Genomic DNA, 57273 nt, shown 5'->3' with positions numbered 1-57273 from the left:
ACTTCGGATTCCTCCAGATAGGCCAAGGCCAGTTCCGGGTCCTGGAGAGCGGTGACGGTGTAGCCTTCGTCGCCGAGCAGGGTTTCCAGCAGCAGCAGATAGTTTTGTTCGTCGTCGAGTACGAGAACGTGGTTGGACATGTCAGCTCTCCCCTTCTGGAAAAAACATTCGGACTTCCGCGCCGCCCTGGGGATGGTTGGCCAGTTCGAGCCGGGCGTCATGGCTGCGCAGGATGCTGTTGACGATGGACAGGCCGAGCCCCGTACCTTTTTCCTTGGTGGTGAAGAAGGGGTCCAGGATTTTGTCCGTGAGCTGCACAGGGATCCCGGGTCCGGTGTCCCGGATGGTCAGCGTGACGCCCGCGGAATCTTTTTGCGTGGAAATATGGATGGCCCCGGGGCCGTTCATGGCTTGCAGGGCGTTGGCCAGGATGTTGTAGACGGCTCGGTAGAGCAAGTCCTTGTCACCCATGACCGCCAGCCCGGCGGTGTCGGTTCGGTGGACCTCCACGCCTTTTTCGGCCATCTCGTGTTCCCAGAAGGCCAGGACCTGGTCCAGGACATGGGACAGGTCGACATTGGTCTTGTTCGGGGCCTTGGGCCGGGCATAGTCCAGAAAGTCGTTCACGGTCTGGGAGAGTCGCAGGGACTCGTCGAAAATCGCCTTGAGCAGGCGGGTTTGCTGCGGATCTCCCGCTCCCTCGCGGTTTTGGGAGCGCTTCATGAGCAGTTCGGCCGTGCTGCGGATGATGCCCAGGGGGTTGCGGATCTCGTGGGCGATGCTGGCCACGGTCCGTCCCATGCTGGCCAGCTTTTCATTCTGGTGCAGTTCCCTCTCCAAACGCTCCTTTTCTTCAGCCCGCTTGGCAATGGTCCCGGCGGCCCGGCGAATGATCAGGTAGAGCACGGAGAAGAGCACCAGGGACGAGGCGAAGGAGGCGGCCAGGATCATAAGCTGAAACAGGAGCACGGCTTCGTAGTCGTCGGTGATGTCCTGGGTGAATTCCAGTGCGCCCATGATCGGCCCCGGCCCGGTCACCGGGTCGAACCCGCGCTCGGCCCGCAACGGGTAGATGGTCCGCAGAACGAAGCTTTCCGGGGCCAGTTCGAGGGAGAACATGGCCCACCAGGAAGAGACGCGGCTGACCAGCTCAAAACTGGAAACGCCCGGGTCCAGGGCTTGCCGCACGGCCTTGCCCGCGGCCTCGGTCTTGCCCACCAATTCCTGATTGGTGGAGTAGGCGATTTGGTGGTCGAAGTCGTAGATGCGGACTTCCAGGACGTGGAAGCTGTGGATCGTGGACAACACGATCTGGTCCAGCCGCTCGTACTGGGCAGGATTGCGCAGCTCGATCCGACCAAAGCCGATCACCGTGGGCAGGGTGAAGCGCTGGAAAATCTGATGGTTCAGGTTTTCGGCCAACAGAATGGCGAACTCCTGGTTCTTTTCCAGCATGGTCTGGCGGGCGGAGTTGGCGATGAACACGGACAGCAGCAGGTTCACCGCCAGGATCAGGACCAGCGAACTCCATGACAAGAATTTGACGGGCTGAAACGGCCTGGGGCCGAAGGTGATCTTGGTTTTCAAGGGTGATTACGCGTCCAGCAGGGCGTTCCGGACCAGGTCCAGGGCCGTGACCAGGGTTTCATCGTCCAGGGCGTAGGAGAAGCGCACGCAGCGATCGTCGCCAAAAGCGACTCCAGGGACCAGGGCCACGCCGGCCCGCTCCAGGATGTACGTGCACAAGGCCGCGGAATCGTTTCGGTCCTTGGTGAACAGGGCGTCCAGCCGAGGGAACAGGTAGAAGGCCCCGTCCGGCTTGGGGCAGACCACCCCGGGCCAGGAGGCGATCTTCTCCAGGGCCAGATCCCGGCGGCGCTGGAATGCGACGCGCATTTCCCGGAGGCTGTCCATGGGGCCGGTCAGGGCGGCCAGGGCGGCCTTCTGGGTGATGGAGCAGACGTTGGACGTGCTCTGGCCCTGGATGCGGACCATGGCCTTGATCAGATCCGGGTGGGCCAGGACGTAGCCGATCCGCCAGCCGGTCATGGCCATGGACTTGGACAGACCGTTGACCACCGCGACCTTGTCCGGAAATTTGACCCACCAGGAGACCGCGCTGCTGGGGCGGGCCGGCGGATAGACCAGTTGGTCGTAGATTTCATCGGAGATTACGAAGATGTCCCGCTCCAGGGCCCAGCCGATCAGGGCGTCCAGTTCGTCCTGGGAATAGTGGCAGCCCGTGGGGTTGGAGGGGGAATTGAGCAGGAGCACTCTGGCGCCTTGGGCACCCTGGGCCCCTTGGGGGGCGTGGCGCTCCAGGTCTTCCGGGGTGATCAGAAAGCGCCGCTCCGGCGTGGAGGGGATGATGGTCGGCTTGCCTTCGGCCAGCAGAACCATGGGCGGATAACTGACCCAGTAGGGCGCGGGAATCAGCACCGGGTCGCCGGGCTCCAGCAAGGCCTGGAACAGGTTGTACAGGGCATGCTTGCCGCCGTTGCAGATCATGGTCGCCTCGGCGGGCAGCTCGTCCTGGCCGGCGATCCCGGCGAAGTAGCCGGCCACGGTCTTGCGCAGGGCCGGAATGCCGGGTACCGGGGTGTAGCGGGTGAACCCCTCGTCCAGGGCATCCTTGGCCGCTTGGCGGACATGCTCGGGGGTGGGAAAGTCCGGTTCGCCGACGGCCAGGCTGATGATCTTTTTTCCTTGGGCCGTCAGTTCCTGAGCTTTGGCGTTCACGGCCAGGGTGGCCGACGGTGGAATGGAGCGAATTTTTTTGGCGATATGCATGGGTTCTCCTGAAAAATGAAATTGACGGACGGCGATGGTCCGGTAGTAAGCCGTGAAACACGGTTTTGTAACTCCAAAGGTCGGCCCAGCACAAGGCCCGCCGGGCTGTTTTTCAGCTCGCGTATTGACCAGCGCGGTTGAACAATTCAAGGTGGGCGTTTTGAAAGGAGTCAGGAGTAAAACGAAGGCGGATGGGGGATGAATGTGACGACGGGAGTGGATGTCCATGAGGGCGAGGAGTGTGCGGCGGATTTGCATGAGCGGTATGCGCGAACCCGGCGAATGGTCGCCGAACTCGCCGTCCGCCATGGCCGAAAACCGGAGGAGGTCCGGATCGTCGCCGTGTCCAAGTATCAGCCCGCGGCTGCCGTGGCGACCCTGGCCGAAGCGGGGCAGCGCGACTTCGGCGAAAACTACGTCCAAGAGGCCCTGGCCAAGCAGCGGGAAATCCGTCGTCCGGATTTGCGATGGCACTTTTTGGGCAGGTTGCAACGCAATAAGGCCAAGTACCTGCCCGGAAACTTTATTCTGTTTCATAGTCTCGATAATGCGGTGTTGGCTTTGGATTTGCATGAAAGATTCCAAGCCAAAAGCCAAGTGCTGGATGTCCTCATTCAGGTGAACCTCGGAGACGAGCGGCAAAAAGGCGGGATAGCTCCGGAAGAGCTTTCGAACCTGGTGGAGCATGTCGGCGGGTTGTCCGGATTGGCTTTGCGCGGCTTGATGGCACTGCCGCCCTTTGAATTGGATTTGGCGCATAAGCAGCGCCTCTTCAGTGAACTTAGGAAGCTGCGGGATGCTGTACGGCGGCAGACCGGGCTCGCGTTACCGGAGCTTTCCATGGGCACGACGGATGATTTTCCCCAGGCCATTGCCGAAGGGGCGACCATGGTGCGGATCGGGACGCGGATTTTCGGCGAGCGCCCGACGCGGGTTGCGTCGTGACCAGGGAAGGCGAAAAAAGTAAAAATCTAAAACGTGGGCGCGGCCTGGCCGTTTGGGGCCGCGTGAGGTAAAAGGAATTGAGGGTCCCTTATGGATCTGGCGACGATCATCGGGGTAGTGCTTTCTTTTGGGCTGGTCATTTCCGCGATCATGATGGGCAGCAGCCTGTTCGTGTTCGTGTCGATTCCTTCGCTCTTGATCGTGGTCGGCGGGACCATCGGGGCGACCCTGGTCCACTACCCGCTGGGCCATATTCTCGGCGTGACCGGCGTGGTCAAGAACTGCTTTTTCAATCAATTGCCCAAGCCCGGCGACACCATCGGCCAGTTTCTGGACTATGCCAACCGGGCGCGCAAGGAGGGGATTCTTTCCCTGGAGCCCCTGCTCAAGGAGATCGACGACGCTTATCTCCGCAAGGCCATGCAGCTCACGGTGGACGGGGTGGAGCCGCAGATGATTCAGGACATCATGGAAACGGAAATCGCCTACCTGCAGGAACGCCATGAGACCGGGGCGGACATTTTCGCGGCCATGGGCATGTACGCGCCGGCCCTGGGGATGATCGGCACGGTCATCGGGCTGGTCCAGATGCTGCAAAGCATGGACGACCCGTCGGCCATCGGGCCGGCCATGGCCGTGGCCTTGATCACCACGTTCTACGGCGCGGTTTTGGCCAACCTGGTCTTCAACCCTCTTTCCGGCAAACTGAAAACCCGCAGCAAAGAGGAAGTGCTGCTCCGGGAATTGGCCCTGGAGGGCATTTTGTCCATTTCCCGAGGAGAAAACCCCAGGATCATCGAAGAAAAATTGAACGGTTTTCTGCCTCCCAAAGTGCGCACCCAGTCGGACTGATGCCGAGCTGGACCGGATATTTCCATGGGCAAGAAGCGGGAAAAAAAGAAGGCCGCACCGCAAACTCCCGGTTGGCTGCTGACCTTCACGGGTTTGATGATCCTGATCATGGCGTTTTTCGTCTACCTGGTGACCAACGCCTCCTTGATGGATGAGCGCAGGATTCGACTGGCTCTCGGTTCGTTACTGGGCACGTTCGGGATGACTCAGGCCAAGCCGGACGTCCTGGGCGTCCAGGAAAGTTTGGAATCCGCCCATCCCGGGCCGATTCCCCCGGATCGGGATCTGGCCGCACTCAAGGAACTGCTCTGGGACGACATCGAGGAGGACTTGCAGTTCGTCAGCAACCGGTTCGTGCAGATTTTCAGCGTGAATACGGCGGTCTTGTTTCCCTCCGGAGAAACGGACCTATCGCCCGGGGGCAGAGCGTTTTTGCGACAGGTGGTTCCGGTGCTGCGCGTGGTCGAGGCTCCCGTGCAGATCGCCGGGCATACCTCGGTGTTGCGGGATGAGTTCGAGGCGATCTACCAGACGGCGATGTCTGACGAAGTTCCGGATCCATCCTGGACCTTGTCCTTGTTCCGGGCGATGAGCGTGTACCGTTTTCTTTTGGAGCAAGGCGTTCCCGTGGAAAACCTGCGCATGGAAGGACTGGGGCGGTTCCAGCCGCGGGAAAGCCCGCAAACGCCGCAAGGACGTCGCGCCAACAGAAGGGTGGACTTTATTCTGGATCGACGCAACGAAACCTGGACGCCGCGCTTGGCCCGACCGGATGCGAGCACCATGCCGGAGGAATATATTTACAGGGACTTTATTTTCCGGTTTCCCGATGCGCCGGACAACTCCCCGCGACCTTAGCAGTCCGTTGAAAAACTCCCAATTGCTGCGTCGCTGCAAAAAGTTCAAACTCTCACGTATCAATAAATACGCTTCGACCTTGATTCGATTGCCAGGACGGCAATCGAAAATGTGGCGCAGCCACAGCCCGGAGGGGCCGGACACAGGACGTGTCCGAATAGCTTTTCTTGCTTCTTGCACTTGGGATTTTTGAACGGACTGCCGACAAAGGCTTTTCAACACTCAGCTAGCTGAACGAGCCGGGACGGAGCGACCGTGGGCAAAAAGAAGAAAAAGGGCGGCGGGGTCAGCGTCGATCCCATGGGTTGGCTGATCACGTTTTCCGACCTGATCACCCTGCTCTTGACCTTTTTCGTCCTGCTGCTCAGCATGTCCTCCATGGATCGACAGGTGGTCATGGATGCCGCGACCTTTTTCAGAGGGGATATGGGCGTTCTTTCCAAACAGACGGCCGGACGGATTCCCACCAGGGTGGAAGAGGTGATGAAGCTTTTGGAACGTCCCTGGGAGTTCCGGGACAGTGAACAGCGCATCCGCGACCTGCTTTTTCCGGACGATGTCCTGCCGCGGGAAATTCCAAGATCCACGTTGGATGAGAATTTGAAACTTCTGGAACGTCCCGAGGGAGTGGCCATTCTGCTGACGGACGAATTGCTTTTCCCCTTGGGTGGCCATGAATTGACCGATCCGGCCAAAAGGCTTTTGGAAGTACTGGCCCCGTTGGTTCTGTACGTGCACAATGTCGTCAATGTTTCCGGGCACACGGACAGTTTGCCGGGGAGAACCATGGACAACGACACCCTGTCCGCCCTGCGGGCCATGGCCGTGCTGGAAGTTTTGCTGCTTTCCGGGGTTCCGGATGCCAAACTGTCCGTTTCCGCCTACGCCGAGCGCATGCCGGTGGGGGATAATCGGATCCCGGAAGGACGGGCCTTGAATCGCCGGGTGGAAATTCTCTTCAAGAACGCATTGTAACAGATCAGATGAGTGTGAAGACGGCTCCGCGGTTCTTCGTGTTCCGCAAACCGTCTCGACGAGGTGATGCATGGCGAAAAAAGATGCTCTTCCGGTGGACGAGGAAAAGAAAAAGGGAGCGAAGGTGAAGTGGATCGTTTTGCTGCTGGTTTTGCTGCTGCTGGCCGGTGGCGGGGGAGCTGCCTACTGGTTTTTGATGGGACCCGGAGCCGTTTCCGAGGACGGTGCCCTGGAACAGGAAGGGGATCAAGCAGGCCTGCAGGGGGCTCGGACGGAATTCGTTCCGGAGATCGTGACCCTGGATACGTTCGTCGTCAACCTGGCTGATCCGCTGGGCAGGCGGTTCCTGCGCATGACCCTGGACGTGGAAGTGCTGAACAGGGCCGCCATCGCCGACGTGCAACGCAATAACTCCCGGATTCGTGACGCGGTGATTCTCCTGTTGGCCGGCAAGTCCTTCGCCGACCTGGCCAGCATGGAAGGAAAAATCACCTTGAAAAACCAGATCGTGGAGCGACTGAACCAGATCGTCGGGGGCGGCAGGGTGACCAACGTGTACTTCACGGAGTTCGTGGTCCAGTGAACCGAGGCGAGGCCCAGGGATCTAAGAAACGTTTTCCGCACGGATGATCGACATATGAACAAAATACTGTCCCAGGACGAAGTCGACTCTCTCTTGCGAGGGCTGACCGGCGGAGAACTCGAGACCGAATCCGCGGATGTCGACGATGATACGGGGGTCATCTCATTTGACCTGGCCAATCAGGACCGAATTATCCGCGGGCGAATGCCGGTAATGGAGATCGTCAACGATCGTTTCGCCCGCTTGTCTTCCAATGCTTTGGCCAACACCATGCGCAAGAAGGTCGACGTCAACCCGGTGTCCATCGATATGTCCAAGTTCGGGGACTTCATGCGCTCCTTGCCCGTTCCCACGAGCATTAACATTTTCAAGATCGAGCCCTTGCGCGGTAATGCCATTCTGGTCGTGGACACCAGATTGGTTTTCGCCCTGGTGGAGAATTTTTTCGGCGGGCAAGGCACCCAGCCTAAGATCGAAGGCCGAGACTTCACCCCCATTGAGCAGTCGGTGATCGAGCGGGTCGTCAAGCTTTTTCTCAACGCCATGGAACAGGCCTGGACCCCGGTGCATGATGTCCGCATTGAGCTTCAGCGCATGGAAATCAACCCCCAGTTCGCCAGCATCGTGCCGCCCAGCGACGTGGTCGTCGTGATTTCCATGGAAGTGGAACTGGAGAACGCCATCGGCTCCCTGGTGTTTTGCCTGCCGTACTCGACCATTGAGCCGATCCGTTCCAAGCTCTATGCTTCCTTCCAGTCCGAGCGACTGGAGGTGGATCACGCTTGGCTTTCCCGGTTTAAGGAACGAATGATGGAAATCCCGGTGGAACTCGTGGTTCCTCTGGGCCGGACTTCCATCACCGGACGGCAGTTGCTGAATCTGGATATCGGTGACATTTTGTTGTTGGATACGGACACGGACCAGCATTTGGAAGTGAAAATTCACGGAGTGGACAAGTTCTATTGCCAGCCCGGCTTCGTCAAGGCGAACAGGGCGATCCAGGTGGTCAAGGAAGCGGAAGTTCGATACTGACCATGCTTCAATCGACGATCAACAATCACCAGCGAGCCGGAAGCGGCCGCTGAGACTGAAACGAGGTCCCGCATGAGCGACGAGTCAATGGACCAGGATAAACTGGCTGAAGAGTGGGCCAAGGCCCTGGAAGATATGGACGAGGGCGGAGAGCCGGAAGATCCGTTCGAGGCGGCCACCAAAGCCGCCGCCCAGGCCGGGAAAGAAAGTGAAAGCCAGGAGGATATGGCGGACGAATGGGCCAAGGCCCTGGCCATGGAAGAGGAGACCCAGCTGAAGAAGGAGAAACAGCAGAAGTCCTTCGCTGCCAAGACCGAGGATCCCAAGTTCAAGGATTTGACGTCGGACGCCAAGAGCCCCAAGGAGAAGAACAAGCGGGACCTGGACTTCATCCTGGACATCCCGCTGGATGTTTCCGCCGAACTGGGGCGGACCAAGCTGTTGATCAACGAGCTGCTCCAACTCGGGCAGGGTTCCGTGGTGGAGTTGAACAAGCTGGCCGGCGAACCTTTAGAAATTTTCGTCAACGGCAAGCTGGTGGCCCGGGGCGAGGCCGTGGTGATCAACGAAAAATTCGGGGTGCGATTGACGGACATCATCAGCCCCATCGAGAGGGTGAAACAACTTGCCTGATCCAGTCGAACCGTCCGTCGCGGGCCCGACCTGGGACTTCGGCTTCGCGGCGTTGAAAATGGTCGGGGGCCTGTTTCTGGTCCTGGCCCTGCTGTTCGTGGTTCTCCACCTGCTTAAACGGTACGGGCACAAGGCCGGGTTGACTCGCCAGCTTCCAGCGGACCTCAAGCTGGTGGGCCAGATGGCCCTGGGGCCGCGCAAGAGCGTGGTGGTGGTCCGGTATTTGAATAAGGACATGGTGCTGGGAGTGACCGATACTTCCATAACGCTGCTCACGGAGACGCACCATGACCACCAACAAGCCGACTTTTCCAAGCATCTGGAGCAATCCAGGACCACAGGCGGTTAGGCTCGGCTTTGCCGCCCTGATACTTCTGCCCCTGCTGTCCGGCCTCGCCGCCGCCCAGACCGGGGCTCCGGCCCTGAACCTGACCTTGAGCGGCGGGGCCAGCGAGCCGGACAACGTTTCCATCGCCCTGGAAATCCTTTTCCTGCTCACCGTCCTTTCCGTGGCCCCGGCCATCCTGCTCACGGCCACCTGCTTCACCCGCATCGTCATCGTTTTTTCCTTTATCCGTCAGGCCATGGGCACGCAGCAGATGCCGCCCAATCAGGTCCTGGCCAGTCTGGCCATTTTTTTGACGTTCGTGATCATGATGCCCGTCGGCAAAGAGATCAACGACACGGCGCTCCAGCCATATTTAGCCGAGGATATCGGCTTTCAAGAAGCGCTGACCCGGGCCGAACAACCCATGCGGGCCTTCCTGTTCAAGCACACCCGTGAAAAAGACCTCTCGCTGTTCTACTCCATCACCCAAATGGATCGCCCGTCCAACCGAGACGAGGTGCCGACCATCATCCTGGTTCCCGCCTTCGTGATCAGCGAATTGAAAACCGCCTTCCAGATGGGCTTTTTGATCTACATCCCGTTCCTGATCCTGGACATGGTCGTGGCCAGCATCCTGCTGTCCATGGGCATGATGATGCTGCCCCCGGTGATGATCTCCCTGCCGTTCAAACTGCTGCTCTTCGTGATGGTGGATGGTTGGAATCTGCTGATCTTTTCGCTGGTGAACGGCTTTGCGTGATTGGGGCTGAAGACAGGGGTCAGAATTCTGAATTCAAGAGTCTGAATTCAAGAGTCAGGAGTCAGAAGTCGGATTTATGGTGGCGATTCTGGGAAAGTTGACATTTAGATCAGCTTTTTGCCCATTCAACCATTCAACCATTCAACCATTCAACCATTCAACCTTTTTCCCCAACCAGATACTCTTGCCCGGAGACCAGTATGACCCCTGAATTCGTGATCGGCTTTGCCCGTCAATCCATTGAACTGACCCTGATGATCGCCCTGCCCATGCTGGGTATTGGTTTGATTGTGGGCGTCCTGGTCAGCATCATCCAGGCCGCGACGCAGATCCAGGAAATGACCCTGACCTTCGTGCCCAAGATCATTTCCATTTTTCTGGCGTTGCTGTTTTCCTTTCCCTGGATCATGGACAAGCTGGTCACCTTTACTCGGGAGTTGTTTTTGAACCTGCCGAACTATGTGGGGTAGCGCTGCACATCCATACATTGTCTGAATTGGTATCGAAATCGAAATCGAAATCGAAATCGTGATCGAAATCGAACGTCATGCCCAAGAGATGGCGTAATCATCTAGTGATGTACAGTATTTCCCGATTTCGATTTCGATTTGGATTTTGATGAGAACAGGTTTGCCTTGGGCCGGTTGTCGTCATCTCAACGTTTCTCCTTGCCCGGAGCGGATGAATGTTTTAGTTGTCTCCGTGCCTCAAATCCTGAACCCTTTCTCCTCCTCTTCGTGAATTCTTCCTGGCTGTTCTCCCTCCGGTCCTTCCGGTTGCTTCTGCCGTTGGCGTTCGGCCTGGCGGCGGCTTTCGTGCTCACGGGCTTGTGGAACAGGCATGCCGAGACGACGCCGAAGCTTGCCTCGCCAAGTCCGATGGCAACGACCAGCGCCGCCTCCGAGTCCTGGACGGCGGTGATTCTGGAAGCCAATATCCTGGGATTGGAAACTCCCGAACAAGAACAGCTCTCGCCGGAACCCGTCTCGGCGGCTACCTCCTTTGACTGGCGTTTGTTGGGCACGGTCACCGGGGCCAGGCCCAAGGCCCTGGTGCGTCGCGACGAGGAATTCGTGATCGCCGACCAGGGCGACGTGCTTGACGGATGGGAACTGGTGGAAGTGCGGACCCGGTCCGCGGTGTTCGCGTCCGGAGGTCGGCGGGAAGAAGTCCCGCTGTGGGACGGCGAGCAAGAAACAATGGAAGCAGACGAGGGGGGGCGTCCGGCTGAGATGCAGACTTGGGCCGCTCCCGGCGTCGGGACCCGGGTCAGTCTTTCCCGGCAGGACGTCCAGCCGCTGCTTTCTGATCCGAATACGCTGCTGCAAATGGCCAGCTTCAAGCCGTTCACCGTGGACGGCCGGGTCAGCGGCTTTCAGGTGCTCAGCATCCGTCCGGATTCTCTGCTGCACAAGGTCGGGCTGCGTAACGGGGATGTGCTGGCCCGGATCAACGGCCAGGCGCTGACCGGGCCGACCCAGCTCCTCCAGGCCTATTCCGGCATGGACCGGTCTTCCCTTGTGACCCTGGATGTTCAACGAGCCTCCCAGATGCAGACGTTTATCCTTGAATTGAATTAGACCCCTTGTATTTTGCTGACCGTCGTCCGGCGAAGATGAGAGGAACGGTATCCATGAAGAGATTTTCGGCATATTCCGGTGCGTGGCGTTTGATCGCCCTGTTGCTCTTATTTTACGGGCTCGTGCTGTTGCCAGGTATGGTTTTGGCCCAGGAGGCAGAGGAAGCCGAAGAACAGCGAATGACCGCCAACCTGGAAGGGATCACGCTACGTGATTTCATCGTATTCGTCGGCCGGTTCACCGGCCGAAACATGGTCTTTCGCGAGGACCAGATCCCACCGGTGAAGGTTTCCCTGCATTCCCAGGCTCCCATGACCGAACCGGAACTGTTGGCCGTGCTGGACCGGGTCCTGGCCAGCAACAATCTGGATCTGGTGGCCCAGGGCGACCTGTTCTACGTCCTGCAATCCCCGCAGGCCGCGGAAATGGTCGATCCGCTCCGGCCCGGGCTGGAGCCCGGGGAGGACAGCGAACTGTTGACCACGGTCATCCGCCTGCACCAGCGCTTGCCGCGGGAGCAGGTCAGCGAATTGTTGCAGCCCTTTGCTTCCCGGTTCGGGATGATCATGGAAGTTCCCCAGGCCCAGGCCTTGCTGCTTCGGGACACCCGTTCCAGGGTGCGCAAGATGCAGGAAGTCCTGGAAGCGGTGTTGTCCCTGGGCACGCGCTGGGACGTGGAACTGCTCCCCCTGCATCAGGCCCAGGCCGGGGTCACGGCCCGGAAGGTGGGCCAGTTGTACGAGGAACTGTTTTCCCGCGGCCATCTGGCCGAGACCCCGGTGATCCTGGCGGTGGAATGGTCCAACTCCCTGCTGGTGGCCGGCTCCGACGAGCAGCGTCAGGCCGTGCGCGGCTTGCTGGACAATCTGGATCGAATCACGGATTCCAGCGCGGACATGAGCATGTACGCCCTGAAGAACGCCAAGGCCTCCTCCGCCGCGGACGTGCTGCGTACTTTGCTCGAGGGAGACCAAGTCGGGGCGGAGGAGGAGGGCGTGAACGGTCGCGGCGTCTTGGTGGCCGCGGACGCGGAAACCAACTCCGTGCTGGTTCTGGCCGAACCGCGGATCCAGCGCCAGGTGGAATCCATCATTACCCACCTAGATCGTCCCCTGGATCAGGTCTTCGTGGAGGCCCTGATCGTGGAGACGTCCCTGACGAACAGTCAGGACTTCGGCGTAGAATGGGTCGTGGGCGGCGGAGGCTCCGACGGTGTGGCCACGGGCGGTTTTCTGGGTTCACCTTCGAACCTGGCTCCCTTGCTGGCGACGGCGGCTCCGCCGTTGGCGCCGGGAGGGTTTACCGTGGGTGCGTTGGGCAATTCCATCACCTATGCCGGTCAGACGTTTTCCTCCCTGGGGGCCCTGATCAGCTTCATGAAGACTGCACAGGACTTCAATATTCTTTCCACGCCGCAGATCATGACCCTGGACAATGCCGAGGCGGAAATCTTCGTGGGCGAGAATCGCGCCTACCAGGTCAGCGAGAAATACGACACCCAGAATAACGCCATCAAGACCTTTGAATACCGGGACGTCGGGATCAGGCTGAAGGTCACCCCGCACATCAATGCCGAGACCGGGGTGATCCGGATGCAGGTGGAGCAGGAGGTCAGCAATGTGATCGATTCGGCCGGTGAGGACGACCGGCCGCGAACCCGGAGCCGGAACACCAGAACCAATGTCCAGATTCCGGACGGGTTCACCATGGTCATCAGCGGATTGATGCAGAACGATTTCAGCCAGACCCGTCGGGCCGTGCCGGGTCTGTCCAAAGTTCCGGTTCTGGGTTGGCTGTTTCGTCGGGAGGCGGTCTCCGCGGAGAAAGCGACCCTGATGGTCTTCTTGTCGGCCAGAATTATCAACACCGTGGAGCAGGCTGAGGAGCTGACCAAGCGACGCATGGAGAGCTTGCGGGAAGGCCGGCGGACCAGCCGTGAATTGCTGCAGCGGGAGTTCTGGCAGGGTGGAGAGCAACACGGCTTCGACCTGGAGCAGGAGATGGGCCGAGAGATGAGATGGGAAGAGGGGCAAGAATTGCAACGGGTGCCCGCCCAATGACGTTCGGCAACGCTTTGGTGGGGTCACCAGACCTGTCGCGGCTGCCCCAGGAGGTCGTGAGTCAGTATCTGGCCTTTCCCCGGCGTAACGAATTTCTGCCCGTGGCCGCGGAAGACGGGATGCTCCGGGTCTGGCTTCTGGCCGCCAAAGCCAGGCCTCTGGCTGATTTTCTGGCCTGGAGGCTGGGCTTGGCGGTGCGCACGGAATTGGTCCGCAACGAGGTGTTTTTTCCGGCTCTGGAGCAGGCCTTGGCGCTCTGGGAAGAGGAGGCCCCGGCGGAGGACGACGGGGAGGCCGGGGGTGAGGAAGCGGACGACTCCGGTAGGGAGTTGCTGGGCTGGTCCCATGAGGACGCGCCCATTGTCCGGCTGGTGAATCGGTTGCTGCATCAGGCGGTGAGCCAGGGGGCCAGCGACATTCACTTCGAGGGCCGGGAAAACGGCTTTCAGGTCCGGTTCCGGGTTGACGGCGAACTGCGCACCGAACGCCGCCTGGAGCTGGCGGTCCAATCCACGGTGCTGGCCCGGATCAAGGTCATGGGACACATGGATGTAGCCGAGAGTCGCGCTCCGCAAGACGGGCGCTTTCAGGTCCGGGTGGGCCGCAAAGACGTGGACGTCCGAGTTTCCACCATGCCCACGCTCAACGGCGAAAAGGCCGTGCTGCGCATCCTGGACCGATCCAAAAATATTCTTCCCTTGTCCGACCTCGGCCTGGAGCCGGAGGCCGTGGCCGTGATCACCCGGATGATCGCCGCGCCCCACGGGATCATCCTGGTCACCGGCCCCACGGGCAGCGGCAAGACCACGACCCTCTACGCGGCCTTGCGCGAGCTGATCCGCGAATCCCGGAACATCATGACCGTGGAGGACCCGGTGGAATACCACCTGCCCGGCGTGAACCAGGTCCAGGTGAACCGGGCCGCCGGCGTGACCTTTGCCACGGCCATCCGCGGCTTCCTGCGCCAGGACCCGGACATCATCCTGGTGGGCGAGATTCGGGATCAGGAAACCGCGAGCACCGCCGTACAGGCCTCCTTGACCGGACACCTGGTCCTGGCCACCCTGCACACCAACGACGCGCCCACCGCGGTCACCCGGATGCTGGAAATGGGCGTGGAACCTTTCCTGCTGGCCTCATCCCTGCATCTGGTCATCGGTCAACGCCTCGTCCGCCTGAACTGTCCAACGTGTTCCGCGCCTACCGATCCTTCCCATATCCCCCACTCACCTCAGCCATCGCCCATCATCGGCTGCGAAGCCTGTCGCCACAGCGGTTATCGCGGCCGCCAGGGGATTTTCGAGCTGATGCCCGTGGACGAGGCCTTGCGCAGCCTGGTCGTCCGGAAAGCCTCCGTGGAACAGCTCCGCACCCACCTCAAGACAACCGGCTTCCAAACCATGCACGACCACGGCCTTCGCCTCGTTGATCAGGGCAAAACCACCATGGAAGAGCTGTTGCGGGTCACCAGCCTGTAAGTCGGCTCTCCAGCTTTTCTCCTCGTCCTCTTTTTCGTCCTATTTCCCCCACAAACTCCCCAACCTTCCCGAGGCCGAAAAGGGCAGGTTGCCCAGTCCGGTCAGGGTGCCGGAGATGGAGTAGGTGGTGTTTTCCAGGCGGTTCCAGTCCAGGAAGCCTTCGGCGTCGGCGGTGACGCCCACCGGGCCGTCGGCCTGCAGGGGGGTCAGGCGGAGGTGGTTGCCTTCCAGGGTGGCCTGGCCGCGCAGGTTGATGGTCATGATTCCCGGGGCCAGCACCAAGAGCCCGGGGGCCTGGATGTCCAGCTCGCCTTGATGCGGGGGCTGGTCCCAGGTTCGCCAGCGGACGAACCCATCGGTCTCCAGGGTTCCCTGGACCCTCTGCTCGGGCATGAGCCGTTGCAGATCCACGCCGCCGGAAAGGCGCAGTTCCTTGTCCCAGCTCAAGTCGGCCACCAGGGTCGGGCCGGTGACCGCGGTCATGGTCACCGGGCGGGTCGTGCCCAGTTGGATGGTCAGCTTTGGAACGAAGAACCGGTTCTGGTTCACATGCAATTCAAAGTGCTGGTAGGTAATGTGCGTCAGTCCCCGGTCCCCGACGGCCTGCCAACTCCAGGAGGCGTTGGGCAGGTGGCCGAGGGTGTGCCTCAGCACCTGGCTCCAGAGCAGTTCCCTGGACAGGAAGAAGAGCACGCCGATCAGCAGGCCGATGAGGAAGATCGTGCCCACCGGGCCGAAGCGGCGGAGCAGGCCCGGTTTGGAGACGGTTTTGTCGGCGTCGCGGGGAGTTGGATCACGAAGAGCGTCCTGAGCAGGATTGGGAGAGGTCATCGATAGAGTACCAGTTGGAGATCGGCCAGGGACGGATTGTCCAGACGCCGGTTGAAGGTCATGGTGGAGGTTTGCAGGCCGCCGTCCCGGCTCAGGGTTTCCAGCAGGGCCAGCAGGTCCGGTAGGGTCAGGCGTTCGTAGTAAAGTTGAACTCCGTCCCGGCCCGTGGCCTGCAAGGCCGGCCTGACTGAAATCAGCTTGTCTTCCAGGCCGATGTCGCGGCTGAGCTGACGGGCCGCGACCAGGATCGGCAGGTTGGCCCGCCCCGGGTTCGGCCCATGGTCCAGGCTCCGGATTTCCGCGACCAATGCCGATACGTGCTGGTGGAGCTCCATGGCCGCTTCCTCACGAAGGATCGAGCGCTGGGTCGCGGCGTACAGCGAGAGCCAAGCCGCCATGGAACCCGCCGCGGTCAGGGCCAGGAGCAGATACAGGGCCCCGCGTCGGCGGCCGGACGGCCAATCCCGCCAAAAGGCCAAGTGGTGCAGCCGGTGCCGGAAGGAGATGGTTTTTACGTGATTCATGGGGTGGGGTGATCGGTTTGCCGGGTCTGCCTCAGTAGCTCACCCGCAGGGTCGCCAGAACGGCGTCGTCCGCGCTGGAGGCCTGGTCCAGGTCAAAACGGAGGCGACCCTGGCCCTCCAGGGCCTTGAGCAGGGATTCCAGTTGTTCATAGTCGGCCAGTCTGGCCCGGATGATCCCGGAATTCGGGCCCAGAGAGAAGTTTTCCACATGGAACTCCGGTGGTGCCGATGCGCTGAGCAGCCCCAGCATGGCCAGGGCGTCCGGTCCGGATTGGACCGGCCCCTGGAGCTGGCTATGTCGGAAGAGCAGGCGGCCAAAAGGATCGTCACCCAGGGGCGGGGTGAGTACTTCGGCATAGAGCCGATTGGTGGCCTGTTCCCAGTGTTCCACTTGGGCTTGTTGGTCCGTCAGGCGCAGGGCCTGTCCGGTGCAGATCAAAACTCCAAGAAGCGTCGCGGCGATCCACCATCGAACCAGGCCGCCCAGGTCCGATCCCTCGCCCGCCGCGGCGGGCAAAGGCAGGCGCAACTGGGACCAGCCGATGTCCGGAGCGGCCTGAAGCAGATCGGGCAGGCTCCATTGCGTGTCGACTTGGAGAGACCGTTCGGTATTCCCGGCTCCCGACGCTTCGCCGATCCGCGTTTCCAGTTCCGCGCCGTTGCCGGGAAAGAAGGTCATCTGGCCGTGGAGCATGGCCGCCGTGGTCCCGTCCTCCGGATTGTTCCAGACCCAGCTTTCGATCCTGCGTCGATGCCCCGCGTTCCAGGCCAGAAAAAACGGCGTGGTCACGGCGTTGGCTCGGGCCAGAACATCCTGGTGGCGACGAGCGAATTCGGTCAGCTCCGGGTGCGGAAGACAGCCCAAAAGGTGGGTGCGTCCGGCATCGAGCACGATCCCGGGGCCGTTTTCCGTCGTTTGGGCGGGAAAGACCTGCTCCAGTTCCAGGCGGGCCGCGGCGGTGCGCTGCCGGAGGCTGCCGGAATGGTGATCGCTCTCCGGCTGGTAGAAAAAGAACAAGCGATCCGGAATCAGCACCAACACCGGCAGGGAGCGCAAAGACTTCGAGGCCTGATCCGGATGCGGGACCGGATGAAGAGTTTGGCCGTCAAAGCGTTCCCAAACCGGGGCGTCCTTGGTGAACCGGACGACGAAAAAATGGTTGCTGGTGGAGGTGCGGGGCAAGGGGGTGGCTCGTGTTCAATGCTTGGAAAAGGGATGGCTTGACGGTTACGGCACTGCGCTCAAAGCGGCCTGGACTCGATGATATCCCTGGCCAGAATTCTGGGCGCGGTGTCGGCGAGGATGGATGGCCGTTCCACGATGATCCGATGGAGTTCATACCATGCGGGTTGCCGGACCTCAACCGAGATTTCCAGGGTGTCCGCTTCCAGGGCCAGATGAGGCAGGACGCGCTGGTAGACGTCCATGGGCAGCCGGATGCGGGCGAGGAGTTCGTCCAGGCGCTGGAAACCGTGTTCCGTGCGGTAGCGCTGGATGGCCGGCCAGTAGGCTTCCAGTTCCGGAGCCACGGCCAGGATCAGTTCTTTGTCGGCCAGGTTCAGGTTGATCCGTCCGTCCGTTCCCCACACCGTGAAATGTCGGCGTACCCAGGCCGGATCGAGGTCCGTAAAGCCGGTGACCAGGAGCAGTTCTTCCGGTCGTTGCATCGGGCCTTTCCTGGGGCGATAGGATGGCCGGATTCCGGTGTAGGGTGCGTCGGCGGCGCGGGCTGAACCAGGCCGGTCCGGGTCATGGCCTTCACCCAGCCAGAGCATGATGTCCCGCGTATCGCCTCGGAAATTCACCCTGGAACCTTCGTGAAAGGTCTCATGGTGGAACAGGCGGGTCAGGCCTTCCCGCAACCTGGTCATGGCCTGGGGATGCAGGGAGGGCGGGTGCAGGGCGTTGAGGTTCAGCTTGGCGTTGGTGGGGATGATGGTGATCCGGATGCCGTCCTCGCTCCATTCCGGCGGGCTCGGGGGTTGGTCTGCCGCGTCGAGATGGTCGGCGGAAAGAGCGAGTAGTTCCATGGCTTTGTGCACCGCGGCTTCGGCCTGGAATCCGGCCTGGATGGTCTGGAGCAGCAGAATGTGTTCCTCCTCGGTCAGGGCGGCATGCTGGACGACACGCAACACCACGGTGCTGAACAGGAGCAGGGTGACCAGCACCAGGACGAGGACGGCGCCAGAGGAGCGGGGTGGGCGATCAAAGCGGCGCATCGTGCTCCAGGGATAGGCGATGGATGATATTCCATGCGGTTTTTACGTCGGCAGGGCGCAGTTCCAGCCGCAGGCCGGCCGGGGCCGGTCGCTCCGTGCCGTGCAGCCAGGAGCGCAGGTCCACCCAGCGGCCTTCGGTCAGATCGTGGAAGGCCAGGCTCCAGTCTTGCAAGTTCGAGATCACGAGCAGCTCCTGAACATAGTCCAGGTCCGGCTGCTCCTCGGTGCGGCGGACCTGGCGCTGGGAAAAGTCCCAGGTCACGGTCATGGGCAGGGGGCCGGGAACAAGGTGGTTGGCGACCGTCTCCAGCGTGAATCCGTGCTCCGTGATGGTCAGTTCCGTTTCCGGAAGCATGCCCCGCAGATCCATGCTCAACAACCGCTGCAGGACGACCCGGGAACGCTGGTTTTCAACGGTTTCCTCCAGGGCGGACGAGGCCACGACCCCGCGCCCGAGGATCGCCGCGAGCAGAGCGGTGAGCATCCCGGCCACCACCAGGGCCACCAGGATTTCCACCAGGGTGAAGCCGGGAGGGGAGGGCGTGGGGCAGCTGTCGTGATGAGTGGAAGCGTTCCGTGGCGTCATTTTTTCGTTCTTCGTATCCATCACGGAGAGACCGCTGGCCAGGACCACTCCAGTTTCCGTCCCTCCAGGCGCGTGGTCAGGGTCACCCACGGGGAGGGGCGGTCCGGTGTCGGCGGGTTGGTGGTGATCCGGACGGCCAGAGGGTCGCGGCCATCAGGCGTCATCCCGCCGGACACCGTCAACTGAGAATCCTCGCGCCCAATATTCCGACCAATATCCTGGCCGATATCCCGGCCCATGAGCGCTTCCTGAGCCGTGTTCAGGTGCAGCCAGAGCACGTCCGCCTGCCTGGCCTGGTTCAGACCGTGGCGTTGTGAGGCGAGCAGGCCGGAAGCCAGGATGGCGGCGATGATCAGGGCCACCAGGACTTCAACCAGAGTGAAGCCTCGCGGGCGGTTCGCGTCGCCGTGCTGATGCCGTGGATTGATGGAAGAGCGTCCAAACGTCATGGGCCGTACTCGTTGACCAGGCGGGCGTCCAGGTCCGCGGTGATCCAGCGTTCCCCGTCCGTGAAGGAGAACAGGAGCCGATCCATGTGGCCTTGTGGGTAGACGCGGAAGTGGCTGAAAGGGTGCGGGCAGGGAGTTTCGTTCAGGACGCAGCGACCGGGTGGGTTCGGCATGCGGTGCGTCGCCTCGTTCCAGGACAGTCCGCCGGATACGGGATCCAGGCGAATGACCTGGAACCGACCGGTTTCAACCGCCGCGATTCGAACCTGGTCCAGAAAGACGTTCATTTCATGCAGCGGTGTATTGCTTCCGGAGGGCCGGGTGGGGTCCAGCCGGGGCAGCAGGGTGAACCAACCCAGGCCGACGATGAACAGCACGATCAGCAGTTCGACCAGGGTCAGACCGGCGGAGGCGTGGTCGCGCGGGCCGGAGCGGCTCAATCGTCCAACTCCCAACTGTTGATGTCCTGGGCGAAGCCGGTCCCGCCCTCCTTGCCGTCCGCGCCCAGGCTGGTGATTTCGTAGTCCCGGCCTTGTTGCCCGGGAGAGCGGTAGCGGTAGGCATTGCCCCAAGGGTCCCTGGGCACGGATGATGCTTCCAGGTAGCCGCCGTCGCGGTAGTTGCGGGGGATGGGGGCGATGTCCGGTTTGCGGAACAGGGCGGCGAGCCCTTGCTCGGTGGTGGGATAGACCCCGTTGTCCAGCCGGTACAGGCGCAGGGCGGATTCCAGGGTGCGGATGTCCACCTTGGCCTTGGTCACCCGGGCCTCGTCCGGGCGATCCATGATTCGAGGCACAAGCAGCGTGGCCATCAGTCCGAGGATGACCACGACGATCATCAACTCGATCAGGCTGAAGCCGGATTGGCGTTTCATTGCATATCTCCAAGGGGTTGGTGGTGGTCGGAAAGGGAAGTCCAGGTCGGCGGCGAATCCTGAAGCAGGCTGCCTCTGACCGGCAGGAGGTCGGTTTCATCGGGCACGTTCCAACTGTCTAAGGATGTGCGAGCTTCTTCCATGGGGATCCACCACAGGAAAAAGCGATGCTCCGGAACATGCCGGACCAGCAGCACATATCCGTCCTTGGCCTGGATCGGATCGGCAAGGGCGTAGGTCCGCCCGCTCCAGGACACCGTCCCGTTCGGGGCCACGGCAAGGGGCGTCAGGCGAGTTGGTTCATCTTCGGGAGCGTCCGTGGGCTTTCCGGTTGCGGCCTGATACCAGCGTTGAGTCTGGTCCGGCTCGGTCACACGCAGCAGGCCGACGTCTTCCGCGGCATGCACGCTGAACCGGGGCGTTCCGAAATGCAGCTTGCGCAGCCAGTGCTCCCGGGGCGTGAGAAAGGTCAGCAAACCGGCGTCCAGGCTGAACCGCTCGAAAAACTGGAGCAGATCCCAGGCCGTGTTTTGGTCCATGGCGGAGGCATGTTGAGGCGGTAAAATATCTTCGACGGCAACGGCGCGGGAACCTGGAATGTCCCAGACTAGCAGCTCGCGGCGCGACCCTTCGGGTAAAGGCTCGTTGGAGCCGTCGTGCGAGGGAGTCGGACTCTCCTGTTCGTCGCTCGCTGGGCGCAGAATGAGATGGCCGCCATGGAAGAGTGCTGCCTCAAAGGGGCCGCCAGGAATGCGGACCTGTTCCAGCAGGGTCAGTTCCGGCAGGGTCCAGACCAACAGCCATCCGGCCCGGTCCACGCTCTGAAGCAGACCTTCTCGTGGGCTGAAAGCCAGGGCCAGGGGCGGGAAACGCAGGGTGCCGACGTGACGCATGGGGTCTTGTTCCAATACCGGGGAGGCGTTGGACGGGTTGGAAAAGGGTTCGCCGACCGGCCCCACGAACAGGCGTTGCCCGGTGTCCGTCACCGCAGCCCAGGCCAGCGAGGAGGACAGGGCTGCGTGACGTAGCGGTCGCTGCCCGGGAACCGTGCCCACCCGGGCGCAGTGGCGCAGATCAAAGACATGCAGCTCGCCGCCTTGGGCATTGCCCGCGCCGAGAAACGGCCCGAGGCCGTCCCAGGTCAGCAGGGTGACCGGAGCCTTCGTGGGCAGGGTCAGGGAGGCGCAGGGCCAGGGGCTCCAAATGCGGATGTCTCCGTTGGCGTGGCCCACGGCCAGTCCGGCTTCCGGAATGTCGGCCATGCCTTCCCCGGCTTGCGTTGCTCCGTTGGATGCCGCCGACGGCCCGAGCACAAAAGCGGTGACGTCGGACGCCACATGCAGGGTGACGGGCTCCCGGCTCATTTCCATGAAGTAGTCGCCGGATCGGTGCCGGGGATCGGAAGAGGAATCGGCCATTTGCTCCGGCACGGGGAAGTCGATGTTCGGAGGCCGATACTGGGTACGCAGGCTTTGTTCGAGCATTTCGGCCAGCGTGATGCTCGGCCCAAAGGGGGTCTGTTCGGTGAGCAGGGGGGCGGGCTTGAGAGGTTGCGCCCCACGCGGGGCACAGGCGGCGGACAGCAGGAGGAGCACGCCGATGAACAGGGCCATGCCGAGTAGGTGCCGGGGGGGCTGTTGGCCTTTGGCCGAAAAGCTTGTACTGCGTGAATCGGTCTCGCCCAAGGGGGCTTTGAGCTTCTGGGCGGTCATTTGGGTAAAATAACTCCAATCTCCGGCATCCCCACCATGCATCACGCCGATTCTTCCATTTCCCCCGCTTCGCCGGGATCTTCCGGCCCCCCCGCGAGGCGCCTGTCCGCACTGGACATGTTTCGCGGCGCGGCCGTGCTGCTGATGCTTGTTTATCATTTTTGCTTCGATCTTAATTACTTCGGGGTCGTTTCCATCCGGTTCCAAACCGACCCGCTCTGGCTGGGCCTGCGGGCGGTGATCGTGGGGGGCTTCGTGCTGGCCGTGGGTGCGAGTCTGGCCCTGTCCACCCACAACGGCTTGAACCCGCGGCGATTCCTGCGGCGTCAAATCATCCTGGGCGTTGCGGCGGGCTTGGTTTCTTTGGGCACGTACCTGATTTTCCCTCTGACCTGGGTGGTCTTCGGCGTCCTGCATTTCATTTTTGTTGCTCGAATTCTGAGCCTGCCGTTTCTGCGTCTGCACCATCTGAACCCGGCCTTCGGAGTGCTGTTCCTGCTCGTGGGCCTGTCCGTTCAGCACCCGGTCTTCAACCATCCCTGGCTGCACTGGCTGGGCATGATGACCCACAAGCCCTTCACCGAGGACTACGTGCCGATTTTGCCCTGGTTCGGCGTCCTGCTCCTGGGGCTGTACATCGGCCAGTCAATCCATCGCCACCGCCCGTCTATTCTCCAGGCGCCCTCGTCTCTTCCGGGATCCGGGATACTGTCCTGGCTGGGACGCCACAGCCTGCTGATCTATCTGCTTCACCAGCCGCTGTTCATGGGCGTGCTGTATCTGTTGCTGCGGTAGGTGTGAAGGATCAGCCGACCTGGGACGTCAGATCAAAGATCGGCCCCATTACGGCCAGAACCAGAAATCCCACAAGCAGCCCCAGACCCAGGATCAGGGCCGGTTCGATCAGGGCGGCGAAGCGTTTCAGGGACGCGTCGGTTTCGCGTTCCAGGAGTTTGCCCAGGCGTTCCAGGAACGGGCCCAGTTTTCCGGCGGCCCGGCCGGCGCTGATGGCGGTCAGGAAGACGTCCGGGTAGACGCCCTGTTTCCAGAGCACGCCGTCCAGAGGCTGGCCGGTGGAGACTTCCCGGGCGGCCTGGAGCATTTTTTCCCGGAAAAAAAGCGACCCCACTCCCTGGGCCGAGCTTTGCAAGGCCTGGACCAAGGGGATTCCGGCCTGGATCTGAAAGGAAACCAAGCCGGAAAAGCGGGCCAGAACGCCCTTCTGGACCACCGGCAGCCGCCAGAGCAGGCGGTCCAGGCGGATGCGCCAGTTCGGGCGGCGCTTGTAGGTCGTCACGCCGAGGAAGACCATCCCGGCCAGACCCAGCAGCAGCAAGCCGCCCCAGGACTCCATCCAGGACCCGACATTCAGCAGCAGGCGGGTGTCCCAGGACAGTTCCCCGGCCGAGGCGGTGACGATGTCCGCGATCCGGGGCAGGACCCGGGAAAGCAGGAAAAAGACCGCGCCCAGGCCGATGATCAGGATGGTCAGGGGATAGCCCAGGGAGGTGAGCAGCTTTTCCCGGAAGTCCCGGCGGCCCTCTTCGTATCGGGCGATGCGTTCCAGGACTTCGCCCAACCGGCCCACCTGCTCCGCCACCTGGACCATGGCCGCGTACACTGGCGAGACGACGCCCGGGTGATCCTGCAATGCCTGGGAAAAGGCTTGGCCGCCTTCCACCGCGTCGCGGATTCGGACCCAGAACCGGGCCGACGCTCCACTGGACATCCGGGCCAACAGGTCCAGGCTCTGGGCCAGGGATCCGCCTCCCTGGATCATCATGCCCAGGGAGTAGAAGGCCTCGTCCAGGCGGATGCGCCGCGGCCAGGAGCCGGGGGAAAGCAGGCCGCGCAGAGTGCGGCCCTGCGCATGCCCGGCGTTGCCGAGACGGATCGGCAAGAGCCCTTGTTCCTGGAGTCTGGCATAGGCCGTGGCGCGGCTTTCGGCCTCGCACAGCCCTTTGCGCTGTTCGCCCTGCTGATCCAGGGCCACATACTGGAATGTCGGCACGGTGCTCCTTGTCCAAGAGAAAACAACCGCGTAATTTTGCCCGCTTGAGCGGCGGATGTCCAATCCGGGACGTGATTCGGGATCAAAGAAAGTCGGTCCAACAACATCGTTTGTTTACAACCGATTATTCACTCTGTAGGATAAAAAAGTTTTCACTCATGATCTTGCCCAACTCGGTTTCCCCGGGAGGTTGGCAATGACAGCCACCTCGAAGATCACGTCCAAAGGGCGGACAACCATTCCTCAAGACGTTCGAAAAGCCATGCTGATTGGCCCTGGAGACGTTATCGTCCGGGAAATTAAGCAGGAAGGCGTGGCTGGCGTTCGGCGACTGTCGGACCTTGAGGTTGACTATCTTCATTGCCTGGAGAGCACGTTGAGCGAGTGGGATGGCCCCTTTGACAACGTTGCGTATCGTGACTTGTGAATGGTTTCAACTGGAGAAGACCATGAACACGATCCTGATCGGCAAGGGCCGGGAGCAGGTGTTTCTGCATGGACGGTACGCCAACCGGCACGGGATGATCGCCGGGGCCACTGGGACGGGGAAGAGCGTTTCCCTGATGGTCCTGGCCGAGGGCTTTTCCCGGCTCGGGGTGCCGGTGTTTCTGGCGGACGTCAAGGGCGACCTGGCCGGGCTGGCCATGCCCGGGGCCATGAACGACCGGATCCGGTCGCGGTTGGAGAGCATCGGGATCGAGGGCTACGCCAACGAGTCGAATCCGGTCCTGTTTTGGGACATCTTCGGCGTGCTGGGGCACCCGCTGCGCACCACGGTCTCCCAGATGGGGCCGACCCTGCTGGCCCGGCTGATGGAGCTCAACGACACCCAGGCCGGGGTGCTGGAGATCGTCTTCCGTCTGGCGGACGAGGAAGGGCTGCTCCTGCTGGACCTCAAGGACCTGCGCTCCCTGCTGATCTTCACCTCCGAAAACGTGAAGAGCGTGTCGGCCCGGTTCGGGCTGGTTCACGCCTCGTCCCTGGCTGCGATCCAGCGGGCCCTGCTTCGGTTGGACGGGGACGGCGGCGACCTGTTTTTCGGCGAACCGGCCCTGGAATTGACGGATTTCATGCGCCAGGACATGTCCGGGCGGGGGATCGTCAACGTCCTGGCCGCCGAGAAACTGTATCTGCGGCCCAGGATGTATTCCAGCTTCCTGCTCTGGATGCTCTCGGAGCTGTTCGAAACCCTGCCGGAGGTCGGGGACCGGGATCTGCCGAAGATGGTCTTTTTTTTCGACGAGGCCCATCTGCTGTTCGCCGACGCGCCGTCGGCCCTGCGGCAACGGGTGGAGCAGGTGGTCCGGCTGATCCGGTCCAAGGGCGTGGGCGTGTATTTTTGCAGCCAGTATCCGGACGACGTGCCCCAGGAGATTCTGGGGCAGTTGGGCAACCGCATCCAGCACGCGCTGAGGGCCTACACGCCGCGAGACCAAAAGGCCGTGCGCACGGCGGCCCAGACCTTTCCGCCCAATCCCGCGGTGGACGTGCTCCAGTCCCTGACCGCCATGGCCGTGGGCGAGGCCCTGGTGACCACCTTGCAGGACAAGGGCATCCCGCTGCCCGTGGAACGGGCTCTGGTCGCCCCGCCCCGTTGCCGGATCGGCGTGATCACGCCGGAGGAACGGCAACTTGTTCGCGGACGCAGCCCTTTGAGCGGGAAATACGACACGCCTGTTGACCGTGAGTCCGCCTATGAAATCCTCCAGGCCCGGGCCGCGGAGGCTGTGGCAGCGAAATCAATTGAGAGCACCGCTTCTGGAGGGAAATCGACCCGAAGCGAGGAAGCCGCGGGCGGCGGTGGGGCTACCGGTGGTGTCTCAGGGGCCATGCGGGACTTCCTGTTTGGCTCCAAGCGCCGTCAGGGCGCCCTGGAGGCCATGGGCAAGTCCGCCATGCGCACCGTGGGCAGCCAGATCGGTCGTCAGGTGCTGCGCGGCGTACTGGGCGGACTGCTGGGCGGCAGGAAGTAAGGCACGCCCGTTACTATCGGTCGGCTATATCGCTCGATATTTTCATCAATCTTTCAACCACATCACACATGACACAAAATACCATCAATCCGGCCCTTAGGAACATTGCGATCATCGCCCACGTCGACCACGGCAAGACCACCCTGGTGGACGCCCTGTTCAGGCAAAGCGGGCTGTTTCGGGACAATCAGGAAGTGGCCGAGCGGATCATGGACTCCATGGATCTGGAGCGGGAGCGCGGGATCACCATCGCGGCCAAGAACTGCGCCGTGACCTGGAAAGGCGTGAAGATCAACATTATCGACACCCCGGGGCACGCGGACTTCGGCGGGGAGGTGGAACGCTCCCTGTCCATGGCCGACGGCGCGGTGCTCCTGGTGGACGCCTCGGAAGGCCCTCTGCCCCAGACCCGGTTCGTGCTCAAGAAGACCCTGGAAGCCAGGCTGAAGGTCATCGTGGTCATCAACAAGATCGATCGTCAGGACGCCCGGGTGTCCGAGGTGCTGGACGAGGTCTACGATCTGTTCATCGACCTGGACGCTTCCGAGGAGCAACTCGATTTTCCGGTCTTGTACGCCATTGCCCGGGACGGGGTGGCCAAACGCTCCCTGGACGAGCCCGGGGAAAATCTGCACCCGCTGTTTGACGCGATTCTGCAAACCATACCCGGACCGACCTATGATTCGGATATGCCGTTTCAGATGCTGGTGGCGGACCTGGGCTATTCGGACTATTTGGGCCGCCTGGCCATCGGGCGGGTGGTCAATGGCCGGGCCAGGCAGAACGAGCAGCTGGTCTGCATCAACGCTTCGGCGGAGCTTCTTCCGCTGCGGGTCACCAAATTGCAGACCTACGCGGGTCTGTCACTGAAAGAGGTGGGCGAGGTGGAACCCGGAGACATCGCGGTGCTGGCCGGGATCGAAAACGTGCATATCGGGGACACCATCTGTACCAAGGCCGAACCCTCGGCCTTGAAGCGGATCGCCGTGGACGAGCCCACCGTGGCCATGAAGTTCACCATCAATACCTCGCCGCTGGCCGGACGGGAGGGCAAGTTCGTCCAGTCCCGGAAAATATGGGAGCGGCTGGTCAAGGAATCCCTGAGCAACGTGGCCATCCGCGTGGAAGAGACCGAGGACCGGGACAGCTTTGTGGTCAAGGGCCGGGGCGAGTTTCAGATGGCCATTTTGATCGAAACCATGCGTCGGGAAGGGTACGAACTGAGCGTTGGCCGACCCGAGGTGATCTACAAGGATGTGGACGGGAAGCGGCACGAACCCATGGAGCACCTGTTCGTGGACTGCGAGGAGATTTTTCTTGGGGTGGTCACGGAAAAGCTGTCCATCCGCAAGGGACGGATGTCCAATCTGGTGAACAAGGGCACCGGCCGGGTGCGGGTGGAATTCTCCATTCCTTCCAGGGGTCTGATCGGTTACCGGGACGAGTTTCTGACCGACACCAAGGGGACCGGGGTGATGAACTCCTACTTTTCCGGGTATGAGGAATACCGGGGAGACTTCCCGACCCGGTTCATGGGCTCCATCGTGGCGGACCGGTCCGGGACCGCCGTACCCTACGCCCTGTTCAACCTGGAGCCCCGGGGCAGGCTGTTCGTTTCACCGGGCGAGCCGGTCTACGAAGGCATGATCGTCGGCGAGCACAACCGGGAGAGCGACCTGAACGTCAATGCCTGCAAGGAAAAGAAACTGACCAACATGCGCGCTTCGGGCAAGGACGAGGCGGTCATCCTGACGCCGGTGCCGCCGTTGACCCTGGAGTGGGCTCTGCATTTCATCCGGGAGGACGAACTGCTGGAGGTCACGCCGCATTCCATCCGGCTGCGCAAGACGATTCTTTCTGCCTCCAAACGGCATGTTCTGGGGGGGAAATAGAAACGGAGCGGGGTGGAGTTCCTGGCACGACGGCAAGAAAGTCGAAGGACGCAAGACGCCCCTGGAAGATGTTCCGGGGGCTCGCGGAGCGTAAAAAAAAGCGAGAAAGGGGGCCGGGCCGAGGCGGAGCTTTGGGCAGCCGCCCCCTTGCCGTACGGGGTTGCCTATTTTTCCCGAAAAACGATCCGTCCCTTGGTCAGGTCGTAGGGAGACAGCTGGACGCGGACCTTGTCTCCGGGCAGGATGCGGATTCGGAACTTGCGCATTTTCCCGCACAAATGCCCCAAAATAGTGTGCCCGGTCTCCAGCTCCACGGAAAACAGGGTGCTCGGCAAGGCTTCCTGAACAATGCCGCTCATTTCAATACATTCTTCCTTGGCCATTTGGCCTCCTTGGGTTGTCTTGTTCAAGGCCCGCGGGGATGAAAAAAGCCCCGCCCTCACGAAGATAGAGGACGGGGCTTCGCAAGGGCCTTATTGAATCAATGCAGTCGGGTAGCCGTTACCAGCGCTTGGACTGACGGTTCCTGTCCCCGTAGCCGCCGCCACCGCCACTGGGACGGGGGGCACGTTCCTGAGCTTCGTTGATGCGCAGGCTACGTCCCTGGAAATCCTTGCCGTCCAACGCCTCCTGAGCGGAACGGGCTCCGGCTTCGTTCATTTCCACGAAGGCGAAACCACGCGGACGACCTGTTTCACGATCACTAATCAAGGCCACGGAAAGAACTTCGCCATAGGTGGCGAACAGATCGCGAATATCGTCTTCCTGGGCGGTAAAAGGCAAATTCCCAACATACAACTTACTTGACATGCGAATAACTCCAAAAAAGGTTGAGGCGGACATTCTGTCTCTCTGAATCCGGGCACACCCCGGTGTTCAGGTAGAACGGGACTCCGCCGTTGCAAATCGAATTCAAAGTAACTACTCGGATTGGATTGGGCTGTCAACAAAAACATTTTGCCGTGAGCATTTCTTCAGAACGTGAATCTTTGAGGAGACCGCATCAGTGTTTGGCGTCGCCGCGAAGTATTGTCGAGACGCCGGTTTTGGTCGTGCCGGGCTCGTGCTGATCGGGCCGTCGCTTTCAGATTCAAACCGAACAATCAGGAGCGTGAACGTTGAGCATTCGTCAGGGCATTCTTCTGCTCGGCGCGATAGCCGCGCTGAGTCTTGCATATCTGCTGGCGGAGAGCGCCGTGCGGCGAACGGCCGCGTACCGGGCGCAACGGATCGTGGCCGAGGAACTGCGTCTGGTTCCGGCCTTGTCGGCCATCGTGCACGAACTGCAACGCGAGCGCGGGCTGACTTCCGGTTATTTGGGCCGTCCTTCCCGGGAACACCTGGAGCTGATGCTCGCCCAGCGCGAGCGCACGGACGAGGTGCTTGCCGGGCATCCCCTGTCCGACGCGGAGGTGCGGCGGCTGCACGCGGAGCTTCAGGCGATGCGCGTCCAGGCCCTGGACGGGAACGTGTCCTGGACCGCGCCCCATGCCTTTTACACCAGGGAGGTGGAGCGGATTGTGGGCCGTCTGGCCGAACTGACGCGGACCAGCCCCGTGGTTCCGGAGGATCTCCAAGCCCTGGTGCATCTCGTGACGGCCAAGGAAGATCTGGGCCAGATTCGCTCCCTGGTGAATCGTTCCCTGCAAGACTGGAAGAACGTGGACGTGGAGACCAGCTATGCCGCGGCCCGTCTTGAAACCCGGGTGCGCTCCAGACTGGACCTTTTTCGAGGCAACGCTTCCTCCGAGGCTCTGGCCGTCTTTGATCGGGTGGTCGCCGGGGACGCGGTCCGGGAAGCCCTGGAACTTGTTTCTCTGATCGCCTCTCCGCGCTACAGGGAGGTGAACGTTGAAGGCGATTCCTGGTTTGACCTGGTCAGTCCGCCCATTGACGGAATCCGGAAAGTGGAAAGGACGGTCCTGGAGACGGTGGCCCGAAACGTGGACGATCTGATGCGCGCCGTTCGTTCCGGACTTGCGCGGGACATCGTCCTGATCATGGGGATCGGCCTGCTGGTGTTCGGCTTGGTGGTCTACACCATGCGCAAGGTGCTCCACGCCCTGGACGCGCTGACCGCAAGTATCGACAAGGTCGTCGAAAGCCGCGATTTTTCCACCCGTATCCGTGTTTCAGCCCAAGGAGAAGCCGGGATCATCGTGCGCGGATTCAACAAACTGCTGGACGCCGCCGAGGGGTTGCTCAAGGAAAAGCATCGCCTGGCCTATACCGACGCCCTGACCGGCATCCCCAACCGGCTCTACTTCAACGAGGTCGCCCACAACGCGCTGGCCCGCAGACAGCGCCATCCCGGCTCCTTGTCCTTGATCATCCTGGACATCGATCACTTCAAAAAAGTCAACGACACCTTCGGCCACGACGTAGGAGACGACGTGCTGCGCGAGTTCAGCGCCCGCATTCAGGGAGCGATCCGGAGCATCGATCTTTTCGCCCGCTGGGGCGGGGAGGAGTTTGTGATCCTGCTGCCCGACGACGGCCCCGAAGCTGCGGCTCTTTTGGCTGAAAAGCTTCGTCTGATGGTGGAGTCCGAACCCTTTGCCGGAGCGGGCCGGATCACCTCCAGCTTCGGGGTGGCCGGGCTCCTGCCCGACGAGGAGTTCGACGGCCTGTGCAAGCGGGCTGATCAGGCCCTGTACGAAAGCAAACACCAGGGCCGCAACAGGGTCACCGTTGCCTGAGCACGATTCTTACCCAGCCGGCCTTATCCGGCGTCCTGCTCTCGCTTCGGCAGCCATCGCGCCAGCGCGTCGCACAAGGAACGAGGATCAATGGGCTTGGTCAGATGGTCGTCCATGCCTGCTTCCTTGGAGCGTTCCCTGTCTTCCCGCATCGCTCCGGCGGTCATGGCGATTATCGGCATTCGCCGAGAGGGCTGAGGGCTGAAACCTGAGGGCTGAGGTTCAGAGAGCCGATCTCCGACGTCTGTCTCCTGTCTCCTGACTCCTGCCTCCTGACCTCTAATCCTTCTCGTCGCTTCCAGTCCGTCCATTCCGGGCATTTGCACGTCCATCAGCACCAGGTCGTAGTCGTTTTGTTCCAGGGCTTTGAGGGCTTCCAGGCCGTTGGCCGCGACGTCGGCTTGGAGGCCCAGTTTTTTGAGAATTCCCAGGGCCACCGTCTGGTTGACCTGATTGTCCTCCACCAGCAGCACGCGTCCGACAAATAGTGGGTAGTCGGTGATCGGTGATGCGTGGTTCCGGTTGCTCGGCGCGGCCTCGGGGCTTTTCCGGTCCTGTACGGCCAGCGGAATCACGAACCAGAATCCCGATCCCTCTCCGACGCGGCTTTCCACGCCCATCTTGCCGCCCATCAGTTCGACGAGCTGCTTGCAGATGGCCAGGCCCAGGCCGCTGCCTCCGTACTTGCGGGTGCTTGAGGCATCCGCCTGTTGGAACTTCTCGAACACCCCGGCCAGCTTGTCCTCGGAGATGCCGATTCCGGTGTCCAGGACCGTGAAGCGGAGCAGGACGGTTGACCCGTCTGACTGTTCAACGGCAACCCGGACCTCCACTCCTCCTTGATCCGTGAACTTCAGGGCGTTTTCCATCAGATTGATCAGAACCTGGCGTAATCGAAGCGAATCGCCGAGCAGAGAGGGCGGGACGTCCGGGGTCAGGGAGCAGGACAGGGACAATTGTTTGCCGCGTGCCCGGTGGGCCATGATCGAGGTCAATTCATCCAGAATTTGGGCGAGATCGAACGGGACGACTTCCAGTTCCAGCTTTCCGGATTCGACCTTGGTAAGGTCCAGGATATCGTTGATCAGCCCCAACAGGACCTCGGCGCTGGAGAGGATCGTTCCGGCCAGATTCCGCTGTTCATCCGTCAGCGGCGTATCCAGAAGCAACCGGGACAATCCGATCACACCGTTCATCGGGGTCCGGATTTCATGGCTCATATTGGCCAGAAACGCCGATTTGGCCTGATTGGCGGCCTCGGCCCGGTGTATGGCCTCCTGGAGTCGGCCTTCGATGGCCTTGCGCTCGGAGATGTCCACATGGGTGCCCACCATTCTGGTGGCCTTGCCGGCTTGGTCACGGGACACCGCGCTGCCTCGTCCCTGAATCCAGAGCCAGTCCCCGGCCTTGGTCCGCATCCGGAATTCCACTTCAAATTTTTCCAGGCGGTTTTCCAGGCAGTCCGTAATCCGTTCCCAGGCCAGGGGCAGGTCGTCCGGATGCACGTTGTCGGACCAGAACTGGACGCTGGGAGCGATTTCGCCCGGAGCGTAGCCGAGCATGGTGGTGTAGGCCGGGCTGAAATAGATTTCGTCGGTTTCCAGGTTCCAGTCCCACAGTCCGTCCCGTGTGGCGTCCATGGCCAACTGGAAGCGTTCCTGGCTGTTGCGCAAAGCCTTCTCGGCCTTGATCCGGTCCGTAATGTCCATGCCGAACTTGAGGATCACATCCCGTCCATCCGGCCATGTGATCACCTTTTCCGTGACCAGCAGATGCTGCCCTAAAACAGTGTTTTCATGCTCTTTCTGGAGGGTTTGGTCCGGGTTTTGAACCAAAGAGGGATTGCCGCAGAACGAACAGGGGCAATCCGCTCGTTGCAACACGTCATAACAGATCCGGCCCTCCAAGGTCGTACCGTAAGCCTTCTGCATGGCCTTGTTGGCAAAGAGGATTTCATAGGTACTCGGATTGACGACATACACGTATTGCCCCATGCTGTCGAAAATCGAGAGAACCTGGGCACGCTCCTGGCGCAAGGCGTCTTCGGAACTTTTGATGCGCAACGTCGCCTGCACCTGGGCGAGAAAAAAATGTGGATTCACCGGCTTGGTCAGGAACCCGGTCCCTCCGGCCCGCAGGGCCTGGGCCTGATTCTCCGGCTTGGTCATGATGCCGGACACGAACAGCACATGGCTCCGGCTCATTTCCGGATCGGCCTTGATCCGGCGACAGAGTTCCAGGCCGTCAATATCAGGCAAGGAGACATCCAGGAGAATCAGATCCGGCTGCTCCCGAGCGGCAATTTCCCAGGCCTTGGCTCCGGAGTCCGCGATCAGCAGGTAGCACATCGCGGGGGCCAGGATTTGCCGGGCCACGGTCAGGAAGTCGGGGTCGTCGTCGACGATCAGGATGGTCTGCATGGTTCTCAAAGGGTGTTCAGGTTTCAGGAATCATTCGGCCAAAGACGCATGTCTGGCTGGTTAAAGCTCGGTGTGGCCAGGCCGTGGCGGAGGAGTAAGTGGTATAAGGGAGTCTTGAGATCATCAATTCCTTCAATAATTCATCCATCAAGTTGCTTTGGACGCTGCTGCCGATGTCTAGCACAATGCTCTGTTCATCTTCCATAATGAGTCTGACCTCTGTTTTTCGGCAACCGTTCCAGAATCTTCCGTAAATCCTCCATCCTTACCGGCTTGGCCAAGTAATCGTCCATCCCGGCGGCCAGGAACTTTTCCTTGTCTCCAACCATGGCGTAGGCGGTCAGGGCGATGATGGGAATGCGTCGGGAAGGCTGAGGGCTGAAACTTGAAACCTGAGGGGCGGAGTGCTGATCTTTGACTACTGAGTCCTGTTTTTCGGTCTCAGCCGCGCGGATGCGCTGGGTCGCTTCCAGGCCGTCCATCACCGGCATCTGGATGTCCATCAGGATGACGTCGAATTCTTGGTCATTGAGCAGTTCCAGGACCTGTCTGCCGTTTTCGGCGAGGGTGACCTGGTGTCCGGCGATTTTCAATTGTTCCTGGGTGGGAAACGCATTGGACGGATCGTCCTCGGCCAGAAGAATGCGCAAGCCGGTTGGAGCGGAAGCGGGAGGCCGCGGGGAGTCCTTGCTGGTCACGGCGTCGCTTGGGAGCTTGAAGTACAGGGCGAAGTATGCCGAAGTGCCTTCACCTTCCCGGCTTTCCACGCAGAGATGCCCATCCATGAGTTCGATCAATCGCTTGATGATGGCCAGTCCCAGCCCGGCTCCCTGGTGCCTGCGGGTGTAGGAGCCGTCCACCTGCGTAAACGGCTGGAAAAGTTCCTGCAGCTTGTTCTCAGGGATGCCGATGCCCGTGTCGGTCACGGTGAAGAGGATGCGAACGGCTTCGGGTTTCCAGGAGCGGATCGGGACCATTTCCACGGTGATTTTTCCGGCATCGCTGAATTTCAAGGCATTGCCGACGAGGTTGAAGAGAATTTGCCGGACACGGGCTTCGTCGCCGACCAGGCGCGGCGGAATGGCGGGGTCAAGAGTGCACTCCAGGGCGATGCCCTTGCTTTGGGCCGTGACGGTGAACAGGCCGGTGATGGAGTCTTGGAGTTCTTCAAGGCTGAATGTCGATTCATGGATCTCCATCTTGCCCGCTTCGACCCGTGACAGGTCGAGAATGTCGGACAGCAGCGTGGTCAGACGCTGGGCGGAACCGGTGGCCAGCTGAATGAAGCGGTGTTGCTTGTCGTCCAGTTTGGTGGTGTTCAGAAGTTGCAGCATGCCCATGACGCCGTTGATCGGAGTGCGGATTTCGTGGCTCATATTGGCCAGGAATTCGGATTTGGCCTGGTTGGCGGCTTCGGCCTGTTCCTTGGCCAGGAGCAAGGCGTGTTCATGCTTTCTTTGGTCCGTGACGTCCTGCACCGCCGAGAGAATGAAGTTTTCGCCTTTGATCTCCGTAATCAAGCCTTGCAGACGGACCGGCACCCGGTGGCCGTCCGCGTGCATATATTCTTTCTCGATTGGCCCGTACCGCCCGGTTTCGGCGAGAGATCGCAGTTGAGCCTGCTCCAGGGGCGCATACTCCTCCGGCGTAATATCCCAATACGTCAGAGAGAACGTCTCCTCGACAGTGCGGCCGATGATCCGCGCATAGGCGGGATTGACGTCCACGAGGCTCCCGTCCATACGACAAAGCGCCAATCCGACGGGGGATTCGTCGAACAGGGTCCGGCTGTATTTTCTTTCATCCCGCACCTGTTCCTCGGACTGCTCGTGGACCAGACGCCGGACCATCAGGCTGCCGAGCAGGGCGGTGGCCATGGGATAGATCAGCATCACCGGCACGGCGATGTTGGAAAAGACCTGGAACGCGACATCCCTGGGCAGGAAAACCGTCATGATGAGCATGCCGATGTGGACGACGATTCCGAAGGCGAGGAGTTCGAGCCATGGGGTTGTTTCCAGCTGCTTTTTCCGCGCATATCGCCAGACGAGACCGATGATCCCCGAGGCCAGGATTACCGAAACGCCCATCCAGACGCCCGAACCGCCTTGATACAGGCGCAAGGCGGCCGTCATGACCATGGTCGCCGCCACGGGAATGGCCCCGAAAAACAGGCCGGTTATGCTGATCAAGACCGACCTCGTATCGAACATCACGCCGGGAAGCATGGTCCACGGGGTCAGCATGACCACCATGCCGATGCCTCCGAGAAGCAGCCCGACAAAGACCTTCTGGAGCAAAAAGAGTTCCCCGCTCCGCCACCTGGACGCGAAAATGTCGAAAAGCAGTGCCGTGGCCAGCAACAGCGCGGCGTTCTGCGCCAAGGCGACTATGGCTGAAGACAATGGTTCCATGCTGGTCTCCCAAACAAAACGATGCGTTGCGTTAAGATCATGAGCCGTGATGTTGTGGTAGCCATGGCTCGGTTCAGGCCGGTCGCCCAATGATCTTTTCCAAGGCTTTTCCCAGGTCTTTCATCTTCACCGGCTTGGCCAGATAGGCGTTCATCCCGGCTTCCAGAAATTTCTCCCGGTCTCCGGTCATGGCATAGGCGGTCAGGGCGATGATGGGGATGTCTTTCTTGGGACCGAGGTCGGTGGATGAGCGGATGGCCCCGGTGGCTTGGATGCCGTTCATCACCGGCATCTGGATGTCCATCAGAATGACGTCGAAATCCAGAGACTTGAGCAGGTCGAGGGCTTGTTGCCCATCCTCGGCCAGAGTAACGATATGCCCGGATTTTTCAAGCAAAAGGCGGGTGGGCAGAGCATTGGACGGATCGTCTTCGGCCAGCAAAATGCGCAAGCCGGGCGAGGCGGAAGTGGGCGACGTCGGAGCTTCCCGGGTCGCGGCGTCATCGGGGAGCCTGAAGTACAGGGCGAAGTGGACCGAGGTGCCTTCACCTTCGCGGCTTTCCACGCAAAGGTGCCCGTCCATGAGTTCAACCAGCCGCTTGACAATGGCCAGCCCCAGCCCGGCACCTTGGTGTTTTCGGGTGTAGGAGCCATCGACTTGCGTGAACGGCTGGAAAAGGTCCTTCAGCTTGTTCTCGGGTATGCCGATGCCCGTGTCGGTCACGGCGAAGAGGATGCGGACGGCTTCGGGTTTCCAGGACCGGATCGGGACCATTTCCACGGTGATTTTTCCGGCATCGCTGAATTTCAAGGCATTGCCGACGAGGTTGAAGAGAATTTGCCGGACCCGGGCTTCGTCGCCGACCAGACGCGGCGGGATGGCGGGATCAACGGTGCACTCCAGGGCGATGCCCTTGCTTTGGGCCGTGACGGTGAACAGGCCGGTGATGGAGTCTTGGAGTTCGTCCAGGCGGAATGTCGACTCATGGATCTCCATCTTCCGCGCTTCAACCCGTGACAGGTCGAGAATGTCGGACAGCAGCCTGGTCAGACGCTCGGCGGAACCGGTGGCCAGCTGAATGTAGCGGTGTTGCTTGGCATCCAGTTTGGTGGTCTTCAGAAGTTGCAGCATGCCCATGATGCCGTTGATCGGAGTGCGGATTTCGTGGCTCATGTTGGCCAGGAATTCGCTCTTGGCCCGGTTGGCGGCTTCAGCCTGTTCCTTGGCAGTAAGCAACGCCTCCTCCGCCAGATACCGAGAGGTGACGTCCTGGTTTACGATGATGGCTGCTTCGATCTTGCCATTCTCGTCCAGCACCGGAGCGGTATAGTTGAGGATGATCTTCTTTTTTCCGTCAAAGGCGTCGATCTCCAGGAGTTCGTCGACAATGGTCTCGCCACTGTTCACGGTGCGCGCCAAGGCCCAGTCGTTCGGCGCGATCTCTTCTCCGGAGGGCAGACGTCTGGCCTTGAAAACGCCGTACTTCTCCTGATCAACGTGGGGCTCCGCCCCCCAGATGGCCACGCCGGCCGGGTTGCCCTGCATGAGCTTTCCGTTTTTATCCGCGATCCATAGACCGATGGGCAGGATTTCAAAGACCTTTCTGAACAGGTTTTCGCTTCGGCGCAGCGTCTCGGCCGCTTTCTTCCGTTCCGTGACGTCGATTCCAATGCCGATTCGGGTACCATCATCCAGCCGGATGTTCGACCATTCCGAAACCACGGGCTCGCCGGATTTCGTCCGAACCGTGAACTCCTTCCATTCCACGGTGGCTTTTTCCATATACTCCCGGGCATTCCGGCGATAAACCGGATCGGGGTATGCTTTTTCCATCAGATCGATATTCTTCACTTCCTCTGTTCGCCAGCCGATTTTCTTTTCAAATTCTTTGTTCAGATAAAGAATTTGGGCACCTGGATCGTAGCGGGTGATCATCACGGGAATATTGTCGATGATGGCTTTCAACGCGGCTTTTTCATTTCGTAAACGCTCTTCACTCTTTTTTCGCTCCGTAATGTCGCGGCAGACGCAAAAGACGAGCTTTTTCCCGTTTATAACGGCTCCATTCGTACTGATTTCGACTTCGTAGAACGATCCGTCCTTGCGCCGGTGACGTGTTTCGAAATGATCTCCAGCGAAATCGACATCCTGAATCATCTTCTGGAGTTGCTCGCGCGTCCATTGGGTGTCCCAATCCCATGCGTGGAGTTGGAGGACCTCTTCCGGGGTATGCCCGAGCATCTCGGCAAAGCGCTTGTTCGTTTCATGGACGCCGCCGTCCCGGTTCAGCACGACGATTCCATCCCTGGATTGATCGACCAGAATGCGCCGCCGGACTTGCTCGTTTTTCAACGCCTCTTCGGCCTGCTTCCGCTGGGAAATGTCCGTAATGAATCCCTGATAAGCCCTGATCCGTCCATCCCGATCTCTCAGAACGCGGGCGCTTCTGCTCACCCACAGCATTGTCCCGTTCTTGCGAAGCATTCGAATTTCCTGGTCGAGCACCTCACCTTCCGCCTCCAGGACCGCCTTGAATTCTTCTCTGTCTCGCGGATCGACATAGAGTTGCGCGGCGATGTCGGTGATTGAGTCGAGCAGGTCACGCGGCGTCTCAAATCCAAACATTTTTGCCGCCGCGGGGTTGGCAGCAAGGAATCGCCCCTCGGGAGTGGAAGTGAAAATGCCGATGGGCGCGTTCTTGAAGACGTCCTGAAGGCTGGAGCCTGGGTCTGGCCCGGAGTCTGGGGCTCTGTCGTCTTTGAAAGGGAACGTCTCGGACATGGACGGCTCCTGTGTTGAAGGATGGATGCGCTTGGCGGACAGAGGAGATAAACATGCCGGGAGAAGCAGGTCGGAATCAAGACACTCAGTAGGAAGGCATGGTTTTCGTCGTTTCGAGCAGGCCCCCGAAGCACCAATGAAATCGTTGGGCGAACTGGACTTTTCCGGGTCAGTTTAGGCAAGAGAAGGCAAAAACATCAACTCTTATTTTCGGGTCAAGAAGGTGCCGGAAGGCATATGTTCGCGGTGATCCGTTTATGCAGGCATTCACTGAAAGAAGGGTCGCTGTATGATATTATGGGAAAAACACCATAAACGATCATGCGGCCCAGCCTGATTTCTTGTTGCTGAAACCTGACTTGTTTGTCAGATTACGTGCTCGTCATTGGCCGGGTTTTCAGATAGCGAGTAGGCCGTATTGATTTCTGTATTTGGTCCTGCGCTTTTTCGTCCATCCAGAGCTCAGAGGAGCGACATGGGCGAGTTTTTCCCGGTCTTCGTCGGGTTGTCCAGAACGCCGCGCTGCGACCCACACATTCCCATCGTTGCCTGGACCGCTCATGTCATGCATGGAGATCGGGAGTGGTTCCTGGAAGCCGGAATGAACGACTACTTGGCCTAATCGGTAAAGACGCGGCTTCAAAAAGCGCTGGAGCGGATTAATATCCGAGGGGGGAGTTATGACGATTATGGTGAATGTTCAGGAAGCCGAGGCCCATTTTTCAAGTCTGTTGGAACAAGCACATGCGGGGCAGGAGATCATTCTCGCCAAGGCCGGCAAACCGTATGCCCGATTGACCTCCCTGCCGCCCGACGTTTCCTTCCGGAAACCGGGGCGACTGCCAGGGAGAGTCGGCGATGTCTTTTTCGAGCCATTGCCTGAAGAAGAGCTTACAGCTTGGGAAAAACCATGAGGTTGTTGCTCGATACCCACGCCTTGTTGTGGTGGTTCACCGACGATCCAAGGCTTTCCGCGACAGCCAGGAGTGCGATTGCCGACAACAATAATCGCATTTTCGTCAGTGCAGCAAGCGCTTGGGAAATCGCAACGAAGCATCGAATTGGTAAGTTGGGGGATATTCCGGATGTCGTCTCGCGATTTCCGGAGTTGATAGATGCTGACGGCTTCACGCATCTCCCGGTTACCTACCTCCATGCTTTGCGTGCCGGATATTTCCTCGCCGCACATCGCGATCCGTTCGATCGTATGCTCGCCGCTCAAAGCGAAATCGAAGATTTGCCTCTTGTCACATGCGATTCGGCGCTCACGGCATTTTCTTGTCGAATCCTGTGGTAGGCCTAACAGTCCGTTGAAAAACTCCCAATTGCTGCGTCGCTGCAAAAAGTTCAAACTCTCACGTATGAATAAATACGCTTCGACCTTGAACTTTTTTTGCTCCTTGCACTTGGGTTTTTGAACGGACTGCCGGATAAGGACTTTTTCAACACTCAGCTAAAGCCTTCATCCGAGCTGTAATTATCCTGAAAGGTTAAAGGCCCTTCCGATGACCACAAAATATTCAAGCGCTGAAACTCGATGTCGTTCCGACGAGACCAAGCATGGAACCAGCGGCTGGATTGCCGGGCTGCCGGGGACATGCCTGCTGGTATTGTTTTTGGTGCTGCTTGCCGTGCCGTCGTTTTCCCACGAGGTCGAGGGGGTATGGGAACACCAGCCTTCGTTGTCCGATCAGCTGTTGGCCACCATCCTCCAGACCGCGCCCACGGGCATCGGGATGGTTGAAAATCGGGTGATTTCCAGCGTCAACGACTATGTTTTGGAGCTGACCGGCTACAGCCGGGAGGAGCTGATCGGCCAAAGCGCGCGGATGCTCTACCCCACGCAGGAGGACTACGACTACGTTGGGCGGGAAAAATATCGTCAAATTTCCCAAAAGGGTACGGGGTCCGTGGAAACCCGCTGGCTGCGCAAGGACGGGGCCGTCCTGGACGTCATCCTTTCCTCGACTCCCCTGGACCCGGAGGACCTGTCCGCCGGAGTGACCTTCACCGTGTTGGACATCACGCAGCGCAAGCAGTCCGAGGAGCGGTTCGCCAAGGCCTTTCACTCTAGTCCGGCGCCGCTGGTCATTTCGGATATCGAGACCGGGCTGTTCATCGACGTCAACGAGCGCTGGAACGAGATGCTCGGGTATGCCGGGGAGGAGTTGATCGGACGGACTTCCAAGGAGGTCGGCATCTGGGCCGATCCCGCGGACCGGGACCGCATCGTGGCCAAGATAGCGGAGCAAGGGTTCTTCAAGGACGAGCCGATCCAGTTCATGACCAAGGATGGAGAGGCCAGGTACGCCTTGTGGTCCGCCGAGGTCGTGCTGCTGAACGGACACCGGGTGATGCTGTCCCTGATCCTTGACGAAACCGAGCGCAAGCTGGCCGAGGCGGCCTTGTCCACCCGGACCCGTCTTTTTCTGGGCGTCCTGACGGCCTTCTCCGCCGTGCTCCTGGTGCTGGTCGTGCAAATGGCCTGGAATATCCGCCAGCGGGAAAAGATGACTCGGGACCTGCAGGCCAGTGAGGAGAACCTCGCCACCACCCTGCATTCCATCGGCGACGGCGTGATCGCCACGGACGCCCGAGGTCTGGTGACCAATATGAATCAGGTCGCGGAAAAGCTTTGCGGCTGGTCTTTGGCTGAAGCCAAAGGCAAGTCGTTGAACGAAGTGTTTCGCATCGTCGACGCCCGGACCCGGAAGGTCATGGAAAATCCCGTACATCAAGTGATTCAGTCCGGCCGGATCGTGGGCCTGGCCAACCACACCCTGCTGCTCTCCAGGGATGGCGAGGAATACCAGATCGCCGACAGCGCGGCCCCCATCCGCGACCGCCAAGGCACGATAACCGGCGTGGTGCTGGTGTTCCGTGACGTGACCGAGGAGTATGCCGTGGAGGAGCGGTTGCGGCAAAGCGAGCAACGTTTTCAGGCGTTCATGGATGAGACCCCGGTGTACGCTTACATTAAGGACGAGAGTCTCGCCCATGTGTACAGAAACAGGCGGGTTGCGAAATTGGTGAACGTCTCGGCCGGTCAAGCCGGCGGGGATTCGGCGCGGGCGCTTTTCGATCCGGCGACCGCCGATTTGCTCGAGGAGGCGGACAGGCGGATTCTCTCCGGTGAACAGGATAGAATCGAGCTGGAATATCTGGCTCACATCGGAGGAGAACAACGCTGGTTGAATGACGTCAAGTTCGCCTTGATCCTGGCCGACGGCCGGAGAGCGGTGGGCGGATTGGCCTACGACGTCTCCGAGCGCAAGCAGGCCGAGGCGGAGCGGGAAAAAATGCAGGCTCAGTTGTTCCAGGCGCAGAAGATGGAATCCGTGGGCATTCTTGCCGGAGGCGTGGCCCACGATTTCAACAACCTGCTCCAGGCCATGGGCGGCAATATCGAGCTGTTGCTTGCGGACAAGTCCGACCACCATCCTGACGTCGACCGCCTGAAGGCCGCGCTGCATTCCATCCAGCGGGCCGCCCAGTTGGTCAGGCAATTGCTTCTGTTCAGTCGCAAGGAGGGATCATGTCGGGTACCGGTGGACCTGAACCGGGAAGTGGAAGGCGTGGCGGACATGCTGCGGCGGACCATCCCCAAGATGGTCGCCGTGGAAACGCGTCTTGATCCCGGGCTTTGGCCGCTCTTGGCCGATCCCGTACAGATCGAACAGGTGCTGCTCAACCTGGCGAACAACTCGGTGGACGCCATGCCGGACGGAGGAATGTTTCGCATCGAAACCGGCAATGTGGTTCTGGACGAAGGCTTTGTCCGGATGCATCCCGGCTCCGATCTCGGCCGCCACGTGCTGTTGACCGTCATGGATACGGGCCGCGGCATGGACAAGGAAACACTGATTCACATTTTTGATCCCTTTTACACCACCAAGACCGTGGGCAAGGGTACCGGGCTGGGACTGGCCTCGGTGTACGGCATCGTCAAGAGCCACGGCGGCTACATCCAATGCTACAGCGAACCAGGGCAGGGGACCGTGTTCAGAATCTACCTGCCCGCGGCGGACGGACATGCGCCGGAAGAGGAGACGGAGCGGAACAGCCCGTTGGCCACGGGCCATGGCCAGGGAGAAACCATTCTGGTGGTGGACGACGAGCCGGAAATCCGTGAATTGACCCGTGAGGCCTTGGAGGCTTTGGGGTTCAAGGTGAAAAGCGCGGTCAGCGGGGAAGAGGCCCTGGAAACATACCGCCGGGAGGGCGAGGGAATCGATTTGGTGCTGCTGGATCTGAACATGCCCGGCATGGGCGGGCACAGATGCCTGCAAGAACTGCTGCGCGTCGACCCGCTGGTCAAGGTGGTGATCGCCAGCGGCTACTCATCGGAAGGGCACGGTCGACAATCCCTGTCCGCCGGCGCCAAGGGCTTTATCGGTAAGCCGTATCAATTGCGGGATTTGGAGGCCGTGATTCGGGAGGTTTTGGAGCGGTGAGATTTCGATTTGGATGGACGAGGCGGTGAGTCCGTCGTCCGGGCGGCAAGGTGACGACAAGATATCGACGTGTCCGCGTCGGAAAGCCAGGGGTTGCGATGAACGTGTCAATTATGCATGACATCAGCCGTGCGAGCGTGAGGTCGTCCGGAACGGCGTTGAAACGGATTATGGTGCTGGTCGCGGTGGTCCTGTTGGCCGTGCTCGCGTTCTCCGTGCCGGACGACGGCATCGCGAGCGGGCGGCCCATCGTCGTCAGCGGCGACGACAACTATCCTCCGTTCGCCTTTCTTGATCAGGACGGCGCTCCCGCCGGATTCATGCTCGACCTGACCCGGGCCGTTGCCCAGGCGATGGAGATGGACCTGGAAATCCGTCTGGATCCCTGGCCCGTGGTTCGCGAACAACTGATTCAGGGCGACATCGACGTGGTGCAGGGCATGCTTTACTCCCCGGGACGGGATGCGACCCATGATTTCAGCCCTCCGGTCGCGGTCATTCATTACGTGGCCGTGGTGCGCAAGGGCGAAGTCGATCCGCCGGGGGATTTGGCCGATTTGGCCGGGATGCGCTTCGTGGTCCAGCGCGGCGACATCATGCACGATTACGTCGTGGACCATGGCCTGGAAGACCAGGCCGCGGTCGTCGATTCCTTGCGGGACGTGCTGCGCGAACTGGCCCGGGGGCGGCACGAGGTGGCCCTGTTGCCCAGGCTTTCCGCGATGTACTGGATTGAAAAGGATGGTTGGAACAATCTGGTCGTGGGCCGTCATTCGTTGTTTTCCGCGGGTTTTTGCTATGCCGTGCTCAAGGGGCGGGACGATCTTCTGGCCCTTTTCAGCGAAGGCTTGCAGGTGCTCAGGGACAACAACGAATACCGTCGGATCTATGAAAAATGGATGGGGGTCTACGAAGAGGGTCCGCACTCGTTTCTCGACTTCGCGCGGTATTTCGGGATGGTGCTGCTGCCGTTGGTCGTGCTGCTGCTCGTCGCGCTGTTGTGGTCCTGGGCCTTGCGGCGGCAGGTCCGGTTGCGGACGCTCCAGCTTGCGGCCAGCGAGCAGAAGTACCGGGCGTTTTTCGAAAACAGCCTGGACGCGATCCTGTTGACCACGCCCCAGGGCGGGATTCTCGCGGCCAATCCCGCGGCGTGCGCCATGTTCGGGCGAACGGAGGAGGAAATCATCCAGGCGGGCCGCCGCGGGCTGGTGGACATGTCGGACCCCCGGCTTCCGGAGTTGCTGGAACAGCGATGCGCCCACGGGAAGGCGTTGGGTGAATTGACCTTCACCCGCAAGGACGGTTCCCGGTTCCCCGCGGAGGTCAGTTCGTCCGCTTTCCGGGACTGCGAAGGCCGCGACGTGACCAGCATGATCATCCGCGACGCCACCGAGCGCAGGCAGGCCGAACGGGATCTGCTTCAGGCCAAGGAGCAGGCCGAGGCCGCCAACAAGGCCAAGAGTGAGTTTTTGGCCAACATGAGCCATGAAATCCGCACGCCCTTGAACGGCATCATGGGACTGATGCAGCTCTTGCAGACCACGACCCTGGACGCGGATCAGCAAAAATACGTGCAAATGGTCTTCACCTCGGCCAACCGCCTGACCCGTCTGCTTTCGGACATTCTGGACCTGTCCATGATCGAGGCCGGGAAACTGTCGATTTATGAGGCCGAGTTTTCGGTCAGGGACCTGGGAAATTCCGTCATGGAGCTGTTCACGGTGCAGGCCCGGGACAAGGGCGTGGACCTGAAATGCACCTTGGACCCGGCCCTGCCCCCGCGGGTCGTCGGGGACGAGGCCCGGATTCGGCAGGTGCTGTTCAATCTGATGGGCAACGCCCTGAAGTTCACGGATCGCGGCGAGGTCCGGGTGGACATGACGCCCCTGGCTCCGGTCCGGGGAGAAGACGTCCGGATATTGTTCACCGTCTCGGACACCGGGATCGGCATTCCCGAGGACAAGCTCGGCGGGCTGTTCAGGCCCTTTGTCCAGGTGGACGGCTCCTACACCCGCAAACACCAAGGCGCGGGCCTGGGGCTGGCCATCGTCAAGCGGATCGTGGACCTGCTGCAAGGCCACGCCTTCGTGGAAAGCGTCGTGGGCGAGGGAACCACGGTGTACGTGGTCCTGCCCTTCACGCTGCCTGACGATCTGGTTCTCTCGCATGGGATGCGTCCCCAGAGATCATGACCGTCGACAATCCCTCCACCTGTGCCGACGCGTCCCAGCTTCGGGCCTTGTTTGATCATTTTACGGACGTCATCCTCGTGGCGGACGACCAGGGTCGATACCTGGACGCCAATCCCTCGGCCCGCGCGCTGACGGGGTATGACCGGGAGGAATTGCTGACCATGTGCGTGGGCGATTTGACGCCGCCGGAGCTTCGAGCCGAATGGCTCGACCATTGGCGGACTTTTTTGGCCCGGGGCGCGAGCCGGGGGGTATATGAACTGCGGCGCAAGGACGGCGGGCGGGTGGCGATTGAGTATTCCGCGGTCCCCAATTACTTGCCCGGCAGGCATGTCTCTTTTTTTCGGGACGTTACGGCCAGGACGCAGCTTGAGAAGCAGATTCGCGGCAGCCGCGACATGCTGTTGGCCCTCCTCGACAGCATCACCGATCCCTTGTTTTTGCTCGATGCGGATAATCGCGTCCTGCTCCTGAACACTCCGGCGCTGCATGGAATACGTGAGAATAATTTTGGTGCGGTGGTCGGACAAAAGCTGGAATGGTTTCTGCCCCGGCTCGTCGCGAATCCTGACCACCAGGGCCGTATCCTGGCCTTGGTCTCCGAAGGGCGCCCGGCCATGCTGGAACTCTGGACACGGGACGATCCGAAGCGAATAGAACTGTTCATGGTCCATCCCGTGGCTCAGGGTCGTTTGAAAGGCCAGGGGCGGGTTCTGCGGGTCATGGACTTGACGCATATCCGGTTCGCCGAGGAGCAACTGGCCCGCAAGGACAAATTGGCCTCCCTGGGGTTGCTGGTTTCGAGTTTCATGCACGAGATCAACAATCCCAACAATTTTTTGGTGCTCAACATCCCCGTGCTCCGCGACTATCTGGAGGAAGTGCTGCCCATTGTGGACGCCCATGCCCGAACACGGCCGGAATTGCGTCTTTGCGGCATGTCCTGGCCGGATCTGCGCGAGGATTTGTCCTTGCTGCTTCAAAATATGGAGCACGGTTCGGAGCGGATCACGAAAATCGTCGCCCGCCTGAAGGGGTTTTTATCCGGGGACGGGTTGGGTCTCGTCTCGGAGATCAAGGTCGTCCAGCCCGGGGAGGTGATTCGGAAAGCCCTGATGATGTGCGCGTCCTGGATGCACAAGCAAAACGTCATCGTGCAAGCGGACCTGGACCGGGCGCCGGAACGGCTGCGCACGTCGCCGGGGGTGCTGGAGCAGGCGCTGGTCAACCTGCTGACCAACGCGGTTCAGGCCATGGACAAGCCCGATCGCTGGGTCAAGATTCGCGCTGTTCAGGGGCCCGGCCCGTCGCCCTGCCTGATCCTGGAGGTGCGGGACAACGGGCGGGGCATGGACCCCCGGACCAGGGCCGGATTGTTTCAGCCGTTTTTTTCCACCAAGGAGTCGGGCAGCGGCCTGGGATTGTACATTTCCCGCAAGCTGGTGGAACACCTGGGCGGGACGTTGGAGGCGGAGAGCATCCCCGGTCGGGGAAGCCTGTTTCGGGTCGTGCTTCCGGAAGCCGGACAAACCGGTATGAACGAAGCCGGTGATTTCCTGTAACCGATCGGGATTGCTTGCAACGGAGTGAGGACATGGAGCCGATGATTCTCGTGGTCGACGATGAGCAGGATTTTCTGGACAGCGTGCGCAGATCCCTGGCCTTGGACGGCCTGCGGAGCGTCGAGCTTCGGACTCGCCCGGAGTCGGCCCTGGAGTTGTTCTCCGAACCGACGTGTCCCGTGAATCTGGTCCTTTTGGATGTTTCCATGCCCGAAATGAGCGGCCTGGAGCTGCTCGGCCGGATCAAGGAGACCCATCCGGAGGTGGAGTGCGTCATGATTTCGGCCCTGGACGAGGCTGAAACCGCCGTCGCCTGCCTGAAGGCCGGGGCGTACGACTATCTGGTCAAGCCGGTTTCCCGCGACGCCCTGTTGGCCGCGGTCCGTCGGGCCCTGGAGCGCGGGCGTCTGCTGAAGATCGCCAATCTGGACAAGGGACGACGGGCTTCGGTCCTCTCCGCTCCCTTCCAAACCCTCATCACCCGCTGTCCGGCCATGCTCCGTCTGCTCAGGGAGGCGGAACTGCACGCGGCCAGCGACGTTCCGGTGCTGATCACCGGAGAGACGGGCACGGGCAAGGAACTTCTGGCCCGGGCCATGCATCAGGCCAGCCCGCGGGCCGAAGAACCGTTCATTCCCGTGAACATGAACGCAGTAAGCAGAGAGCTGTTCGTTTCCGAGTTCTTCGGGCATGTCCGGGGGGCGTTCACCGGGGCGGTGAAGGATCGTCCCGGGTTGCTGGAAACCTGCCATCGAGGCACGCTGTTCCTGGATGAGATCGGCGACCTGCCCCTGGATTTTCAGGGCAAGCTGCTGCGCGTGCTCCAGGACGGAGAGTTTTTCAAGCTCGGTTCGGATCGCCCGCAACGGGTCGACGTGCGCATCGTCGCCGCCACCAACGTGGAATTGGAGGAACGCATCGCGGTGGGCCTGTTTCGCCGGGATCTCTATTACCGCCTGAACTGCGCACGGTTGCATCTGCCGCGTCTGGCGGAGCGCAAGAAAGACATTCCCGTGTTGGTAGAGCGTTTTCTGACCGAAAAGGCGAACGGCTCTCCGCATTCCGGCATTTCCGGGCAGGCCATGGACGCCCTCCTGGCCCACGACTATCCGGGCAATATTCGCGAATTGCGATCCATTCTCCATGCCGCCTGGAACACGGCCCAGAATCGGTTGATCTCCCCGGCCGACCTGCCCGCCGTACTTCGAAGCAAGGCCGTGACGGCTCCGACTCGCTCTCTTGAACATCACTCCAAAATCTTGGCCGACGTGGAACAGGAGCACATCCTCGCCGTATACCGGGAAAACCACCGCAACAAAGCCAGGTCCGCCAAGGTGCTGGGCATCGGCCTGAACACCCTGCGGCGCAAGCTGGTGAGCTACGGCGTGGAATAGACGGATCGCGGACTTCTTTACATCAGGACGACCGGAGCGGCGCTCTCAGGGTGGGCCGCCCATGCGCCAAAACGGCATGCCATGCCAAAATGGCCTGATCACGCATCTCTTCGGATTGTTTCCGTTTTTGTTTTGCGCAGTGCCGTTTTACCCCCTCCCCCCATTTTTTTTCTGTTTGTTCGCCCATGTATCCTGCTGCAATGCTACTCATTTACAGTTTGGCGTAAAAATTGCTTTGCTTGTGCATTTTTTATCAAAATGCCGTGATGAGCGGACGTAACGCCGTTGGCGTTACCAGTCCCGAAGCTTCACGATCAAAGGGAGGAACGTGGATGAAGAACATCAAGCTGAGCGTCAAACTCGTGGGCGGTTTCGCCGTCGTGGCTCTGATCACGCTGGCCGTGGGGCTGTTGGGCTACTGGGAAATCACGAAAATGGACGCACATATCGAGGAAATCGCGGAGGTCCGTCTGCCCAGCGTGGAAACCGTGCTGCGCATGGACACTGCTTTGGAGGACGTGCGGGCCGCGGCCCGAACCCTGCTCAATCCGCGACTCTCACAGCAGAATCGGGAGCGCCAGTATGAACATATCGTCAGCGCCAGGCAGGCTTTCCAGCATGCCAGGGATCGCTTCGAGCCCCTGCCCCAGACCGAGGAAGAGAGCCTGGAATGGCAGGAGTTCGTGGCCGCTCTTGATCAATGGCGGTTGGCCAATGACCGTTTCCTGGAACAAAGCAGAGCCCTGGAACAGACCGGCATTCTCAATCCGGATCACTATGTGGCCGAATTGGAACGGTTCAGGGCGGAGCACAACGCCCTGCAAGCGGACGCTGCCATGGCCCTGGCTCAAGAAGGCGGAATCGTGTTGCAGGCCGGTGATCCCGCGCAAAGCGGTCTTGGTCTCTGGCTGCGGACATACTCCACGGCCAACGAGCAGGTTCGGCAACTGATGCGCGAGGCAACGCAGCATCACGACGCCTTCTTCAAGGCCGTGGACGACATCGGTGCGCTGTTGCGGGCGGGCCGGACGGCGGAAGCGCGGTTTCTTCATGCCGACGTCCTGGTTCCGGCCTCCCGGCAGGTTCTCGACGCCCTTGCCGGAATGGTCGTCGAGGCCCGCATGGCCGAGGCCGTGTTGGAGTCCATGAATTATCAGCTCATGACCGTGGCCTACGAACATCAGGTCGCGGCCCAGGCGGCCTTGGGCCGGGTGTTGGCCATCAACACCCAGGTTGCGGATCAGACCAGGCAGCAAGCCGTTGCCGATGCACGGGAAGCCCGGAACATCGCCTTCCTGGGGACCGGCGTCGGGGTCGTTCTGGCACTGGTGCTGGGGATCGGATTGACCCTGGTCATCTCCGGACCGGTGAACAAGACCGCAGACTTTGCTCGGGTCGTGGCCCAGGGCAGGCTGGACGAGAAACTGGACATCCACCAGAAGGATGAAATCGGCACCCTGGCCGACGCCCTGCGGACCATGGTCGCCAACCTCAAGGCCAAGATCGCCGAGGCGGACGTCCGAAGCGAGGAGGCCGCGGAGCAGTCGCGGCTGGCCAACCAGGCCATGGCCGAGGCCAAGGAACAGGAGGAACAGGTCAAGGAGCTTCTGGATACCATGAGGGATGTAGCCGGGAAGTCCAACCAGATTTCGGATCAGGTTTCTTCGGCTGCGGAACAGCTCGCCGCCCAGGTGGAGCAGGCCAGCCGGGGATCGGACCAACAGCGGGAGCGGGTCGGCGAGACGGCCACGGCCATGGAGGAGATGAACGCCACGGTGCTGGAAGTGGCCAGGAACGCCTCCAACGCAGCCGAGGCTTCGGATCAGGCCCGCAAACAGGCCGACGCCGGGGCCGGCACCGTGCGGGAGCTGGTTCAGTCCATTGTCGAGGTTCAGAACAGGGCCATGCGGGTCAAGACCGATCTGGGCGCTCTCGGAGAAAAGGCCGAGCAGATCGGACGGGTCATGGACGTGATCGAGGACATCGCGGACCAGACCAACCTGTTGGCTCTGAATGCGGCCATTGAGGCGGCCCGGGCCGGAGACGCGGGTCGGGGGTTCGCGGTGGTGGCCGACGAGGTGCGCAAGCTGGCCGAGAAAACCATGAACGCCACCCAGGAGGTGGGGCAGTCCATCGAGGCCATTCAGGCGGACACCCGTAAGAACATCCAAGGGATGGAAGACGCGGCCCAGGCCGTGGACCAGGCCACGACCCTGGCGGAACACTCCGGCAAGGCCTTGGAGGAAATCGTCCAATTGGTCATCGAATCCTCGGATCAGGTCCGCTCCATCGCCACGGCCGCGGAGGAACAGTCCTCTGCCAGCGAGGAAATCAACCGCGGCGTGGAGGAAATCAACTCCATTGCCGCGGAAACCGCGGAGGTCATGCTCCAATCCGCTCAAGCCGTCTCGGACCTGGCCAAACAAGCCCAGAACCTGCAAGGATTGATACGACAAATGCAGTCATAACCGAAGGTTGAGCAAGCGCCCAAGAAAGAGTATTTCTTGGGCGCTTATTTTTTTCCGGGTCACCTTGGCGCCGCGATCACTCCCGTCCTGTCGCCGTGCGATCCCTATTTGAATCAGGAGCTGGCCATGTCCTGCCGATCGTCTGAAATTTTTTGCCGCGACGACTTGGAGGCTTTGTTCTCCAACGCTCCCATCGGCATTTTTTCCTCCAATCCGGATGGGCGCTTCATCTCGGTCAATCCGGCCATGGCCCGGATGTACGGATACGACTCCCCCGAAGAGATGGTCGAGTCGGCTACGGATATCGCGTCGTGGATTTATTTCGACCCGGCGGACAAGATGGCGTTCTTGGAGTTGGTGCGCTCACGCGATGAGATCGTGAACCACGAGTGTCTTCGGAAACGCCGCGACGGTTCGCCGTTCTGGGTCTCCATAAATGTCCGGGCCGTGCGGGACGAGCACGGCAACGTCCTTCAATACCATGGCTTCACCTTGGACATCACGGAGCGCAAGCGAACCGAGGAGGCTCTTCGGGAAAGCGAGCAGCGCTACCGGGAGATATTCGAGGCCACTTCGGACGCCATCTTTATCGACGATGCGCGGACGGGGCGGATGCTGGACGTGAACGAGGCCATGCTCAAAATGTACGGATACTCGTCCAAGGAAGAAGTGCTGGCCGGCAACATAGGCGATCTCAGCGCCCCCGAGGCGTCTTGCGACGAGGCTGGGGCCCAGGAACGGATCAGGGCCGCCGTGGCCGGAACACCGCAACAATTCGAATGGCTGGCGAAAAGGCGAGACGGCACGGTGTTTCCCGTGGAAGTCGCGCTGCGTCGATCTCCCATCGGCGGTCAGGACCGGGTGATCGCCTCGGTACGGGATATTTCAGAGCGCAAGGCGGCCGAGCAGGAACGCGAGAAACTCCAGGCCCAGCTGCTCCAGGCGCAAAAGATGGAGTCGTTGGGCATTCTTGCCGGAGGCGTGGCGCACGACTTCAACAACCTGCTGCACATCATGGCCGGCCATGTTCAGCATCTGCTCCAGGGCGGACCCGAAGAGCATCCCGACTCCGTCCGACTGCGGGCGGTCGCCAAGTCCATCGACCGGGCGGCCGCCCTTGTCCGGCAATTGCTGCTGTTCGGGCGCAAGGCTGAATTCAGCAGGCGGAAGGTGGACCTGAATCATGAGGTGGAGGAGGTCGCCAAGGTCTTGAGACAGACCATCCCCAGAATGATCGACGTTCGGCTTATCTTGGCCAAGAACCTGTGGCCGGTCGGCGCGGACCCGGTGCAGGTGGAGCAAGTGCTGTTGAATTTGGCCGCCAACGCCGCGGACGCCATGCCCGACGGCGGCGTTATTCTTATCGAAACGGAAAACGTCGAGCTGGACGCGGAATTCGTCCGCACGCATCCGGAGTCGTCCGTTGGCCCCCATGTCCTCATGACCGTGGCCGACACGGGCGTCGGCATAACTTCCGACGTCAGGAAGCACCTGTTCGACCCCTTCTTCACCACCAAGCCCGCGGGCAAGGGAACCGGCCTCGGTCTGGCCTCGGTCTACGGCATCGTCTCCGCCCACGGCGGACATGTCCTGTGTTACAGCGAACCCGGCCAGGGGGCGACGTTCAAGCTGTATTGGCCGGCCCTGACGGAGGACGTGCCCGATTGCCGCGACGTCGTGTCCAACGCTTCGTGCAATGCTCCGTCCGGCATGGACCGCACTCATGGGGACGGGGAGACGATTCTTCTCGTGGACGATGAACCGGAGATTCGCCAACTGACCCAGGAAGCGCTGGAATCCTTCGGCTACGCGGTAATCAGCGCGGAAAGCGGCGAACAAGCCCTGGAAGTGTACCAAAGACACCGCATGGAAGGCCGACCCGTGGATTTGGTCCTGCTGGACCTGAACATGCCCGGCATGGGCGGTCGGCGATGCCTGCGCTCGCTGCTTCAGCTCGATCCAGCGGTGAGAATCCTGATCGCCAGCGGCTATACGGCGGGCATGCGAGGGCAAGAGGCCTTGAGTGACGGGGCCAAGGGCTTTCTGAGCAAGCCGTACCGGATGGCGGAACTGGCGGAAAAGGTGCGGGAAGTGTTGGAGGCGTGATTGTTCGCGCGGGTTTTCGGAAAAAAGCCGTGGATCGTTAAGCCTCGCGTTTCGGAGTGGAGCGTTGATGACGCACTGGGAGTGGTTCGAGGCCTTTACCTGTTTCGTGCAGCACGATAGGCAGGCACGTGGCAAACAGTGGGAAGTCTCCATCGGTCGTGAAGATGGCCAAGCCGTGTCGTACGGCGGCGGCACAGATGAGAAAGTCGGTGTTGGACCCCTGAATTCCCTTGGAGCGACACAGGTTGAAGAACTTCGCGGCCGTCACGTAGTCCTCAGTCAGCAGCGGCAGGTCAGGGAACGCGGCAAGGTGTACCTCCAGGCGGGTGAACTGCGCCTGATCCCGCACGCCGGAAAGAATTTCTTGACGGACAGGACCAATGACTTCAGCGACGTGAGCGGCGATCAGTCGCCGAAGCTCTTCCGCTTCAGGGTTTTGAGGGTCGTCGCCGCGCCGCAATGCCAAGGACCAGACGCTCGTGTCGACCAAGACTCTCATGTCCGTGTCCGTTGCCGTTTGTGGTCGTACTCGGGATCGAAGTCGATTTTTCCAAAAAGGTTGAGAATTTGTTCCTGTCGCAAGTGACGGACAGAGTCGATCAGCGCCTGGGTCACCGCAGCCTTTTTCGTGCGGTGGTTGCCCAGCACGACAGCTTCCTTGATCAAGCGATCATCCAATTGAAGATTCGTTGCCATGGTCGTCACCTCCACACATAAATTCACACATCTCGCTGAGTGGTGTCAATGCCGTTTTTGATCGGCTAAAAAATTTTTCTGTTTTGAAAACAGGATATTAGTTTGTGAGTACACCCAAAGAACCTCTTCCGGCCCTGGTGGTCTTGTCCCTGTTCAGCGCCCGGTGGGACGTTTTTTGGCCGGACCTACGATCCGAGCTGGAGGCGTATCTCGGGCCGCTGGAAACCGTGGGGAAGCCGTTGCCGTTCACGGAAACGACGTATTACCAGGCGGAGTTCGGAGCGCCGTTGGAGCGTCGGTTGCTCGGGTTCGCCCAGGTCGTGGGGCAGGATCGGTTGCGGGAGATCAAGTTGTGGGCCCATGAACTGGAACAGCGTCATGTCCGGGACGGCAAGCGGTTGTTCAATCTGGACCCGGGACTGCTGACCCAGGAGCGGTTCGTGCTGGCCACGGGCAAGAACTTCACCCACCGCATTTATCTCGGCCAGGGCGTCTTCGCCGACCTGACCCTGATTTTTCAGGCCGGGAAGTGGCGCTCCCTGCCCTGGACCTTCCGGGACTACGCCGATCCGGCCCTGCAAGCCCAATTGACCGTACTGCGCCATGGCTACCGGGTGAAGCTGGGCGTTTGTACCGAGTGATAGGGCCGGGACATTCTCGTAAGAGATTTTATTCTTTAGAAATATTTGTAATTTCAAGTACTTTTGTTGCAAGGCGTTCAGGGGAAGCCCGCAAGGGTGGGGCAGCAATCATCGAAGTCGAAATCGCTATCGAAATCGGAACATTACCAGAAATCGATTTCGATCACGATTTCTATTTCGATACCGACCCAGAACGCCTGTGGTTCGAGAACAAAATTGTCTTGGACGTTCCCGACGGTTGCATTGACAGCGGTCGTCTTCCGAGAGAAAATGTCCTTTTTGCATCAAAACGCAAGGCGGGACACGGTATATGCACGAGATTCGCAAAGCCGCGACGGAGCGGACGACCAAGGAAACATCCATCAAGCTGGAACTGGTCCTGGACGGTTCCGGGGCGACCCACATCCAGACCGGCGTCGGGTTCGCCGACCACATGCTGCATCTCCTGGCTTTTTGGGCGGACTTCGACCTGAATCTGACCTGCGCCGGGGACCTGCATATCGACGCGCATCACAGCCTGGAAGACGTGGGCCTGACCCTGGGCAAGGCCCTCTCGGACGCCCTGGGGGACAAGGCCGGGATCGTCCGGCTGGGCTCATCGGTGGTTCCCATGGACGAGGCCTTGGTGGAAGTCGTGGTGGATCTCTCGGGCAGGCCGTATCTCGTGTACGACGACGAGCCGCTGCCTGCTCTGATCGCCGGAGAGGAAAAGGACGTCTGGCGGGAGTTCTTCAAGTCCCTGGCCCAGGAGGCCCGGATGAACCTGCATGTTCAGTATCGCTACGGCCGCAACGGCCACCATCTCGTGGAAGGGGCGTTCAAGGCCCTAGGCATGTCCCTGCGCCAGGCTGTTTCCAGGACCCGTACCGGTGTGCCGAGCACCAAAGGAAGTTGCTGATATGACGAGTCGTTTTTCGTTGATTCCGTATCTGTGCTGCATGATTCTGCTTCTGGCCGGATGCGCTCCCAAGCCCGCCGGGACGCCGCTGCCCTCCCAGGCCACGTTGGGAGTGGCCGGGTTTCACCAGCCCCATCAGGGGTGGCAGATGCTCTCCAGCACCCGTGCGGACAAATCGGTCACGCTGTCGCCTGATTTGCTGGAAGAACTGGACGGCATGCTGTCCGAGCTGCTGCGGGCCAAAGAGGATCGTCCTTTTCTGGGGACCGAGGGCACCAGGCAATGCCAGGAGCTGGTTCTGTCCAAAATGGGAGGGGAGCAGGCCGGTGTTTCCGGGTTGCGCTACTGGATGGATGTCGGCCGGTGCGTCCAGACCGACTATCTCCTGATTCCCCAGGTGCTGGAGTGGAAGGAACGTGAAGGCGGCGAGTGGGGCGTGACCGAGCCGGGCATGGTCGTATTGGAACTGACCCTGCTGGATGTTCAGAACCAGTTCGTCGCCGGGCGGTTTCAGTATGACGAGCGGCAACGCTCGTTGAGCGAGGATTTGTTGCAGGCCAGCAGGTTTTTTCGCCGGGGCGGAAAATGGCTGCCCGCCAAGGAACTGGTCCGCGACGGGCTGCGTGAAGGACTGCGGGAGATGGGTTTATGATTCTTTTTCCCGCCGTTGATATCAAGAACGGACAATGCGTCAGGCTGCGCCAGGGCCGGGCGGACGACGTCACGGTCTTTTCCCCGGACCCCGCGGCCATGGCCCGGCACTGGGCGGACCTGGGCGCGGCCTGGCTGCATCTGGTGGACCTGGACGGCGCGTTTGACGGTCTGCCGGTAAATTTTGAACTGATCAAGCGGATTTGCGCCGAGGTCTCGATCCCGGTGCAGCTTGGCGGCGGGATTCGCGACCTGACCACCGCGAAACGCTACCTGGAAGCCGGGGTCCGGCGGCTGATCATCGGCACCATGGCCCTGGAAGAGCCGGAAGCCTTCGGGGAACTCTGCGCGGCCTTGCCCGGACGGATCGGCGTGTCCCTGGACGCCGTGGACGGGGTGCTGAAGACCAAGGGCTGGGTGGCGGACAGCGGTCTGACCGTGGATCAGGTTCTGCCCCGACTTGAAGAGCAGGGCGCGGCCTTTATCATCTATACGGACATCAGCCGGGACGGGATGCACAGCGGCGTAAACCTCCCGGCCATGGAGCAGCTGGTCCGGAGCACCGCCATCCCGGTCATCGCCGCGGGCGGGGTGACCAAATTGGAAGATATCCAGACCCTGTTCCCGCTGTCAGGTCAAGGCCTGGAAGGGGTCATCACCGGTCGGGCCATCTATGAGGGCACCCTGGATTTCCCGGAAGCCCTGGCCTGGATCGCGGGCCGGGAAACAAGTGACGCAAGCGCACGAGGAGGAACAAAATGACGACGATCAAGGTGACGGGCATGTCCTGCCAGCACTGCGTGAATGCGGTGACCAAGGCGCTGAGTGGTATCGAGGGGATTCAGGATGTTCAGGTTTTTCTGGACAAGGGTGAGGCCCGGTTTAGTGAAACCAAGCCGGTTTCCAAGGAGGCCATCCGGGAGGCACTGAAGAAGGCCGGGCACGACCTGGGATAAAATGTCAGGGGCGATCGAAATCGGAATCGGAATCGGAAATGAAAAATGCATCACCCCGTGATTGGGCCATCTTCTTGGACATGACGTTCGATTTCGATCGCGATTACGATACCGATTTCAGATAGCGGGTGAGGTGTTGAGAACAAATTTTTCCTGGGTAAAAATGTTACCATGCGTTGCATTTTTCGCTGGTTGTCGGTAACGAAAAATGCAAACGGTCATCGGGTGATTGTCGCCCACGGCCCTTTGTCTCACATCTTCAAAGGAGGTAATGACGTATGCAGCGTGTTTTCAAGGGCGTTCTCGGCGTTTGGCTCGTCGCCATGGTTTTTTGCCTGGCGGTGAACGTTTCTACTGTCGAGGCGCAGCCCAAGGTGAACATCAATGAGGCTCCGGTCGAATTGTTGCAGACATTGCCGGGAATTGGCCCCGCTCTGGCGCAGCGCATTATTGAATATCGCGAGCAGACCCCTTTTGAAGCTCCTGAAGACATTATGAACGTGAGCGGCATCGGAGAGGCGACATTCGAGAAGTTGAAGGACCTCATCACCATTGAATGATTTTTTGATCGGTGTGCCTCGCGCGTCGCAAGCTGCGAGAGGTTTGAAAAAAAAGCCCGGGCAATGATCCATTGCCCGGGCTTTTTGGTGCGTTTCAGCGTGGTCGCGATCAGCCGGCAAAAGCCTTTTCGAAGTTCGGCACGACCTGCTTCTTACGGCTCATCACGCCGTCCAGCCAGACTTTGTGGCCTTCGGGGGCTTTGCCGAAGGCCTTCTGGACAACGGAAGGATCATCCGATGCGATGAGCATTTCCGAGCCTTCCTTCATGATGTCGGTGAGCAGCAGGAAGACGCTGTGGTTGCCCTTTTCGGCCTTGACCTTCTGGATGTCCTCGTACAGGGCGTCCTTGACGCCGTCCAGCAGGGACAGGTCCACGACCTCCAACTGGCCGATGCCGACCTTGGTGCCGCTCATGTTGAAGTCCTTGTAGTCC

At 60.7% G+C, this 57273-nt stretch carries 54 protein-coding genes (2 of these 54 cut by a window edge); 33 read left to right on the top strand and 21 right to left on the bottom strand.

The window, feature by feature from the left end; genetic code table 11:
* The 3 genes in view from AC559A_RS07120 to AC559A_RS07110 are tightly spaced (at most 6 nt apart) and all read right to left on the bottom strand, a layout consistent with a single transcriptional unit that may run on beyond the window.
* Nucleotides 1–140, bottom strand: the 5' portion of a protein-coding gene (locus AC559A_RS07120; RefSeq protein ID WP_498817094.1) for a sigma-54-dependent transcriptional regulator. Its footprint begins 1246 nt before the window's first position; the window shows 140 of its 1386 coding nt (coding positions 1–140); it begins with the start codon at nt 138–140; its stop codon lies off the left edge, out of view.
* A gap of 1 nt (nt 141) precedes the next feature.
* On the bottom strand, nt 142–1587 hold the full coding sequence (locus tag AC559A_RS07115) for an ATP-binding protein (RefSeq protein ID WP_498817092.1): 1446 nt from the start codon (nt 1585–1587) through the stop codon (nt 142–144).
* A 6-nt stretch (nt 1588–1593) separates the two neighbouring features.
* A complete protein-coding gene (locus AC559A_RS07110; RefSeq protein ID WP_498817090.1) occupies nt 1594–2790 on the bottom strand; it encodes a pyridoxal phosphate-dependent aminotransferase in 1197 nt (398 codons plus the stop codon).
* 198 nt (nt 2791–2988) lie between these two features.
* Between AC559A_RS07110 and AC559A_RS07105 the strand changes: the two genes are divergently transcribed.
* From AC559A_RS07105 to AC559A_RS07045, 13 genes are all read left to right on the top strand, one after another.
* Complete coding sequence (locus AC559A_RS07105; RefSeq protein WP_498817088.1) at nt 2989–3735, top strand: YggS family pyridoxal phosphate-dependent enzyme; 747 nt, start codon at nt 2989–2991, stop codon at nt 3733–3735.
* 90 nt (nt 3736–3825) lie between these two features.
* Nucleotides 3826–4587 carry a motility protein A gene (locus AC559A_RS07100; protein ID WP_028572272.1) on the top strand — a complete coding sequence of 254 codons (762 nt, stop codon included), beginning with the start codon at nt 3826–3828 and terminating at the stop codon, nt 4585–4587.
* Nucleotides 4588–4611: 24 nt separating this feature from the next.
* On the top strand, nt 4612–5445 hold the full coding sequence (locus AC559A_RS07095; protein ID WP_051434551.1) for an OmpA/MotB family protein: 834 nt from the start codon (nt 4612–4614) through the stop codon (nt 5443–5445).
* A gap of 255 nt (nt 5446–5700) precedes the next feature.
* A complete protein-coding gene (locus AC559A_RS07090) occupies nt 5701–6420 on the top strand; it encodes an OmpA/MotB family protein (protein ID WP_028572271.1) in 720 nt (239 codons plus the stop codon).
* A 70-nt stretch (nt 6421–6490) separates the two neighbouring features.
* The gene (locus AC559A_RS07085; RefSeq protein WP_028572270.1) at nt 6491–7003 is read left to right on the top strand and encodes a flagellar basal body-associated FliL family protein; all 513 of its coding nucleotides are present in this window, start codon (nt 6491–6493) and stop codon (nt 7001–7003) included.
* 54 nt (nt 7004–7057) lie between these two features.
* The gene (gene fliM, locus AC559A_RS07080) at nt 7058–8035 is read left to right on the top strand and encodes a flagellar motor switch protein FliM (RefSeq protein WP_028572269.1); all 978 of its coding nucleotides are present in this window, start codon (nt 7058–7060) and stop codon (nt 8033–8035) included.
* A gap of 72 nt (nt 8036–8107) precedes the next feature.
* A complete protein-coding gene (fliN, locus tag AC559A_RS07075; RefSeq protein WP_498817086.1) occupies nt 8108–8668 on the top strand; it encodes a flagellar motor switch protein FliN in 561 nt (186 codons plus the stop codon).
* Nucleotides 8661–9017, top strand: a complete 357-nt coding sequence (gene fliO / locus AC559A_RS07070; RefSeq protein WP_498817085.1) for a flagellar biosynthetic protein FliO — start codon at nt 8661–8663, stop codon at nt 9015–9017. Before fliN ends, fliO begins: the two co-directional genes overlap by 8 nt.
* Nucleotides 8956–9756, top strand: a complete 801-nt coding sequence (fliP, locus tag AC559A_RS07065) for a flagellar type III secretion system pore protein FliP (protein ID WP_498817083.1) — start codon at nt 8956–8958, stop codon at nt 9754–9756. Before fliO ends, fliP begins: the two co-directional genes overlap by 62 nt.
* A 200-nt stretch (nt 9757–9956) precedes the next feature.
* The gene (gene fliQ / locus AC559A_RS07060) at nt 9957–10226 is read left to right on the top strand and encodes a flagellar biosynthesis protein FliQ (RefSeq protein WP_028572266.1); all 270 of its coding nucleotides are present in this window, start codon (nt 9957–9959) and stop codon (nt 10224–10226) included.
* Between the two features lie 267 nt (nt 10227–10493).
* Complete coding sequence (locus AC559A_RS07055) at nt 10494–11336, top strand: PDZ domain-containing protein (RefSeq protein ID WP_498817082.1); 843 nt, start codon at nt 10494–10496, stop codon at nt 11334–11336.
* Between the two features lie 53 nt (nt 11337–11389).
* Nucleotides 11390–13396 (top strand): type II secretion system secretin GspD, encoded by a 2007-nt coding sequence (gene gspD, locus AC559A_RS07050; protein WP_498817080.1) that lies wholly within the window; start codon nt 11390–11392, stop codon nt 13394–13396.
* Nucleotides 13393–14874, top strand: coding sequence for a GspE/PulE family protein (locus AC559A_RS07045; protein WP_498817078.1), 1482 nt, complete (start codon nt 13393–13395; stop codon nt 14872–14874). Before gspD ends, AC559A_RS07045 begins: the two co-directional genes overlap by 4 nt.
* 39 nt (nt 14875–14913) lie before the next feature.
* Here the strand turns inward: AC559A_RS07045 and AC559A_RS07040 are convergent, their stop codons facing one another.
* From AC559A_RS07040 to AC559A_RS07000, 9 genes are read right to left on the bottom strand one after another with little or no spacing between them, the layout of a single operon-like run.
* Nucleotides 14914–15705, bottom strand: coding sequence for a hypothetical protein (locus AC559A_RS07040; protein WP_498817076.1), 792 nt, complete (start codon nt 15703–15705; stop codon nt 14914–14916).
* Entirely contained in the window at nt 15702–16229 is a 528-nt protein-coding gene (locus AC559A_RS07035) for a hypothetical protein (protein WP_498817075.1), read from the bottom strand. Before AC559A_RS07035 ends, AC559A_RS07040 begins: the two co-directional genes overlap by 4 nt.
* A 31-nt stretch (nt 16230–16260) precedes the next feature.
* The gene (locus tag AC559A_RS07030) at nt 16261–17412 is read right to left on the bottom strand and encodes a hypothetical protein (protein ID WP_498817074.1); all 1152 of its coding nucleotides are present in this window, start codon (nt 17410–17412) and stop codon (nt 16261–16263) included.
* A 59-nt stretch (nt 17413–17471) separates the two neighbouring features.
* Entirely contained in the window at nt 17472–18449 is a 978-nt protein-coding gene (locus AC559A_RS07025; protein WP_028572260.1) for a type II secretion system minor pseudopilin, read from the bottom strand.
* Nucleotides 18436–19035, bottom strand: coding sequence for a PulJ/GspJ family protein (locus tag AC559A_RS07020; protein WP_498817072.1), 600 nt, complete (start codon nt 19033–19035; stop codon nt 18436–18438). The genes AC559A_RS07025 and AC559A_RS07020 overlap by 14 nt, the downstream gene beginning before the upstream one ends.
* 20 nt (nt 19036–19055) lie before the next feature.
* Nucleotides 19056–19484: a prepilin-type N-terminal cleavage/methylation domain-containing protein gene (locus AC559A_RS07015; RefSeq protein WP_498817070.1), complete on the bottom strand. Its 429-nt coding sequence runs from the start codon at nt 19482–19484 to the stop codon at nt 19056–19058.
* The gene (locus AC559A_RS07010; RefSeq protein WP_498817068.1) at nt 19481–19924 is read right to left on the bottom strand and encodes a prepilin-type N-terminal cleavage/methylation domain-containing protein; all 444 of its coding nucleotides are present in this window, start codon (nt 19922–19924) and stop codon (nt 19481–19483) included. The genes AC559A_RS07015 and AC559A_RS07010 overlap by 4 nt, the downstream gene beginning before the upstream one ends.
* A complete protein-coding gene (gene gspG / locus AC559A_RS07005) occupies nt 19921–20358 on the bottom strand; it encodes a type II secretion system major pseudopilin GspG (RefSeq protein ID WP_028572258.1) in 438 nt (145 codons plus the stop codon). Before gspG ends, AC559A_RS07010 begins: the two co-directional genes overlap by 4 nt.
* Nucleotides 20355–22070 carry a hypothetical protein gene (locus tag AC559A_RS07000; protein ID WP_498817066.1) on the bottom strand — a complete coding sequence of 572 codons (1716 nt, stop codon included), beginning with the start codon at nt 22068–22070 and terminating at the stop codon, nt 20355–20357. The genes gspG and AC559A_RS07000 overlap by 4 nt, the downstream gene beginning before the upstream one ends.
* A 36-nt stretch (nt 22071–22106) precedes the next feature.
* On the opposite strand from AC559A_RS07000, the gene AC559A_RS06995 reads away from it, so the two are divergent.
* Nucleotides 22107–22865, top strand: coding sequence for a heparan-alpha-glucosaminide N-acetyltransferase (locus AC559A_RS06995; RefSeq protein ID WP_498817065.1), 759 nt, complete (start codon nt 22107–22109; stop codon nt 22863–22865).
* A 10-nt stretch (nt 22866–22875) separates the two neighbouring features.
* Here the strand turns inward: AC559A_RS06995 and AC559A_RS06990 are convergent, their stop codons facing one another.
* Complete coding sequence (locus AC559A_RS06990) at nt 22876–24081, bottom strand: type II secretion system F family protein (RefSeq protein WP_498817063.1); 1206 nt, start codon at nt 24079–24081, stop codon at nt 22876–22878.
* A 196-nt stretch (nt 24082–24277) separates the two neighbouring features.
* Here AC559A_RS06990 and AC559A_RS06985 point away from each other — a divergent pair, with 196 nt between their 5' ends.
* The 3 genes from AC559A_RS06985 to typA all read left to right on the top strand — a co-directional run bounded on the left by AC559A_RS06985 (nt 24278) and on the right by typA (nt 27946).
* On the top strand, nt 24278–24508 hold the full coding sequence (locus AC559A_RS06985) for an AbrB/MazE/SpoVT family DNA-binding domain-containing protein (RefSeq protein ID WP_498817061.1): 231 nt from the start codon (nt 24278–24280) through the stop codon (nt 24506–24508).
* A 22-nt stretch (nt 24509–24530) separates the two neighbouring features.
* Nucleotides 24531–26054 (top strand): helicase HerA-like domain-containing protein, encoded by a 1524-nt coding sequence (locus AC559A_RS06980; RefSeq protein WP_498817059.1) that lies wholly within the window; start codon nt 24531–24533, stop codon nt 26052–26054.
* Nucleotides 26055–26122: 68 nt separating this feature from the next.
* A complete protein-coding gene (gene typA / locus AC559A_RS06975) occupies nt 26123–27946 on the top strand; it encodes a translational GTPase TypA (protein WP_028572252.1) in 1824 nt (607 codons plus the stop codon).
* Between the two features lie 164 nt (nt 27947–28110).
* Here the strand turns inward: typA and infA are convergent, their stop codons facing one another.
* Both infA and AC559A_RS06965 read right to left on the bottom strand, forming a co-directional pair.
* Nucleotides 28111–28329 carry a translation initiation factor IF-1 gene (infA, locus tag AC559A_RS06970; protein WP_028572251.1) on the bottom strand — a complete coding sequence of 73 codons (219 nt, stop codon included), beginning with the start codon at nt 28327–28329 and terminating at the stop codon, nt 28111–28113.
* A 118-nt stretch (nt 28330–28447) separates the two neighbouring features.
* Entirely contained in the window at nt 28448–28756 is a 309-nt protein-coding gene (locus tag AC559A_RS06965) for an RNA recognition motif domain-containing protein (protein WP_028572250.1), read from the bottom strand.
* A 308-nt stretch (nt 28757–29064) separates the two neighbouring features.
* Here AC559A_RS06965 and AC559A_RS06960 point away from each other — a divergent pair, with 308 nt between their 5' ends.
* Entirely contained in the window at nt 29065–30645 is a 1581-nt protein-coding gene (locus tag AC559A_RS06960) for a GGDEF domain-containing protein (RefSeq protein WP_498817056.1), read from the top strand.
* 23 nt (nt 30646–30668) lie between these two features.
* Here AC559A_RS06960 and AC559A_RS06955 read toward each other — a convergent pair whose 3' ends face one another.
* The 3 genes from AC559A_RS06955 to AC559A_RS06945 form a co-directional block, all read right to left on the bottom strand.
* Entirely contained in the window at nt 30669–33065 is a 2397-nt protein-coding gene (locus AC559A_RS06955; RefSeq protein WP_498817054.1) for a response regulator, read from the bottom strand.
* Nucleotides 33066–33259: 194 nt separating this feature from the next.
* A complete protein-coding gene (locus AC559A_RS06950) occupies nt 33260–35479 on the bottom strand; it encodes a LytS/YhcK type 5TM receptor domain-containing protein (RefSeq protein WP_498817052.1) in 2220 nt (739 codons plus the stop codon).
* Nucleotides 35480–35552: 73 nt separating this feature from the next.
* Nucleotides 35553–38261, bottom strand: coding sequence for a PAS domain-containing hybrid sensor histidine kinase/response regulator (locus AC559A_RS06945; RefSeq protein ID WP_498817050.1), 2709 nt, complete (start codon nt 38259–38261; stop codon nt 35553–35555).
* Between the two features lie 475 nt (nt 38262–38736).
* Here AC559A_RS06945 and AC559A_RS06940 point away from each other — a divergent pair, with 475 nt between their 5' ends.
* The 9 genes from AC559A_RS06940 to AC559A_RS06900 all read left to right on the top strand — a co-directional run bounded on the left by AC559A_RS06940 (nt 38737) and on the right by AC559A_RS06900 (nt 52437).
* Entirely contained in the window at nt 38737–38883 is a 147-nt protein-coding gene (locus tag AC559A_RS06940) for a hypothetical protein (RefSeq protein WP_498817048.1), read from the top strand.
* A 58-nt stretch (nt 38884–38941) separates the two neighbouring features.
* Nucleotides 38942–39175, top strand: a complete 234-nt coding sequence (locus AC559A_RS06935; RefSeq protein WP_498817046.1) for a type II toxin-antitoxin system Phd/YefM family antitoxin — start codon at nt 38942–38944, stop codon at nt 39173–39175.
* Nucleotides 39160–39558, top strand: a complete 399-nt coding sequence (locus AC559A_RS06930; RefSeq protein ID WP_498817044.1) for a type II toxin-antitoxin system VapC family toxin — start codon at nt 39160–39162, stop codon at nt 39556–39558. Before AC559A_RS06935 ends, AC559A_RS06930 begins: the two co-directional genes overlap by 16 nt.
* Before the next feature lie 208 nt (nt 39559–39766).
* A complete protein-coding gene (locus tag AC559A_RS06925) occupies nt 39767–42715 on the top strand; it encodes a PAS domain S-box protein (protein WP_498817042.1) in 2949 nt (982 codons plus the stop codon).
* Between the two features lie 158 nt (nt 42716–42873).
* A complete protein-coding gene (locus AC559A_RS06920; RefSeq protein ID WP_498817041.1) occupies nt 42874–44907 on the top strand; it encodes an ATP-binding protein in 2034 nt (677 codons plus the stop codon).
* The gene (locus AC559A_RS06915; protein WP_498817039.1) at nt 44904–46469 is read left to right on the top strand and encodes a PAS domain-containing sensor histidine kinase; all 1566 of its coding nucleotides are present in this window, start codon (nt 44904–44906) and stop codon (nt 46467–46469) included. Before AC559A_RS06920 ends, AC559A_RS06915 begins: the two co-directional genes overlap by 4 nt.
* A 32-nt stretch (nt 46470–46501) precedes the next feature.
* Nucleotides 46502–47863, top strand: a complete 1362-nt coding sequence (locus AC559A_RS06910) for a sigma-54-dependent transcriptional regulator (protein ID WP_498817037.1) — start codon at nt 46502–46504, stop codon at nt 47861–47863.
* A 332-nt stretch (nt 47864–48195) separates the two neighbouring features.
* Entirely contained in the window at nt 48196–50331 is a 2136-nt protein-coding gene (locus AC559A_RS06905) for a HAMP domain-containing methyl-accepting chemotaxis protein (protein ID WP_498817035.1), read from the top strand.
* A gap of 126 nt (nt 50332–50457) precedes the next feature.
* On the top strand, nt 50458–52437 hold the full coding sequence (locus tag AC559A_RS06900; protein ID WP_498817033.1) for a hybrid sensor histidine kinase/response regulator: 1980 nt from the start codon (nt 50458–50460) through the stop codon (nt 52435–52437).
* A 37-nt stretch (nt 52438–52474) separates the two neighbouring features.
* On the opposite strand, the gene vapC is transcribed toward AC559A_RS06900, so the two are convergent.
* Nucleotides 52475–52936 (bottom strand): type II toxin-antitoxin system VapC family toxin, encoded by a 462-nt coding sequence (gene vapC, locus AC559A_RS06895; RefSeq protein ID WP_498817031.1) that lies wholly within the window; start codon nt 52934–52936, stop codon nt 52475–52477.
* Nucleotides 52933–53133, bottom strand: a complete 201-nt coding sequence (locus tag AC559A_RS06890; RefSeq protein ID WP_498817029.1) for a type II toxin-antitoxin system VapB family antitoxin — start codon at nt 53131–53133, stop codon at nt 52933–52935. Before AC559A_RS06890 ends, vapC begins: the two co-directional genes overlap by 4 nt.
* A gap of 104 nt (nt 53134–53237) precedes the next feature.
* Between AC559A_RS06890 and AC559A_RS06885 the strand changes: the two genes are divergently transcribed.
* From AC559A_RS06885 to AC559A_RS06860, 6 genes are all read left to right on the top strand, one after another.
* Nucleotides 53238–53774: a DUF4416 family protein gene (locus tag AC559A_RS06885; protein ID WP_498817027.1), complete on the top strand. Its 537-nt coding sequence runs from the start codon at nt 53238–53240 to the stop codon at nt 53772–53774.
* Nucleotides 53775–54084: 310 nt separating this feature from the next.
* The gene (gene hisB, locus AC559A_RS06880) at nt 54085–54672 is read left to right on the top strand and encodes an imidazoleglycerol-phosphate dehydratase HisB (protein WP_498817025.1); all 588 of its coding nucleotides are present in this window, start codon (nt 54085–54087) and stop codon (nt 54670–54672) included.
* A 1-nt stretch (nt 54673) separates the two neighbouring features.
* Nucleotides 54674–55324 carry a hypothetical protein gene (locus AC559A_RS06875; RefSeq protein ID WP_498817023.1) on the top strand — a complete coding sequence of 217 codons (651 nt, stop codon included), beginning with the start codon at nt 54674–54676 and terminating at the stop codon, nt 55322–55324.
* Entirely contained in the window at nt 55321–56085 is a 765-nt protein-coding gene (gene hisA / locus AC559A_RS06870) for a 1-(5-phosphoribosyl)-5-[(5-phosphoribosylamino)methylideneamino]imidazole-4-carboxamide isomerase (protein WP_498817021.1), read from the top strand. The genes AC559A_RS06875 and hisA overlap by 4 nt, the downstream gene beginning before the upstream one ends.
* Nucleotides 56082–56279 (top strand): heavy-metal-associated domain-containing protein, encoded by a 198-nt coding sequence (locus AC559A_RS06865; protein WP_498817019.1) that lies wholly within the window; start codon nt 56082–56084, stop codon nt 56277–56279. The genes hisA and AC559A_RS06865 overlap by 4 nt, the downstream gene beginning before the upstream one ends.
* A gap of 278 nt (nt 56280–56557) precedes the next feature.
* Nucleotides 56558–56839, top strand: coding sequence for a ComEA family DNA-binding protein (locus AC559A_RS06860; protein WP_051434542.1), 282 nt, complete (start codon nt 56558–56560; stop codon nt 56837–56839).
* Nucleotides 56840–56948: 109 nt separating this feature from the next.
* Here AC559A_RS06860 and AC559A_RS06855 read toward each other — a convergent pair whose 3' ends face one another.
* Nucleotides 56949–57273: the end of a manganese-dependent inorganic pyrophosphatase gene (locus tag AC559A_RS06855; protein WP_498817017.1), read on the bottom strand. It continues 599 nt past the right edge of the window; the window shows 325 of its 924 coding nt (coding positions 600–924); the start codon falls outside the window, past its right edge; its stop codon occupies nt 56949–56951.

The sequence above is a fragment of the Desulfonatronum zhilinae genome (assembly GCF_900182865.1).
GTDB lineage: Bacteria > Desulfobacterota > Desulfovibrionia > Desulfovibrionales > Desulfonatronaceae > Desulfonatronum > Desulfonatronum lacustre.
Note: the sequence above shows the minus strand (reverse complement) of the source record. Positions and strands in the feature narration are given on the sequence as shown.

Bases quoted from the DNA above. Each gene is read 5' to 3' on its own strand.
- AC559A_RS07110 (WP_498817090.1), bottom strand. From the start codon at position 2,790: ATGCATATCGCCAAAAAAATTCGCTCCATTCCACCGTCGGCCACCCTG.
- AC559A_RS07105 (WP_498817088.1), top strand. From the start codon at position 2,989: ATGAATGTGACGACGGGAGTGGATGTCCATGAGGGCGAGGAGTGTGCG.
- AC559A_RS07100 (WP_028572272.1), top strand. From the start codon at position 3,826: ATGGATCTGGCGACGATCATCGGGGTAGTGCTTTCTTTTGGGCTGGTC.
- AC559A_RS07095 (WP_051434551.1), top strand. From the start codon at position 4,612: ATGGGCAAGAAGCGGGAAAAAAAGAAGGCCGCACCGCAAACTCCCGGT.
- AC559A_RS07085 (WP_028572270.1), top strand. From the start codon at position 6,491: ATGGCGAAAAAAGATGCTCTTCCGGTGGACGAGGAAAAGAAAAAGGGA.
- fliM (WP_028572269.1), top strand. From the start codon at position 7,058: ATGAACAAAATACTGTCCCAGGACGAAGTCGACTCTCTCTTGCGAGGG.
- fliN (WP_498817086.1), top strand. From the start codon at position 8,108: ATGAGCGACGAGTCAATGGACCAGGATAAACTGGCTGAAGAGTGGGCC.
- fliP (WP_498817083.1), top strand. From the start codon at position 8,956: ATGACCACCAACAAGCCGACTTTTCCAAGCATCTGGAGCAATCCAGGA.
- fliQ (WP_028572266.1), top strand. From the start codon at position 9,957: ATGACCCCTGAATTCGTGATCGGCTTTGCCCGTCAATCCATTGAACTG.
- gspD (WP_498817080.1), top strand. From the start codon at position 11,390: ATGAAGAGATTTTCGGCATATTCCGGTGCGTGGCGTTTGATCGCCCTG.
- AC559A_RS07045 (WP_498817078.1), top strand. From the start codon at position 13,393: ATGACGTTCGGCAACGCTTTGGTGGGGTCACCAGACCTGTCGCGGCTG.
- AC559A_RS07040 (WP_498817076.1), bottom strand. From the start codon at position 15,705: ATGACCTCTCCCAATCCTGCTCAGGACGCTCTTCGTGATCCAACTCCC.
- AC559A_RS07035 (WP_498817075.1), bottom strand. From the start codon at position 16,229: ATGAATCACGTAAAAACCATCTCCTTCCGGCACCGGCTGCACCACTTG.
- AC559A_RS07025 (WP_028572260.1), bottom strand. From the start codon at position 18,449: ATGCGCCGCTTTGATCGCCCACCCCGCTCCTCTGGCGCCGTCCTCGTC.
- AC559A_RS07020 (WP_498817072.1), bottom strand. From the start codon at position 19,035: ATGACGCCACGGAACGCTTCCACTCATCACGACAGCTGCCCCACGCCC.
- AC559A_RS07015 (WP_498817070.1), bottom strand. From the start codon at position 19,484: ATGACGTTTGGACGCTCTTCCATCAATCCACGGCATCAGCACGGCGAC.
- gspG (WP_028572258.1), bottom strand. From the start codon at position 20,358: ATGAAACGCCAATCCGGCTTCAGCCTGATCGAGTTGATGATCGTCGTG.
- AC559A_RS07000 (WP_498817066.1), bottom strand. From the start codon at position 22,070: ATGACCGCCCAGAAGCTCAAAGCCCCCTTGGGCGAGACCGATTCACGC.
- AC559A_RS06995 (WP_498817065.1), top strand. From the start codon at position 22,107: ATGCATCACGCCGATTCTTCCATTTCCCCCGCTTCGCCGGGATCTTCC.
- AC559A_RS06985 (WP_498817061.1), top strand. From the start codon at position 24,278: ATGACAGCCACCTCGAAGATCACGTCCAAAGGGCGGACAACCATTCCT.
- AC559A_RS06980 (WP_498817059.1), top strand. From the start codon at position 24,531: ATGAACACGATCCTGATCGGCAAGGGCCGGGAGCAGGTGTTTCTGCAT.
- typA (WP_028572252.1), top strand. From the start codon at position 26,123: ATGACACAAAATACCATCAATCCGGCCCTTAGGAACATTGCGATCATC.
- infA (WP_028572251.1), bottom strand. From the start codon at position 28,329: ATGGCCAAGGAAGAATGTATTGAAATGAGCGGCATTGTTCAGGAAGCC.
- AC559A_RS06965 (WP_028572250.1), bottom strand. From the start codon at position 28,756: ATGTCAAGTAAGTTGTATGTTGGGAATTTGCCTTTTACCGCCCAGGAA.
- AC559A_RS06955 (WP_498817054.1), bottom strand. From the start codon at position 33,065: ATGCAGACCATCCTGATCGTCGACGACGACCCCGACTTCCTGACCGTG.
- AC559A_RS06950 (WP_498817052.1), bottom strand. From the start codon at position 35,479: ATGGAACCATTGTCTTCAGCCATAGTCGCCTTGGCGCAGAACGCCGCG.
- AC559A_RS06945 (WP_498817050.1), bottom strand. From the start codon at position 38,261: ATGTCCGAGACGTTCCCTTTCAAAGACGACAGAGCCCCAGACTCCGGG.
- AC559A_RS06940 (WP_498817048.1), top strand. From the start codon at position 38,737: ATGGGCGAGTTTTTCCCGGTCTTCGTCGGGTTGTCCAGAACGCCGCGC.
- AC559A_RS06935 (WP_498817046.1), top strand. From the start codon at position 38,942: ATGACGATTATGGTGAATGTTCAGGAAGCCGAGGCCCATTTTTCAAGT.
- AC559A_RS06925 (WP_498817042.1), top strand. From the start codon at position 39,767: ATGACCACAAAATATTCAAGCGCTGAAACTCGATGTCGTTCCGACGAG.
- AC559A_RS06915 (WP_498817039.1), top strand. From the start codon at position 44,904: ATGACCGTCGACAATCCCTCCACCTGTGCCGACGCGTCCCAGCTTCGG.
- AC559A_RS06910 (WP_498817037.1), top strand. From the start codon at position 46,502: ATGGAGCCGATGATTCTCGTGGTCGACGATGAGCAGGATTTTCTGGAC.
- AC559A_RS06905 (WP_498817035.1), top strand. From the start codon at position 48,196: ATGAAGAACATCAAGCTGAGCGTCAAACTCGTGGGCGGTTTCGCCGTC.
- AC559A_RS06900 (WP_498817033.1), top strand. From the start codon at position 50,458: ATGTCCTGCCGATCGTCTGAAATTTTTTGCCGCGACGACTTGGAGGCT.
- vapC (WP_498817031.1), bottom strand. From the start codon at position 52,936: ATGAGAGTCTTGGTCGACACGAGCGTCTGGTCCTTGGCATTGCGGCGC.
- AC559A_RS06890 (WP_498817029.1), bottom strand. From the start codon at position 53,133: ATGGCAACGAATCTTCAATTGGATGATCGCTTGATCAAGGAAGCTGTC.
- hisB (WP_498817025.1), top strand. From the start codon at position 54,085: ATGCACGAGATTCGCAAAGCCGCGACGGAGCGGACGACCAAGGAAACA.
- AC559A_RS06875 (WP_498817023.1), top strand. From the start codon at position 54,674: ATGACGAGTCGTTTTTCGTTGATTCCGTATCTGTGCTGCATGATTCTG.
- hisA (WP_498817021.1), top strand. From the start codon at position 55,321: ATGATTCTTTTTCCCGCCGTTGATATCAAGAACGGACAATGCGTCAGG.
- AC559A_RS06865 (WP_498817019.1), top strand. From the start codon at position 56,082: ATGACGACGATCAAGGTGACGGGCATGTCCTGCCAGCACTGCGTGAAT.
- AC559A_RS06860 (WP_051434542.1), top strand. From the start codon at position 56,558: ATGCAGCGTGTTTTCAAGGGCGTTCTCGGCGTTTGGCTCGTCGCCATG.